The 55852-nt window shown below is 38.1% G+C and carries 64 protein-coding genes (1 of these 64 cut by a window edge); 33 read left to right on the top strand and 31 right to left on the bottom strand.

Going from position 1 to position 55852, the window contains the following annotated elements; translation table 11 throughout:
• The 3 genes in view from LIV57_RS06465 to LIV57_RS06455 are tightly spaced (at most 57 nt apart) and all read right to left on the bottom strand, a layout consistent with a single transcriptional unit that may run on beyond the window.
• Positions 1-348, bottom strand: partial view of a TQO small subunit DoxD gene (locus tag LIV57_RS06465; RefSeq protein ID WP_227941939.1) — the start only. The gene continues 666 nt to the left of window position 1, outside the view; the window shows 348 of its 1014 coding nt (coding positions 1-348); it begins with the start codon at positions 346-348; its stop codon lies beyond the left edge, outside the window.
• A 57-nt stretch (positions 349-405) separates the two neighbouring features.
• Positions 406-783 (bottom strand): hypothetical protein, encoded by a 378-nt coding sequence (locus tag LIV57_RS06460; protein ID WP_227941938.1) that lies wholly within the window; start codon positions 781-783, stop codon positions 406-408.
• A gap of 17 nt (positions 784-800) precedes the next feature.
• Positions 801-1715, bottom strand: a complete 915-nt coding sequence (locus LIV57_RS06455) for an alpha/beta hydrolase (RefSeq protein WP_227941937.1) — start codon at positions 1713-1715, stop codon at positions 801-803.
• 167 nt (positions 1716-1882) lie between these two features.
• Between LIV57_RS06455 and LIV57_RS06450 the strand changes: the two genes are divergently transcribed.
• Positions 1883-2443, top strand: coding sequence for a DNA-3-methyladenine glycosylase I (locus tag LIV57_RS06450; protein WP_227941936.1), 561 nt, complete (start codon positions 1883-1885; stop codon positions 2441-2443).
• Between the two features lie 200 nt (positions 2444-2643).
• Here the strand turns inward: LIV57_RS06450 and LIV57_RS06445 are convergent, their stop codons facing one another.
• The gene (locus LIV57_RS06445) at positions 2644-3009 is read right to left on the bottom strand and encodes a winged helix-turn-helix transcriptional regulator (protein ID WP_227941935.1); all 366 of its coding nucleotides are present in this window, start codon (positions 3007-3009) and stop codon (positions 2644-2646) included.
• A gap of 91 nt (positions 3010-3100) precedes the next feature.
• On the opposite strand from LIV57_RS06445, the gene LIV57_RS06440 reads away from it, so the two are divergent.
• A complete protein-coding gene (locus LIV57_RS06440; protein WP_227941934.1) occupies positions 3101-3631 on the top strand; it encodes an NAD(P)H-dependent oxidoreductase in 531 nt (176 codons plus the stop codon).
• A gap of 98 nt (positions 3632-3729) precedes the next feature.
• On the opposite strand, the gene LIV57_RS06435 is transcribed toward LIV57_RS06440, so the two are convergent.
• Both LIV57_RS06435 and LIV57_RS06430 read right to left on the bottom strand, forming a co-directional pair.
• A complete protein-coding gene (locus LIV57_RS06435; RefSeq protein ID WP_227941933.1) occupies positions 3730-5316 on the bottom strand; it encodes a patatin-like phospholipase family protein in 1587 nt (528 codons plus the stop codon).
• 92 nt (positions 5317-5408) lie between these two features.
• Positions 5409-6308: a CorA family divalent cation transporter gene (locus LIV57_RS06430; RefSeq protein ID WP_227941932.1), complete on the bottom strand. Its 900-nt coding sequence runs from the start codon at positions 6306-6308 to the stop codon at positions 5409-5411.
• A gap of 73 nt (positions 6309-6381) precedes the next feature.
• On the opposite strand from LIV57_RS06430, the gene LIV57_RS06425 reads away from it, so the two are divergent.
• The 3 genes from LIV57_RS06425 (at position 6382) to LIV57_RS06415 (ending at position 9405) form a co-directional block, all read left to right on the top strand.
• Positions 6382-7404, top strand: coding sequence for a 3-oxoacyl-ACP synthase III family protein (locus LIV57_RS06425; RefSeq protein WP_202839002.1), 1023 nt, complete (start codon positions 6382-6384; stop codon positions 7402-7404).
• Positions 7405-7626: 222 nt separating this feature from the next.
• Positions 7627-8424 carry a hypothetical protein gene (locus LIV57_RS06420; RefSeq protein ID WP_227941931.1) on the top strand — a complete coding sequence of 266 codons (798 nt, stop codon included), beginning with the start codon at positions 7627-7629 and terminating at the stop codon, positions 8422-8424.
• Between the two features lie 288 nt (positions 8425-8712).
• On the top strand, positions 8713-9405 hold the full coding sequence (locus LIV57_RS06415; protein WP_227941930.1) for a hypothetical protein: 693 nt from the start codon (positions 8713-8715) through the stop codon (positions 9403-9405).
• A 71-nt stretch (positions 9406-9476) separates the two neighbouring features.
• Here the strand turns inward: LIV57_RS06415 and LIV57_RS06410 are convergent, their stop codons facing one another.
• Complete coding sequence (locus LIV57_RS06410) at positions 9477-10637, bottom strand: thioredoxin family protein (RefSeq protein WP_227941929.1); 1161 nt, start codon at positions 10635-10637, stop codon at positions 9477-9479.
• Positions 10638-10914: 277 nt separating this feature from the next.
• Between LIV57_RS06410 and LIV57_RS06405 the strand changes: the two genes are divergently transcribed.
• The gene (locus LIV57_RS06405; protein ID WP_227941928.1) at positions 10915-12546 is read left to right on the top strand and encodes a tetratricopeptide repeat protein; all 1632 of its coding nucleotides are present in this window, start codon (positions 10915-10917) and stop codon (positions 12544-12546) included.
• A 338-nt stretch (positions 12547-12884) separates the two neighbouring features.
• Here the strand turns inward: LIV57_RS06405 and LIV57_RS06400 are convergent, their stop codons facing one another.
• The 3 genes from LIV57_RS06400 to pruA form a co-directional block, all read right to left on the bottom strand.
• Positions 12885-13085, bottom strand: coding sequence for a hypothetical protein (locus LIV57_RS06400; RefSeq protein ID WP_110011430.1), 201 nt, complete (start codon positions 13083-13085; stop codon positions 12885-12887).
• 345 nt (positions 13086-13430) lie between these two features.
• A complete protein-coding gene (locus LIV57_RS06395) occupies positions 13431-13580 on the bottom strand; it encodes a hypothetical protein (protein WP_227941927.1) in 150 nt (49 codons plus the stop codon).
• Between the two features lie 480 nt (positions 13581-14060).
• Positions 14061-15686 (bottom strand): L-glutamate gamma-semialdehyde dehydrogenase, encoded by a 1626-nt coding sequence (pruA, locus tag LIV57_RS06390; RefSeq protein ID WP_110011428.1) that lies wholly within the window; start codon positions 15684-15686, stop codon positions 14061-14063.
• Between the two features lie 405 nt (positions 15687-16091).
• Between pruA and LIV57_RS06385 the strand changes: the two genes are divergently transcribed.
• The 13 genes from LIV57_RS06385 (at position 16092) to LIV57_RS06325 (ending at position 27929) form a co-directional block, all read left to right on the top strand.
• The gene (locus LIV57_RS06385; protein WP_227941926.1) at positions 16092-16457 is read left to right on the top strand and encodes a hypothetical protein; all 366 of its coding nucleotides are present in this window, start codon (positions 16092-16094) and stop codon (positions 16455-16457) included.
• A 153-nt stretch (positions 16458-16610) separates the two neighbouring features.
• Positions 16611-16913 (top strand): urease subunit gamma, encoded by a 303-nt coding sequence (gene ureA / locus LIV57_RS06380; RefSeq protein WP_002977652.1) that lies wholly within the window; start codon positions 16611-16613, stop codon positions 16911-16913.
• Between the two features lie 11 nt (positions 16914-16924).
• Positions 16925-17293 carry an urease subunit beta gene (gene ureB, locus LIV57_RS06375; RefSeq protein ID WP_227941925.1) on the top strand — a complete coding sequence of 123 codons (369 nt, stop codon included), beginning with the start codon at positions 16925-16927 and terminating at the stop codon, positions 17291-17293.
• A 1-nt stretch (position 17294) separates the two neighbouring features.
• Positions 17295-19016: an urease subunit alpha gene (ureC, locus tag LIV57_RS06370; RefSeq protein WP_227941924.1), complete on the top strand. Its 1722-nt coding sequence runs from the start codon at positions 17295-17297 to the stop codon at positions 19014-19016.
• A 99-nt stretch (positions 19017-19115) separates the two neighbouring features.
• Positions 19116-19763 carry a hypothetical protein gene (locus LIV57_RS06365; protein ID WP_227941923.1) on the top strand — a complete coding sequence of 216 codons (648 nt, stop codon included), beginning with the start codon at positions 19116-19118 and terminating at the stop codon, positions 19761-19763.
• Complete coding sequence (ureE, locus tag LIV57_RS06360) at positions 19753-20262, top strand: urease accessory protein UreE (protein WP_227941922.1); 510 nt, start codon at positions 19753-19755, stop codon at positions 20260-20262. The genes LIV57_RS06365 and ureE overlap by 11 nt, the downstream gene beginning before the upstream one ends.
• Positions 20255-20947: an urease accessory protein UreF gene (locus tag LIV57_RS06355; RefSeq protein ID WP_227941921.1), complete on the top strand. Its 693-nt coding sequence runs from the start codon at positions 20255-20257 to the stop codon at positions 20945-20947. The genes ureE and LIV57_RS06355 overlap by 8 nt, the downstream gene beginning before the upstream one ends.
• 131 nt (positions 20948-21078) lie before the next feature.
• Complete coding sequence (gene ureG / locus LIV57_RS06350; RefSeq protein WP_047094673.1) at positions 21079-21717, top strand: urease accessory protein UreG; 639 nt, start codon at positions 21079-21081, stop codon at positions 21715-21717.
• Complete coding sequence (locus LIV57_RS06345) at positions 21718-22506, top strand: urease accessory protein UreD (RefSeq protein WP_227941920.1); 789 nt, start codon at positions 21718-21720, stop codon at positions 22504-22506.
• A 142-nt stretch (positions 22507-22648) separates the two neighbouring features.
• On the top strand, positions 22649-23350 hold the full coding sequence (locus tag LIV57_RS06340) for a hypothetical protein (RefSeq protein ID WP_227941919.1): 702 nt from the start codon (positions 22649-22651) through the stop codon (positions 23348-23350).
• A 170-nt stretch (positions 23351-23520) separates the two neighbouring features.
• Complete coding sequence (locus tag LIV57_RS06335) at positions 23521-24408, top strand: urea transporter (RefSeq protein WP_227941918.1); 888 nt, start codon at positions 23521-23523, stop codon at positions 24406-24408.
• Between the two features lie 188 nt (positions 24409-24596).
• Entirely contained in the window at positions 24597-26843 is a 2247-nt protein-coding gene (locus tag LIV57_RS06330) for a TonB-dependent receptor (protein ID WP_227941917.1), read from the top strand.
• Positions 26844-27035: 192 nt separating this feature from the next.
• Positions 27036-27929, top strand: a complete 894-nt coding sequence (locus LIV57_RS06325; protein WP_227941916.1) for a helix-turn-helix domain-containing protein — start codon at positions 27036-27038, stop codon at positions 27927-27929.
• 123 nt (positions 27930-28052) lie between these two features.
• On the opposite strand, the gene LIV57_RS06320 is transcribed toward LIV57_RS06325, so the two are convergent.
• Positions 28053-29159: a DNA topoisomerase IB gene (locus tag LIV57_RS06320; RefSeq protein ID WP_227941915.1), complete on the bottom strand. Its 1107-nt coding sequence runs from the start codon at positions 29157-29159 to the stop codon at positions 28053-28055.
• A gap of 199 nt (positions 29160-29358) precedes the next feature.
• Positions 29359-29796 (bottom strand): DUF6526 family protein, encoded by a 438-nt coding sequence (locus LIV57_RS06315; RefSeq protein ID WP_227941914.1) that lies wholly within the window; start codon positions 29794-29796, stop codon positions 29359-29361.
• A gap of 215 nt (positions 29797-30011) precedes the next feature.
• Between LIV57_RS06315 and LIV57_RS06310 the strand changes: the two genes are divergently transcribed.
• The 4 genes from LIV57_RS06310 (at position 30012) to LIV57_RS06295 (ending at position 34575) form a co-directional block, all read left to right on the top strand.
• Positions 30012-31781: an aminopeptidase P family protein gene (locus LIV57_RS06310; protein ID WP_227941913.1), complete on the top strand. Its 1770-nt coding sequence runs from the start codon at positions 30012-30014 to the stop codon at positions 31779-31781.
• Between the two features lie 576 nt (positions 31782-32357).
• Positions 32358-32924, top strand: coding sequence for a Crp/Fnr family transcriptional regulator (locus tag LIV57_RS06305; protein ID WP_227941912.1), 567 nt, complete (start codon positions 32358-32360; stop codon positions 32922-32924).
• 53 nt (positions 32925-32977) lie between these two features.
• On the top strand, positions 32978-34000 hold the full coding sequence (locus tag LIV57_RS06300; protein WP_227941911.1) for a saccharopine dehydrogenase: 1023 nt from the start codon (positions 32978-32980) through the stop codon (positions 33998-34000).
• Positions 33997-34575 carry an NAD(P)H-dependent oxidoreductase gene (locus LIV57_RS06295; protein ID WP_227941910.1) on the top strand — a complete coding sequence of 193 codons (579 nt, stop codon included), beginning with the start codon at positions 33997-33999 and terminating at the stop codon, positions 34573-34575. The genes LIV57_RS06300 and LIV57_RS06295 overlap by 4 nt, the downstream gene beginning before the upstream one ends.
• Positions 34576-34688: 113 nt before the next feature.
• Here the strand turns inward: LIV57_RS06295 and LIV57_RS06290 are convergent, their stop codons facing one another.
• The 3 genes from LIV57_RS06290 to LIV57_RS06280 form a co-directional block, all read right to left on the bottom strand.
• Positions 34689-35411, bottom strand: coding sequence for a siderophore-interacting protein (locus LIV57_RS06290; protein ID WP_227941909.1), 723 nt, complete (start codon positions 35409-35411; stop codon positions 34689-34691).
• Positions 35412-35501: 90 nt separating this feature from the next.
• Positions 35502-36365, bottom strand: coding sequence for a helix-turn-helix domain-containing protein (locus tag LIV57_RS06285; RefSeq protein ID WP_227941908.1), 864 nt, complete (start codon positions 36363-36365; stop codon positions 35502-35504).
• Positions 36366-36540: 175 nt separating this feature from the next.
• Entirely contained in the window at positions 36541-37176 is a 636-nt protein-coding gene (locus LIV57_RS06280) for a LysE family translocator (protein WP_227941907.1), read from the bottom strand.
• Between the two features lie 204 nt (positions 37177-37380).
• On the opposite strand from LIV57_RS06280, the gene LIV57_RS06275 reads away from it, so the two are divergent.
• From LIV57_RS06275 to LIV57_RS06260, 4 genes are all read left to right on the top strand, one after another.
• Positions 37381-38094, top strand: coding sequence for a hypothetical protein (locus LIV57_RS06275; RefSeq protein ID WP_227941906.1), 714 nt, complete (start codon positions 37381-37383; stop codon positions 38092-38094).
• A gap of 94 nt (positions 38095-38188) precedes the next feature.
• A complete protein-coding gene (locus LIV57_RS06270; protein WP_227941905.1) occupies positions 38189-38725 on the top strand; it encodes a hypothetical protein in 537 nt (178 codons plus the stop codon).
• A gap of 74 nt (positions 38726-38799) precedes the next feature.
• On the top strand, positions 38800-39444 hold the full coding sequence (locus LIV57_RS06265) for a sensor histidine kinase (protein WP_227941904.1): 645 nt from the start codon (positions 38800-38802) through the stop codon (positions 39442-39444).
• Between the two features lie 9 nt (positions 39445-39453).
• Entirely contained in the window at positions 39454-40134 is a 681-nt protein-coding gene (locus tag LIV57_RS06260) for a response regulator transcription factor (RefSeq protein ID WP_227941903.1), read from the top strand.
• 66 nt (positions 40135-40200) lie between these two features.
• On the opposite strand, the gene LIV57_RS06255 is transcribed toward LIV57_RS06260, so the two are convergent.
• From LIV57_RS06255 to LIV57_RS06205, 11 genes are all read right to left on the bottom strand, one after another.
• Positions 40201-40464 carry a RebB family R body protein gene (locus LIV57_RS06255; RefSeq protein ID WP_034697228.1) on the bottom strand — a complete coding sequence of 88 codons (264 nt, stop codon included), beginning with the start codon at positions 40462-40464 and terminating at the stop codon, positions 40201-40203.
• An 84-nt stretch (positions 40465-40548) separates the two neighbouring features.
• Positions 40549-40806 carry a RebB family R body protein gene (locus LIV57_RS06250; protein WP_227941902.1) on the bottom strand — a complete coding sequence of 86 codons (258 nt, stop codon included), beginning with the start codon at positions 40804-40806 and terminating at the stop codon, positions 40549-40551.
• Between the two features lie 86 nt (positions 40807-40892).
• The gene (locus LIV57_RS06245) at positions 40893-41150 is read right to left on the bottom strand and encodes a RebB family R body protein (protein ID WP_034697225.1); all 258 of its coding nucleotides are present in this window, start codon (positions 41148-41150) and stop codon (positions 40893-40895) included.
• 77 nt (positions 41151-41227) lie between these two features.
• On the bottom strand, positions 41228-41485 hold the full coding sequence (locus LIV57_RS06240) for a RebB family R body protein (RefSeq protein ID WP_034697223.1): 258 nt from the start codon (positions 41483-41485) through the stop codon (positions 41228-41230).
• 77 nt (positions 41486-41562) lie between these two features.
• Positions 41563-41820, bottom strand: coding sequence for a RebB family R body protein (locus tag LIV57_RS06235; protein WP_110011409.1), 258 nt, complete (start codon positions 41818-41820; stop codon positions 41563-41565).
• Positions 41821-42281: 461 nt separating this feature from the next.
• Positions 42282-42509: a RebB family R body protein gene (locus tag LIV57_RS06230; RefSeq protein ID WP_137905248.1), complete on the bottom strand. Its 228-nt coding sequence runs from the start codon at positions 42507-42509 to the stop codon at positions 42282-42284.
• A gap of 20 nt (positions 42510-42529) precedes the next feature.
• Positions 42530-42913: a hypothetical protein gene (locus LIV57_RS06225; RefSeq protein WP_227941901.1), complete on the bottom strand. Its 384-nt coding sequence runs from the start codon at positions 42911-42913 to the stop codon at positions 42530-42532.
• Between the two features lie 41 nt (positions 42914-42954).
• Entirely contained in the window at positions 42955-43782 is an 828-nt protein-coding gene (locus LIV57_RS06220; protein WP_227941900.1) for a hypothetical protein, read from the bottom strand.
• On the bottom strand, positions 43779-43967 hold the full coding sequence (locus LIV57_RS06215; protein ID WP_227941899.1) for a hypothetical protein: 189 nt from the start codon (positions 43965-43967) through the stop codon (positions 43779-43781). The genes LIV57_RS06220 and LIV57_RS06215 overlap by 4 nt, the downstream gene beginning before the upstream one ends.
• Before the next feature lie 38 nt (positions 43968-44005).
• Complete coding sequence (locus tag LIV57_RS06210; RefSeq protein ID WP_227941898.1) at positions 44006-44521, bottom strand: hypothetical protein; 516 nt, start codon at positions 44519-44521, stop codon at positions 44006-44008.
• A gap of 17 nt (positions 44522-44538) precedes the next feature.
• On the bottom strand, positions 44539-44754 hold the full coding sequence (locus LIV57_RS06205; protein WP_034697211.1) for a RebB family R body protein: 216 nt from the start codon (positions 44752-44754) through the stop codon (positions 44539-44541).
• 357 nt (positions 44755-45111) lie between these two features.
• Between LIV57_RS06205 and LIV57_RS06200 the strand changes: the two genes are divergently transcribed.
• A complete protein-coding gene (locus LIV57_RS06200; RefSeq protein WP_227941897.1) occupies positions 45112-46191 on the top strand; it encodes a hypothetical protein in 1080 nt (359 codons plus the stop codon).
• A gap of 66 nt (positions 46192-46257) precedes the next feature.
• Here LIV57_RS06200 and LIV57_RS06195 read toward each other — a convergent pair whose 3' ends face one another.
• Positions 46258-47136: a CPBP family intramembrane glutamic endopeptidase gene (locus LIV57_RS06195; protein WP_227941896.1), complete on the bottom strand. Its 879-nt coding sequence runs from the start codon at positions 47134-47136 to the stop codon at positions 46258-46260.
• 171 nt (positions 47137-47307) lie between these two features.
• On the opposite strand from LIV57_RS06195, the gene LIV57_RS06190 reads away from it, so the two are divergent.
• The 3 genes from LIV57_RS06190 to LIV57_RS06180 all read left to right on the top strand — a co-directional run bounded on the left by LIV57_RS06190 (position 47308) and on the right by LIV57_RS06180 (position 49996).
• Complete coding sequence (locus tag LIV57_RS06190; protein WP_227941895.1) at positions 47308-47880, top strand: helix-turn-helix domain-containing protein; 573 nt, start codon at positions 47308-47310, stop codon at positions 47878-47880.
• 87 nt (positions 47881-47967) lie between these two features.
• Positions 47968-49455: a class A beta-lactamase-related serine hydrolase gene (locus LIV57_RS06185; protein WP_227941894.1), complete on the top strand. Its 1488-nt coding sequence runs from the start codon at positions 47968-47970 to the stop codon at positions 49453-49455.
• A 112-nt stretch (positions 49456-49567) separates the two neighbouring features.
• The gene (locus tag LIV57_RS06180; RefSeq protein WP_227941893.1) at positions 49568-49996 is read left to right on the top strand and encodes a DUF3592 domain-containing protein; all 429 of its coding nucleotides are present in this window, start codon (positions 49568-49570) and stop codon (positions 49994-49996) included.
• A 17-nt stretch (positions 49997-50013) separates the two neighbouring features.
• Here the strand turns inward: LIV57_RS06180 and LIV57_RS06175 are convergent, their stop codons facing one another.
• The 3 genes from LIV57_RS06175 to LIV57_RS06165 form a co-directional block, all read right to left on the bottom strand.
• A complete protein-coding gene (locus LIV57_RS06175; RefSeq protein WP_227941892.1) occupies positions 50014-50559 on the bottom strand; it encodes a hypothetical protein in 546 nt (181 codons plus the stop codon).
• Positions 50560-50691: 132 nt separating this feature from the next.
• Entirely contained in the window at positions 50692-51876 is a 1185-nt protein-coding gene (locus tag LIV57_RS06170) for an FAD-dependent oxidoreductase (protein WP_227941891.1), read from the bottom strand.
• Between the two features lie 83 nt (positions 51877-51959).
• Positions 51960-52808: a helix-turn-helix domain-containing protein gene (locus tag LIV57_RS06165; RefSeq protein ID WP_227941890.1), complete on the bottom strand. Its 849-nt coding sequence runs from the start codon at positions 52806-52808 to the stop codon at positions 51960-51962.
• Between the two features lie 212 nt (positions 52809-53020).
• Here LIV57_RS06165 and LIV57_RS06160 point away from each other — a divergent pair, with 212 nt between their 5' ends.
• The gene (locus tag LIV57_RS06160) at positions 53021-54064 is read left to right on the top strand and encodes an alpha/beta fold hydrolase (RefSeq protein WP_227941889.1); all 1044 of its coding nucleotides are present in this window, start codon (positions 53021-53023) and stop codon (positions 54062-54064) included.
• 68 nt (positions 54065-54132) lie between these two features.
• Here LIV57_RS06160 and LIV57_RS06155 read toward each other — a convergent pair whose 3' ends face one another.
• Complete coding sequence (locus LIV57_RS06155; protein WP_227941888.1) at positions 54133-55275, bottom strand: 1-acyl-sn-glycerol-3-phosphate acyltransferase; 1143 nt, start codon at positions 55273-55275, stop codon at positions 54133-54135.
• Between the two features lie 346 nt (positions 55276-55621).
• Between LIV57_RS06155 and LIV57_RS22875 the strand changes: the two genes are divergently transcribed.
• Positions 55622-55747 (top strand): hypothetical protein, encoded by a 126-nt coding sequence (locus tag LIV57_RS22875; protein WP_262908308.1) that lies wholly within the window; start codon positions 55622-55624, stop codon positions 55745-55747.
• Positions 55748-55852 lie beyond the last annotated feature (105 nt).

Here is a 55852-nt window from a genome sequence, read left to right as displayed (position 1 = left end):
AATCCCGAGAGCAAGGCTGAAAATGCCAATACTCATCAGCCGGGTAAATAAACCGAGGATGATGAATAATCCGACAATTGCCTCAATAATGGTAAAAATCATCATGGAGCGTTGTAAAACATCAGGATGAGTCACCAGATATTCAATAACTGGTTTTATTCCGAGTGCATTGGGTAAAAAATGATTGAATTTTTCCCCGATATATCCTTTTTCGTCGGGAATAAGTTTGTTTTCAAGGATAAGACGGCGCCAGAACGCTGAAAAGTAGGTCCATCCGATAACCATACGGAGGGATAAAGTATATAATCCGGCCATGTCTGAAGACTGGCTGTTTAAGGTATGTTTCATTGAAATTAATATTGTGTTGTAAAAAACTGATTTTTTATAATCTGACTTAAAAAAAGTTTAAACCAGATGAAGTCTCAGTCTTTTAAACAGAATATATTTCGGAGGGCTGTTCCCGGTAGAATGCCCGGAATAGTTATTGAGAAAAGCTTTTTCTTCAAAAAGATTGGACGCAGCTGAATTAAAACCAGATAAAAACTTATGGTACTGGTTTTGAATTTTGGTTTTTGAAACTGCAACTTCTGAAGAAGCAAAAGTGGTATCACAGCTGAAAGAGAGCGATGAGGTTGTTTTTACCTTATTAAGTCCGCTGATGTATTGAATGTCAAAAATATCAAGAACATTTCTTTTGACTGAGCACGGAGACAACGAAAACACCAATATAAGTATCGTAATGACACCTTTATAAGTTTTCATATGAAGTCCTGAAGTGAGCATGATTACAAAACTACACTTTATTTTAATGTAAGCTTAATAAATTCCAGAAAATGATCCTGCTGATCTACAAATAAGTAATGAGAACAATTATCAATCAGTTTAAAGTTTCTTTTTCCGGCAATATTTTTAAGATCATCAAGCTGTTTCTCTGAAAATATACTGTCATTCTTACCATATATGGCAAAAACAGGAATTCCTTTCTTTCGGATATCTTTTAAAACTGTAGTATTGTCAAGGTTATTTAAAGGTTCATTCTGATAAAATGTAAGAGGAGAGTTGGGGTTTCTTATATTGTTTTTATAAAATTCTCCTGTCTGGTATTCCTTTCTCAGCTTTTCACTTTCTGGAGTAGGGTTGGGCATGTCAAAGAAGCCAAGTTTTCCCGCCGTTTCATAGCATCTTTTTCTGTAAGCCGCGGAATTTTTATCCAGATTTTCTATTGCTGAAATCTCTTTTAGCTGCACAGAATCTTTTTTGAAATGCTCTTTTGCCTTTTTAAGAATATGATCATAGGTCTCCTGCTGTGTAAATAAAGCGCCTGCAAGGGTGAGTGACTTTACCTTGTCAGGAAATTGTTCCGTAAAAAGAGTTCCGATAATTCCGCCGAAACTGTGGGCAATAATATTGGCTCTTTTGATGTTATAAGCGGAATAAATGCCTTTTAAATCCTCAAAACTTTCTTTAAATGTCATGGTTGCCCTTTCATCTTTTGAACGTCCTTCACCGCGTCTGTCATAAACAATGACATAAAATCCTTTGTCGGCAAGTTTTTGCGCGGTAGTCCCCTCAAATAAAGTTGCATTTCCTCCCGGCCCGCCATGGATAAAAATGACAGAAGGGTTTGTAGTTTCTCCATAAGCTTTAGAATACAAATTCTGTGCTTTACAGAACATTGAACCTATCATCAAAAGAAGGGAAAACAGTAATCTCATGGTAATTGTTTTGAGTCTTCTAAACTACTAAATTTCTGGACAGAAAGTAATAAAGCTTTTTTAACGGCTGTTAAATTTAAAAATTAAAACACTACTGACTGACAGTTGTCACAATCCTGCTTTATCTTTACAGTCTGAAAGTTTTACAAAATAGAAAATATACTGAAATGAGTTACTGTTTAGCAATAGAAGGAATGCAGCCCGAGAGCAGAAAAGAACTGCACAAAAATTACCATGATTACCACTACGGATTTCCTATCCATGATGATAATGAATTGTTTGGAAGACTGATTCTGGAAATTAATCAGGCGGGACTAAGCTGGGAAACGGTTCTGAAAAAAGAAGACAGTTTCAGAAAAGCTTATGACCAATTTGATATTCAAAAAATAGCGGCTTATACAGAAGAAGACCGTGAAAGGCTGTTGAGTGACCCTGGAATTATCAGAAATAAATTAAAGGTCAATGCTGCCATTGAAAATGCTAAAACAATCATTGAATTACAAAAGGAATTTGGATCCTTTGAAAAATGGCTGGAACACCATCATCCTATGACATTGCAGGAATGGATGAAGCTTTTCAAAAAAACATTCAAATTTACAGGTGGAGAAATTGTCAACGAATTTCTTATGAGTACCGGATATCTGAAAGGAGCCCATCATGAAAGCTGTCCTGTACACTCGAAAGTATTGGATCAAAAGCCTTTGTGGAAAGAGGTTGAGGGGAAGTAGAATACGACTTTCTTTCAATTAATAAGCCTGGATTCCTAAAATTAAGAATAGAAAAAGAAAGTCCATTTTTTATATGTCAGCTGGTAGCTAGGATTTTAAGCTCTGGCTCAAGCCCATTTCTATTGAATTGATCAGATCATTTTTATGTGCCTGTCTCCGTTGAGTGTAAGATCTTTGCAAAAATCCTTTAACCAAACCTTTTATTTGTTTTCCATAATCTGTTTATGTTCGTTACCCCATTTCTCAAACTCAAGAATGATGGGCTTCAGCTTATAACCGATTTCTGTAAGCTCATATTCTACCCGTGGAGGAACTTCGGCATATACGGTTCTGGTAATGATTTTATCGTCTTCCAGCCTGCGAAGCTGAAGGGTAAGCATACGTTCGGTAATGTTCTGAAGCTTTTTCCTAAGTTCTCCAAATCTCATTTTTCCATTGATCAGATAACAGCATATTGCCAATGCCCACTGTCCTCCGATAATATTGGAAGCATAGATTTCCGGACATTCGTCAGCAAGTGCTTTTTTATTGGCAAAATTGGTTGAGGTTTCCTTTATTTTAGTCATTACTTACATTTTTTATAGTACCATACAATAGGTTGCTAATGTACGAAATGTAAGTAACGTGTTGTAATTTTGTTATAGAAATTTAGACATAATGAAAACATTAGTGATTGTGACGCATCCTGATATTGAAAAATCAGTGATCAATAAAAAATGGATCGACGAGTTAAAAAAATATCCTGAGAAATACACGGTTCATCAACTGTACGAAGCTTATCCTGATGGAAAAATCAATGTGGCAGAAGAGCAGAAGCTGATGGAATCGTATGACAAGATTGTATTTCAGTTTCCTTTTTACTGGTTCAGCAGTCCGCCGCTTTTAAAACAATGGCTGGATGAAGTGGTTTTGTATGGCTGGGCCTATGGTAGCAACAGCGGTTTCAAACTGGCCGGAAAGAAAATGACACTGGCTGTTACCGCAGGAATAGATGAAGATGGATATTCTGAAACAGGAGAATATAAATACACGATGAATGAACTTTTCCGACCTTATGAACTGACTTTCGATTATATAAAAGCCGATTATAAAGAACCTTTTGTGTATTATGGAATTGAAAGAGATTCTTCCGATGAATGGATCAACAGAAGTGTTCCGATGTATCTGGAGTTTCTGGACAATTTATAACTGAATAAAAGTAAAGTTGAACTTGAATTAAAACGGGTTCAACTTACTTTTGTATGTATTCAAAAAGATTTACACCTACAAAAAATACTTCAAAACCCTTATCCCACCGTAGGCGTATCCTCTTCTTTGAGTATTTTTTTCTCCTTCATGGTAAGCATCATTCTTTCATATTTGTACTTTTCCCAATCAAATGTGTTGAGAAAATCAAGGGCAGCCTGAAAACCTCTGTTGAAGAGTTCTTCCTTTTCTTCTCTTTTCATAAAGAAATTCAGCCAGCTGCTGGTGCCGCAGTTAACGGTCTGTATGCTATATAGCTTATAAAAAGTATGTTTGGTAAGGAATGTCTTATCATTAAAACCTTTCAGGGTACTGATGATATTTCCTGCGTAGCTGAACGGTGTTTTAAGGATTTCTTCACTGGTTTTTCCCTTTTCAGAAAGAATGGCAGAATCACTGGTTAGCTGTACCCCAAAAAGAGGCATTCTCGGATAAAAAACTTCATCCGCATGAAAAAGGTCAATAGGGAAGTTGGAAATACTGCCGCCATCAATGAAAACTCCTGCAGGATTTATATTTTCAGGTTGGGTATTCATCCAATACCTCCAGGCATATTTTACAGAATCATCGTTTCTGTTAATTTGTTTCTGGAAAGGTTCAAAGAAAAAAGGTACCGCCATAGAGGCTCTTACAAATTCAGCCGGACTGATGTGCTTCAGTTCCTCTTCGGACCAGTAGAGATTGGCCATCGTAGGAAGTTCTACCTTAATTTTAGCATTGATATCAGTGGTAATAACCACATATTCTGAGGTAAGAAGATAAAACGGATTGTTTTTATAATAATCATTACTGACGGCACTTTCATAGAAAATTCTGTATCGGGTCTGGTCAATGTGTTCCTGATTTTTGATTCTAATCTTTTCGATGCTTTGCAGAGCCATCTGATAATATTCCTGCCTGTTCCCATAGCGGTAGTTGAGATTGAGCTCTCTTTCTTTCTGAATGAATTTTTTATTGAGATCGGCAACTGTTTGTATTCCAAATTGGGCCAGCGCATTTTGCATGGTATTCTGAAAAACATTTCCGGGATTCAGTCCGCTGTTTTCTTTTCTGAAATTATTGTAAAGCTTTTTAATACAGAAAAAGAGAATGACAGCCGGAATCAATGGAATCAGGAACATCAGTTTTGCATTCAGTATGGTTGTGGGAGGAGCCAGAAAAGGAATGCTCAGCAGAATAATGAAGAGGATTACCGCAATAATTGCATTGATCTTAAAAAAATCTTTGTTGTTCAGCATCGCATGAAGAGTTGTCTTTACATACGTTTTCCCATCCATAAAATCTGCAAAATTCCAGCTGAAAAGTATATCCTTGATCAGCTCACTTTTAGGCTCTTCTTTGGTTTTGCAGGCTGCAATAAGCATGGTGTTAATAGCTCCGGCACTCGTTCCTGCTACTTTCAGAAAACGGATCCCGAATATTTCCAGACCATAAAGATAGCCTACCAGTGCGCTTCCCCACACACCGCCACCTTCCTGTACAAACTCTATATACTGATTACCGGACTGATCCAGAAGATCAGAGAATTCTTTGGCAGCTATATTCCCGTGTAAGGCAAGCAATTTATCTTTGGATGCCTGTGAAAGAGAAGGATCTTCCAGAATTTTGTTAAGGTTTTCGGTAGTCATAGTATTTTGTTTTGAGGGTGTGCCGGTAAAAGACAAAGATCATCAATTGGATTATTAAAATCCTTGTGTCGTTATATTGATATAAAAATGAATCACCATTGTTTTCGCCTTACATAAATAAATGTACTGATTACTACTGTAGCCATCGCACCCAATGTTATAAAATATCCATACTTATGATGAAGCTCAGGCATATTATCGAAATTCATCCCGTAAACTCCGGCAATGAAAGTGATCGGTAAAAAGTAAACAGAATAAATGGCCAACACCTTCATCACCTGGTTGGCTTTTTGGTCTGAAAGTGCCAGAAACATGGAGATAAGGTTGGTAATCTGGATATTCAGGTGATCAAAATCCGCCACAACATCTTTATGCTTGTCCTTTAAATCAACAAATTCGGAGTCCTGTAAATTCAAGAGTTTAAATTTATCAATAGCATCCGTAGAGATGACCAGTACGCGGGAATTCAAGCCCGATTTTCGTTTCAGTTTGTAAAGACGGCGGATCTGGCTGGTATGATTCGTGTTTTTAAGAAAAATTTCATTCTCTATATTGTCCATCGTTTCGAACAGACTTAAAGATTCATCATCAAAACTTTTCATAATCAGGATAGCAATCATAAGGGTGATTTGCTGAGGAGTAACATCTTCCTGAATCAGGGAGACTTTTTTCTTGGTCTCTGTGATACTTCTGGTTTTCATCCTGTGGATGGTAATAATGGTATTTTCAACCAGAAAAATTCCAATCTTGGTGCTGATATCGCTGATGGTATTCAAATTCTTTCTTTCCAGTTCGGTACTTTCACGGAGTAAAAAGAATTTTACGTTCCCATCTTCTTCATATTTCGGAAGGTGATTAGGATCCATCGTATCTTCCAGAAGAAGGTTGTTGATTTCATATCTTTCATGAAGAAATTTCAGGTCTTCTAAAGTAGGAGCCTCTACATCTACCCATTCGCACTGGGAGGTTCTGTATATCGTATCAATTGGCATAAAGTAAAAATACTAATATTTTGAAAAACTATGTGTTAAATAAGTTTTATCTTTGCCAAAATTAAAAAACTATATGATTAAAAGTACAATAAAAGGGGTGGGATTTTATGTTCCAGATAACGTTGTTACAAATGATGATTTAGCAAAACTAATGACTACCAATGATGAATGGATTACGGAAAGAACAGGTATCAAGGAAAGAAGACACAGAAAAAACAGATATGACTCTCAGGAAACCAGCGCTTATCTAGGTTTTAAAGCTGCAGAAAAAGCCATCCGCAATGCTGGTCTTACCTCAAAAGATATTGATTATATTGTTTTTGCAACACTTTCACCGGATTATTACTTTCCGGGATGTGGTGTCCTGCTTCAGGACATGCTGGGATGTGACACGATCGGAGCACTGGATGTAAGAAATCAATGTTCAGGATTTGTGTATTCTATGAGTGTGGCCAATGCATTCATCAAATCCGGTACTTATAAAAATATTCTTGTGGTAGGAGCAGAAGTTCATTCTTTCGGATTGGACTTTTCTGATGAGGGAAGAGGTGTGTCTGTTATTTTTGGAGACGGAGCAGGGGCTATTGTTCTTTCTGCATCCGAAGATGAAAATGCAGGTGACATTTTAGCGATGAATATGCATTCTGAAGGAAAATATGCTGACGATCTTTGTACCCAGTTCCCGGGTTCAAAATTCGGATGGAGCGACAGAATGAGAAAAGATCCTGAAAATGTAACGAACAAAGAAGTATATCCGATCATGAACGGAAACTTCGTATTCAAGCATGCGGTAACAAGATTCCCTGAAACCATGATGGAAGCTTTGAACAAAGCCGGAAAGACGGTTGAAGATCTTGATATGTTTATTCCGCACCAGGCGAACCTGAGAATTGCTCAGTTTGTACAGGAAAAATTCGGATTGCCGGATGAGAAAGTCTTCAACAACATTCAGAAATACGGAAATACAACCGCTGCTTCTATTCCTATTGCTTTAAGTGAAGCGATAGAACAGGGAAAAATAAAAAGAGGTGATCTTGTACTTCTTTCAGCATTTGGAAGTGGATTCACCTGGGGGAGTGTTTTGTTTAATTTTTAATTTTTTTCATCATTTAATAAATTAAGTAGTTTTTTTTAAATTGATTTTATATAATTAGTTGATATTCAATAAATTGCTTTGGATAATATGTTTTATTGGATATCTTTGTGTCGTTGATTTCGATTTGCTTACAATTTACATCAACATAATGACTTCAGGTAGTATGACAAGGAAGTCAATATAAAGCACAATTTTAAAGAACAACCTTTAATTTATAATAAAATGATGAAAAAAATTATTTTATCAATGATGGTATTATCATTATCATTCCATGTTTTTGCTCAAACAGGAAGTATAGGTATTAATACTCCCAATCCTAACTCCAATGCAGCATTGGATATTGTTTCTACAAATAAGGGGCTTTTACCTCCAAGGGTTGCTCTGACAAGTACCAACTCTCCTGCACCACTTAGCGCGAATGTGGCAGGTATGCTAGTTTATAATACGGCAACAGCGGGCACTTCTCCTAACGATGTGGTCCCTGGTTTCTATTATAATGATGGCAGCCAATGGAGCGCTATTGCGAATGTTTCTACTCTGAATACTTTGGGGATCCCGAGACCGGCTATTTATCAATTAAATTCCACTATGAATAATTTTTTAAGTACACAAGTTAATGGGCAGAAACAGATTCTTGCTCCTGTATTGGAGATAGCCAACAGTTCGGGAAGCGGGGTGACTTATGCAGGAGCATCCCAGATTACATTTACTCCGGGGTTGTACACGATCACTTTTACGTATGAAGCACTCCATAACAATGGATCCTGCGATCTTTCCTCTTATTTTGTAGATTTTCCGGTTGGGAGTTCTGGTGGTACTCAAAGGGTACATAGTACAGCATCTCATGTGTCCGGTATTAATGCAAACCATGGAGGAAGCATTACATTTACTGCAAGAATCACTTCCAATTATGTATGGAATATTGAGTTGGGAAGGGGACAGTCAGGAAATTGTCTGGGAACTGGAATGAGCCTTTTTCAAAAATCTACACAGGTTTCCATATTAAGAATAGGCAATTAATACTTTTTAGGATATCATAACCAGAATGAAATTAAGTGAAAAAACCATAAACTCAAGTTTATGGTTTTTTTGTTTTATAAAAGGTTTATTTTGTGATCATAATAGTTGATTGTATTCTTTGATTGTCAGTGTTTTGTATGTTTTTTTGTTGATTCTTAAACTTGTGTAAAAGAATATAGAGTTTATAAAATGTTTTATCTTTTTTAATTGAAAACATTCATTATTATGCTAATTATTTGATTGTTTTTTGTTGTAATTTTATTTCTGTTAAAAATTCTAAAAACAAACATGAAAAACTATTTATTACCTGGGGCTTTTTTAGTTCCTTTATTTTCGCTAGCCCAAGTTGGAATAGAAACCTCGAATCCTCAGAAAACTTTGCACGTTAACGGCTCATTACAAGTGGTCAATGAAATCAATGTAGGAGGAAATGCCACAACGGCAGGTTCTGCAGGAACCACCGGTCAGATTTTAACTTCTAATGGACCTGCAGCCTCTCCTTCATGGCAAACCCTAAATACAATAAGCGGAACTATTAACGGCGCTTATTATGTACAGGGAACTACCGAAGCAACCGCAGCTCAGGGAACAACAATTGACGTACCTGGAGCAACAATTACCTTAACGGTGCCAACAGGACGTACCCAAACTTTTTTGTTTACCATTCTTGGATATGCCACTAATTTCCCTAGTGGTGGTGTTTCCAGCCAGGGGGTTTTTATTCTGGCACAGAATAATGTTAAAATATCATCAGCCTATACCACTAAAATAGGAGCTGGAGGAGGTTTGAATGATCTTCCTACACCGGTAACTTTTCTAAAATCCGTAACGCTTCCTGCGGGTACATATACTTTTAAAGTACAGTATGCTGCCTGGTCAGGTCTTGCAAAAGTAAATGTAAATCCTACTACTTACTCTGGATATAATGGTGACGTAGAATCAATGCTTACCAAGATGCAGATTTTAGTCTATAATAATTAAGTATTAATAAAATAAACAAAAACCGCAGGACCTCAGTTCTGCGGTTTTTTTGTATTATAAGCAGAGCCTTATTAAAGGCTTTTTAATAATTTTTCTGTGTCGGAAGAATCCTGTCCTGTGCTTTTGGCCAGTTCAATAGACTTTTCAGCCCATATTTTTGCATTTTTCTTATCACCTACCTTATTGTAAAGATTGGCTAAAGTATCTGTATTGGCAAAGTTCTGGTTTTTCTTTACAGATTCCTGTGCCCATGCAATGGCTTTTTCCAGAGAAGCTTTATTGCTCACATTTTCAAAGAAGTTCCATGCAAGAGAGTTCAGTTCTTCAGAACCTGCTGCAGAATAATCTTTGTAGATATCAAGGATCAGCTTTTCATACTCAGGAATATCTTTATTCTTTAAAGCTCTGTTAGCTTTCATTCTTTTTAAGATCTTGTCGGCCTCTTCTTTGCTTAGAAATTTCTGTGCTTCGGCCATAAAATAGCTGTCATCCCATTTTTTAGTATCCGGATTATAAGCTTTTTTAGAAATAGTATTCAGCTTGATATTTTTCTCAAACTTTTCGTATTTATCTTCCGGGAAGAATTTAACGATATCAGCTTTTTTATCCTGGAAAATTTTGTATAAAGGACTGTCTGTAGTCTGAACACCTGAAAGAAGCATTTGGATATCTTCCTGATCTAAGCTTGCTTTCTGTTGAAAATAGCGGTTAAGGACCTTTCCGGCAAACTCAGTATCGTTATACATGGTAAGTCCGGCAAGATTCTTTAAAAACTCAGGATCTTTTTCTCCCTTTTCAAACTGCTGTTTCAGAGAGGTTAGCCTTTTATTGGGATCTTCCGCGTCTTTTGCAAACTGGATAAAGTCTTTTTCTTCCACATATCCTAAGGTTCTGTGTACAGCTTCACCGTTTCCGTCAATAAACAGGTAGGTAGGAAATGCTTTTACATTATATTTTTTGGCCAGCTCAATTCCTTCTCCTTTTTCCATATCAATTTTAGCATTGATAAAATGGGAATTATAGTAATCACCCACAGACTGAAGTGGGAAAATATTTTTAACCATCAGTTTACAAGGCCCACACCATGAGGCATATGCATCAATAAAGACCAGTTTTTTTTCTTTTTTTGCTTTGGCAAGAATGGAGGCAAAATTGCCTTCTTCAAATTTAATTCCCTGTGCCCATGCAAGGACTCCTATAAAGATTGAGGAAAGTATGGCTATTTTTTTCATAAAAACTTTTTATTCCATGCAAATGTAATAAATATGACGACACCTGAGCCGTCCATATTGAAAATAATTATACAGGAATTTTGGTTTTAAAACAGATATCAGTTTATATTAAAGAAAACCATATATTATTTCTGTCTTATTATTAAAATTAATGTAAATTGATGTTTTTGGTTAAATGATTAAATTTCAATATAATATTTTAATAAAAAATAAAATATCACTAGTTTTGTAAAAAACAAAAAGACACTCCGTGAAATCAATGATGAATTATTATAAAATGAAAATAATAATTTGTTTTTCTATGCCTAAAAGTCTTTTGAAATTCTTGTTTTTGCTGATAACAGCAGTTCCCATATTCGCCCAGAAAAAAAATAGCTTTGATCTTATCTGTGAAAGGACTTCTTCTGTTACAGCCTATAAAGATTTACCCAAAGCCATTAAAACTGCAGATTCTCTCTATATGAAGGCACAAAAGCCTTCAGAGAAAATAAGATGTCTTATCCTTTCTTCAGAGCTGTACCATCATGCAGGTGAACTTAAAAAAGCAATCTGTTACAGTGAAAACGCCCATTCGGTAATCAATATGACTAATGATCCTGAATGGATGGCTGTAGTAACCCGATTACTTGCGAGACAATATAGACAGGTAGGGTTATACGAAAGATCCAAAAAATATATTATAAAAGGGCTGCAGGCTTCAGCCCGGATCACCGATTTTCAGAAAAGTAATGAAGCCGCAGGACTGCTGAATCAGGAAATGGCCTTCTACGAAATGGAGATGGGGAATTATCCTAATGCCATACAGCATATCGAATCCTCCCTGAAATATTTTGAAAAGATCAACAGCTATAATGAAAACAGAACCGCAGCGGCATCTTATCAACTATTGGGAGATGTCTATTTCAAGCTTAATAATTATTCTGTCTCTGAAGATTACTATAGAAAAGCTGAAGGATTGCTAAAAAAAGGAAGCTGTACGCTGGGATTGGTTTATAATGGCTTAGGAGGAATCCGTCTGAAGCAGAAAAACTGGAAAGATGCTGAACTGTATCTTAAAAAAGCAGAAAAAATTGCCGATACTTCCCGGAGCCTTAAGCTTAAAAAAGCAGTTTATTCCAATATTAATGATTACTATGAAGGGATTGGGGACAATTTCAAGGCTTCTTTATATGCAGTAAAATATGTGCGTGCCTATGACAGTATTGCAGCCCGCAATCAGAGTTTTGCCATAAAAAATTCTGAAAATCCCAAAGGAAAAGCTACCAAAAAAAATGGGCAGATGAATGGAGTGAAGAATGCGGCTATTGTCATTCTGTCCATTTCATTGGTTGGTCTGTTTCTTTTTATTAGAAGAAAACAGAAAAAACAGCGGTCAAAGCTTAGAAATATCATTAGAACTCAGTTGAACATGATCGGTAACAGGACACACTATCCTTTACAACAATCTGGTGATTTTGAGTTTTCCAATATTTTTGTGGAAGAAATTGATGAAAAAGACTCCGAGACAGACCGAAGAAGAAATGATTCTCTGATGACCCCGGAAACAGAATCAAAACTGCTGGAACTGCTTGAGGATTTTGAAAAAGGTAATCTTTATAACAATAAAGGCATGTCCCTTTCTTTTCTCGCCGGAGAATTGAACACCAATACAAAATATCTGTCTTATGTTATCAATCAGCATAAAAATGCAGATTTTAAAACGTATATCAATCGTTTAAGAATCAACTATATTGTAGACAAACTGATCAATGATGAGAGGTACAGACAGTATAAAATAAGTATCCTTGCTGATGAATGCGGATTCTCTTCCCACAGCAAATTTGCTGCGGTATTCAAGGCGGTCACAGACTATTCTCCATCAGCTTACATCAAATATCTGGATAGTGAAACCTGGTCAGATAAAAAATAGTCATTTTCCCGAAAATGATTAAAAAGAGATATTTTATTCAATTCTATATTGCCATTTTCACGAAAATGAACAACCTATTATTTTAAAGGAACCCTCTGCTATCATATCTTTGTGGCAGTTTCAAAGTATATAACAATTCTGTTACAGCTTATCACTTTTATTTCATTTCTGAACTAAGATCATTATAAGAGAAACTGCAATTCCCATTTTTTTAACTTTTTAAGGAAATATTCTGACCAGAATATCTGCCATATCCTATAATCGGGGTTGATTGCCCGGTTTTTTTTCAGTCAAGTTTTTTTAAGTGCAAATCCACAGATGTCTGTGGATTTGTGATTTTATTTAACTTTTGTACTGTCGGTTTTTACTTTTGAAGAATCCGGAGAAGGAATGGAGTTCGCTACAGCAGAATCTCCCATTCTGTTTCTTAAGGAATCTTTATTGTGAGCATCTTTATATTCCTCTCTTTTTTCTTTGTTTTGAGCACAGCTTCCAAGGAAAAGAAGTCCAAGAACTGCTCCTATCCATAATTTTCTCATAATAGTTAATTTTTGATTGTTGATGTTAATCAAATATAAGGATTAAAAGATAAAAGATAAAAGATAAAAGATAAAAGATAAAAGATAAAAGATAAAAGATAAAAGATAAAAGATAAAAGATAAAAGATAAAAGATAAAAGATGTTCCTTTAAATATCTGGATTCAATAGGGGTGGGCTTTAGTCGCCATTAGAAAATAATATATAATCCCCTGTAGTCAAAAACATGGAATAAACGTCTTTTCAAGCCAAAAATTTGAATATCCAATATTTCTGGTTATCCAATAAAAAAATCTGCAGCGCTTTCATCTGCAGATTTTCCATTTTAAATTAAACGTATATACATATTATTTGACAGGAGACGTTGCCATAGAATCCCTTTTGATCTTGATTGTATCAGGATTCGTCCTTTTTGTAGTCATCGTATCAGTAGTTGTAGGCGGTATGCTTTTTTGGGTACTGTCTACTGTTGCTGAATCTCTGCTACTTGTTGACATTGTCGATTCTTTGGTTCCACAGCTCACTGCAAATATTCCTATTCCGACGGCTGTTAGCAATAACTTTTTCATATTATTTTATTTTGGGGTGTATAATAACAGAAAATCAATAATTATTCCTAACAGGACTTTGAAAATCGTAAAATATCGGTAAAGTTTGTTAAAAGATGTTAGGTAACAGGTAGCAGGTAGCAGGTAGCGGATCGTAGGTATTAGGAGTTAGAGTGTTGGAGAGTAGGAGGGTTAGAGAGTTGTGGGGAATTGAGTATTGAGTATTGAGTATTGAGTATTGAGTATCGGAGGAGTAAAAGTGTATTCTGGATACCCGTAACTTTAAACCTTGAACTCTAATCCCCGCAACTCGCATCCTGAACCTCGCATCCGCCTATCACCACAAAAAAGCCCCGAAACCGAAATTCCGAGGCTGTATTCAAAGAACAGACAACAATTACTCATTGCCTATTACTCATTATTTATTAATTATCCCAGGTATGGATATTTGTAGTTTTTAGGAGAAACAAAAGTTTCTTTTACGCTTCTTACAGAAACCCATCTTAGAAGATTCATTTTAGAACCTGCTTTATCATTTGTTCCTGAAGCTCTACCACCACCGAAAGGCTGCTGTCCTACTACAGCTCCCGTTGGTTTATCATTGATGTAGAAGTTACCTGATGCATTTTCTAAAGCTTTGTAAGCTTCAGCAATTGCGTAACGGTCTTGTGAGAACACAGAACCAGTCAATGAATAAGGAGATGTTGAATCTACAAGCTTCAACGTTTCTTTCCAGTCCTGATCTTCATATACGTAGATCGATAAGATTGGGCCGAAGATCTCTTCTACCATACTTTCATAGTGAGGATTTGTAGTTTCAATTACTGTTGGGTGTACGAACCATCCTTTAGAATCATCATATTTCCCACCGATTGCAACAGTAGCTTCACCTGAAGCGTTTGCTCTGTCGATATATCCTTTACATTTTTCGAAAGAATTCTTGTCGATTACAGCGTTGACGAAGTTAGAAGTATCTTCCGGCGAACCGATTTTGATAGTGCTCATCTGAGCTTCCATTACTTTTTTCACATCAGCCCAAAGAGACTTAGGAATATAAGCTCTTGAAGCAGCAGAACATTTTTGTCCCTGGTATTCGAAAGCACCTCTTACCAATGCAGTAGCTACAGCTTCCACGTTAGCAGACGGGTGAGCAATAACGAAGTCTTTACCACCAGTTTCTCCAACAATTCTTGGATATGTTCTGTAGTTGTGGATATTATCACCGATCATTTTCCACATTCCCTGGAATACTTTTGTAGAACCAGTGAAGTGAAGACCTGCAAAATCCGGGTGAGCCAATACTTTCTCAGCAGTTTCTTTTCCGTCTGTAAAGATCATGTTGATAACCCCTGCAGGAAGACCCGCTTCTGTTAATACATCCATAATTACTTTTGCAGAATATACCTGCTTGTCAGAAGGTTTCCAAACCACTACGTTTCCTAGCATCGCCATACAAGTTGGAAGGTTTCCGGAAATTGCGGTAAAGTTAAATGGAGTTACTGCAAAACAGAATCCTTCTAATGGTCTGTATTCAACGCGGTTCCAGATTCCATTGTCAGAAACCGGCTGCTCAGCATACATTTCTGTCATGAACTCTACATTGAATCTTAAGAAGTCGATGAACTCACAGGCAGAATCAATTTCAGCCTGGTGTACGTTTTTAGACTGCCCGATCATTGTTGCTGCATTAATCACATCTCTGTAAGGTCCTGCCAAAAGATCGGCTGCCTTTAAGAAAATTGCTGCACGCTGTTCCCAGCCTAGTTCATTCCATTCTTTTTTAGCTGCCAATGCCGCGTTGATAGCGTCATCCACATGCTGCATACCACCCTGGTAGTAGAATCCGAAATCATGAGCATGATCCTGTGGAGACTGAAGCTGTACTTTTGTTTCAGTTTTTACTTCTTTTCCATTGATAATCATTGGGATTTCCACCTTTTCAGCCCACATTTTTTTATAAGTGTCGATAAGGCTTTTAACTTCCGGAGATCCCGGTTCGTATGAGTTTACAGGCTCGTTTACCGCTAATGGTACTTGCGAAATTGCTTTTGACATATTACGTTTTATTATTTTATTAAATTAATAAGATGTGTATACAAATTTACGATAATTATAAGGAAAGAAAAAATGCCGTCTTTTTTTGTCAGATAAACCAGAAAACAGATCTGATACTATTATTTATGCTTTTTCTGAGATAAATTTTTATTAAATCTTGATTTATTTTCAGAATTCTTTAGGTTTTAGAAAAAAATACACCATTTTCTTATAATTACAGGAATTAAGACAATAAAACATTTGTCATAGTTTAAGAATTGCTGTTAATGACTGTAAATAAAGGGTTTATGGTACAATGTTAAAATTATATAAATTCACTTTTGTTGCGATTTTGAACATTTTAAATAATTTTTTTGATAGCCGGAGGGATCAGATTGTTCTAATTTTACATCATTATTATCAGGTATGAAAAGAAGAGTCTTATTTTTCTCTTTTGTGATATTTTTCTCAGCGTTGTGTGCAGGTCTTTTTGCACATAAAGGGAAAACTCAGCCATATTCTGATATCCTTTCAAAAATTCATCTTTTACAGCAGAAATCTGATCAGCAGACTCAGCCTGAACTCTATAGTTTTTCAGATGTGCAGGATGTGCAGGATTCCAACGACTGGGAGAAAGTAAAATTTGATTATTCAATACTTGCACAGCAGTGGTTACATTACTTTTTTGCTGGCTATACTTACAATACACAGGTTGCGGCTGTTCAAAACCGCGTTTACATTACAGCACCAAGGTACATTCTGTATCACTGTCTGCAGGTAGCGGGCTGCTAATCCCTTTTTAAATTTTTAATGATCCGTTGTGGTTTGTATTCATGTCAATACAGATCGTAAGTATCATTCCCATTTTACATTTTTGAACATGTCTGTTTGCCTTTACGGAGAGGTGAACCGGATATTGTTTGTCCAATTTTAAATAAAAATATTATGCACTTAACACCGAGAGAAACGGAAAAGCTTATGCTGTTTCTGGCAGGCGAACTCGCTCTGAAAAGAAAGGCAAGAGGCCTGAAATTAAACTACCCGGAATCCATCGCTCTGATCAGCCACTTTTTGCTTGAAGGCGCAAGAGACGGGAAAAAAGTAGCCGAACTGATGCAGGAAGGCGCTAATCTCTTAACTAAAGAGGATGTAATGCCGGGCGTTGCGGAAATGATCCATGATGTTCAGATTGAAGCAACTTTCCCGGATGGGACAAAGCTGGTAACCGTACACAATCCAATCCGCTAATACTACTGATTATGATACCAGGAGAAATTTTTGTAAAAGAAGGTACAATTATCTGCAATGAGGACAGAGAAACTGTAAAAATAAAAGTAACCAATACAGGAGACAGGCCTATTCAGGTAGGCTCACACTTCCATTTTTTCGAAGTTAATAAAGCCATGAGCTTTGACCGGGAAAAAGCTTTCGGAAAGAGACTGAATATTGTAGCAAGTACTGCAGTGCGTTTCGAACCGGGTGAAGAAAAAGAAGTGGAATTGGTAGAAATAGGAGGAACTAAGAAAGCAATGGGCTTCAATAATCTTGTCGATGGGCAGGTAGATTCTGAAGAACAGAAAAAAGTGAGCCTTGCAAAAGTTGAAGAGTTAAACTTTAAAAATCATTAAGATGAGCTTACACGTAGACAGAAAACAATACGCCAATATATTAGGTCCTACAGCGGGAGATAAAATCAGGCTGGGCGATACTGAAATTATTATTGAAATCGAAAAAGATTTCACCCATTATGGTGACGAAGCCGTTTTCGGCGGAGGAAAAACCGTTCGTGATGGTATGGGGCAAAATGTTACCGCTAAAAGAGACGACGGTGTTTTGGATCTTTGTATCACAGGAGCCGTAATCATTGATCACTGGGGAATTGTAAAAGGTGATATCGGAATCAAAGACGGAAAGATCGTAGGAATTGGAAAAGCAGGTAATCCTGATACAATGGATGGTGTAAGTCCTAATATGATTATCGGGGCCTCAACGGAAGTTCATGGAGGAAAAGGATATATTGTAACTGCCGGAGGAATTGACACTCACATTCACTACATCTGCCCTCAGCAGATCGAAACATCTCTTTACAGCGGAATTACCACAATGATTGGTGGCGGTACAGGCCCCAATGACGGAACCAATGCAACTACCGTTACCCCGGGAAGATTCAACATGCAGAAAATGTTGGAAGCAGCAGAAGAATATCCTATGAATCTTGGTTTCTTCGGAAAAGGAAACTGCTCGGCAGAAGAACCTATCGAAGAACAGGTAGAAGCAGGAGCTTTGGGAGTAAAAATTCACGAAGACTGGGGAGCAACTCCTGCAACCATTGATGCTGCATTGAAAGTAGCCGATAAATATGACGTTCAGGTTGCCATCCACACGGATACGTTGAATGAAGGAGGGTTTCTGGAAGATACCATGAGGGCGATCAACGGAAGAGTAATCCATACTTTCCACACAGAGGGAGCTGGTGGAGGCCACGCACCCGACATTATTAAAGCGGCTATGTATCCGAATGTATTGCCAGCTTCTACCAATCCTACACGTCCTTATACCATCAATACCATTGATGAACATTTAGACATGTTGATGGTTTGCCACCATTTGAGTAAAAACATTCCTGAGGATGTAGCGTTCGCAGATTCACGTATCCGCCCCGAAACCATTGCGGCAGAAGATATTCTTCACGACATGGGAGTTTTCAGCATCATGAGCTCAGATTCTCAGGCGATGGGAAGACCGGGGGAAGTGATCACCAGAACATGGCAGACAGCAAGCAAAATGAAAGAGCAGAGAGGAGACCTAGCTGAAGATCAGGATAGTGGAAATGATAATTACCGTGCTAAAAGATATGTGGCTAAATATACGATCAATCCGGCTATTGCTCATGGTATTTCAGAATATGTGGGATCAGTTGAAGAGGGAAAACTGGCAGATCTTGTGATCTGGAAGCCTGCATTATTCGGAGTAAAACCGGAAATGATTGTAAAAGGAGGATTTGTCATTGCGGCTAAAATGGGAGACCCTAATGCTTCTATTCCAACGCCTCAGCCTATTATTTACAGAAATATGTTTGGAGCCCATGGAAAAGCTAAGTTTGGTACTTGTGCGAACTTCGTTTCTCAGATCTCAATTGACAACGGAACCATTGCTTCTTATAAACTGGAGAAAATGATTCTTCCTGTGAAAAACTGTAGAAATATTGGAAAAAAAGACCTTATCCACAACGATAAGACGCCTTTAATTGAAGTGAATCCTGAAAACTATAAAGTAACAGTAGACGGCGAATACATCACATGTGAACCGGCAGAGAAACTTCCTTTAACACAGCTGTATTACTTGTTCTAAGATAATTTTACAAATACAACCTGACAGGTTTCAAAAACCTGTTAGGTTTAATCAAGTTTATCCAATACAATTTAAAACAATTATAGAACTAAGTTTAGAATGAAATATTTAAATAAAACAGTTATTTCTTTTGCTGTAGCCGGTATGTCATTACTTTCCGGTAATGTAAGTGCCCAGTTTCTGGGCGGACACAGATTGAAAAGTGATGAAGACGGACCCAAAGGACAGTTTATGGTGTACGGTTCATTAGACTATTCTAAAATTACAACCTCATCAAGCAGCAGCAGTACCGTTTCCAGTGCACCGCTTGGAGTAGGGTACTTCATCAATAATAATGACCTTGTCGGAGTTAATTATGCTTACTCGCAGAATACAGTAGATCACAATGTAGTTTACAAACAAAATGAAGCGGGAATCTGGTATAGTCCTTCAGTAATGCTTGGAAAATACTTTGTATTGATTGGTCAGGTGGATGTCCACTATGTTTGGGGACAACAGCTGTCAACGGCTGCAGATGCGATGCAAAACTTTAATGGGTTCCGTCTTCGTGCTTATCCCTTGATCGGAATATTGTTAGGTGGCGGTTGGGCACTGAAATTCAAATTTGCAGAACTTTCAATGCTTCAGACCAAAACAAAAGAAGAAGGCTGGACGAAAAGTTATGTAGCAGGAATCAGCGGTTCAACATTTGGGGGGGGAATCTCCAAAAACTTAGACTTCAGAAAAAAAAACAACAATGATAATTAATCAAATCATAGGCAATCTTGCTGAAAATCCTTCGGAGAAAACCATAGACTATCTTGATCTGGAATGGTTTGAAACCACCAAAAGAATCCAGCGTAAAAAAACCAGACAGGGAACTGATGTCGCTGTTAAGTTTCTCAGAGAAGGGCAACGCTTGCGTGATGGTGATATTCTCTTTGAGGATGCAGAAAAAATAATTGTGGTCAATGTCCTGGAAACAGAAGCCATTGTGATGTCACCCACCTCACTGCTTGAAATGGGTACCGTATGTTATGAGATCGGAAACAAACATATTCCGCTTTTCATTCAGAATGATAAAGTTTTGCTTCCTTTTGAAATGCCCATGTTCAGATGGCTGGAAGCCAGTGGATTTAAGCCGGAAAAACAATCGGTGAAACTGCTGAATCTTCTTAAATCTAATGTAGAGCCTCACGGACATGGAAGTCTGGGATCTACAATCTTTACAAAAATCTTAAAAATGGCGGCTCCGAAAGATGAATAATATAAATTTTCTGTCAGGACTGCTTCATCTCGCAGATCCTACACTTCCCATCGGAGGATATACCCATTCCAACGGACTTGAAACCTACGTTCAGGAAAGAATTGTACACAACGTAGATACTGCAAAAGAATTTGTGCAGAATATGCTTCAGTACAATCTTAAATTCAATGACGGCGCTTTTGTAAAACTGGCTTATGAAGCAGCGGAAAAGGGAGATTTGCAGCAGCTTTTAGAACTGGATAATGAATGTAATGCGATAAAATGTCCAAAGGAAATCCGCCAGGCAAGCCAGAAACTTGGGCTCAGACTGATTAAAATCTTCAAAAGAAGAGAAAATTTTCCTTTAATGGAAGCTTTTGAGAAAGCCATTCAGCATAAAGAAGCCAATTCTCATTACTGTATTGTGTTCGGAGTGTATGCATATTTAATGAAAATTCCTTTGTATGAAGCACTTTTAGGATTCTATTACACTTCGGTTGCCGGGATGATTACCAACGCTGTAAAACTTGTTCCTCTTGGACAGCTGGACGGACAAGACATTCTATTCTCACTCTATCCCGTCATGGAAAAAACAGCTTTAGAAACTATAGATCTGGACAGAGACATGGTGGGACTTTGTAATACGGCCTTTGATATCAGATGTATGCAGCATGAAAGATTGTATTCAAGACTTTATATGTCCTAAAAAGATAAAAGGTAAAAGGTAAAAGGGCAAATTGGCGAATTGCTCTCTGCTGAGTGAAACCTTGCGATCGAAAAATATTCACAATCAAAAAACTTAGCGCCCATGGCGTTAAAAAATAAAATTTAAAGAAAATGGAAAATAGAAAATATATAAAAGTAGGAGTAGCAGGACCTGTAGGTTCGGGAAAAACTGCATTATTAGAACGTTTAAGCAGAAAATTATTCGGGACTTATGATCTTGGAGTCATCACGAATGATATTTATACCAAAGAAGATGCTGAATTTATGGCTAAAAACAGTCTTCTTCCTCATGACAGAATTATCGGAGTAGAAACAGGAGGCTGCCCCCACACTGCGATCCGTGAAGATGCAAGTATGAACCTTGAAGCGGTAGACGAACTGGCAGCGCGTTTCCCGGAAATTGAACTGGTTTTGATTGAAAGTGGAGGAGACAACCTTTCTGCAACATTCAGTCCCGATCTTGCAGATGTTACCATCTTTATCATCGATGTAGCAGAAGGAGAAAAAATCCCCAGAAAAGGAGGTCCTGGTATTACAAGATCAGATTTACTGATCATCAATAAAATTGATCTTGCCCCTTACGTAGGTGCCAGCCTTGAAGTGATGGAAAATGATGCCCGAAGAATGAGAAAAGGGAATCCTTTCGTATTCACCAACCTGAAAACAGATGAAGGACTGGATAAAGTAATAGGCTGGATTAAAAAATATGCCCTTTTGGAAGAAATTGAAGAACCGAATCTGGTAAGATAAATGGATAGTCATTTAAAAATTATTGCAGGATTCAAGGGAGGAGAATCCTATGTGAAAGATCTTTATGTCTCACTTCCTTTCAGAGTAGTTTCTGTAGGACAGCGAAAAAGTGACAAAAAGCTCTATCAGATGGTGATGAGCTCCTCTCCGGGAATTCTGGATGGAGATCACTATCATTTGGATGTTGCGCTTGAAAAAGGAGCTGCGCTTCAGTTGCAGTCACAATCCTACCAAAGGCTTTTCAATATGCAGGACGAGGCGCTTCAGGAGCTAAACGTATCCATGGAAGATGAAACCTCTTTTGCTTACGTTCCTCATCCGATAGTTCCCCACGAAGATTCCAACTTTAAGAGTAAAGCGAATATTCATATCGGGAACAACAGCCAGATCATCATCAGTGAAATTATTACCTGCGGAAGAAAACATTACGGAGAAGTTTTTAAACTGAAACGTTTTCAGAACGTGATGGAAATCTATCACAACAATAAACTGGTTGTGAAAGATAATGTCCTGATTCAGCCTGATATGATTCCGATCAGCAGCATCGGAAATCTGGAACAGTATACCCATCAGGGAACTATGATTTTCTACAGTACAAAAGAAAATGTAGATAAAAACGGATTGATAGAAGAGATCGTTGAAGCCGCTGCACAACATCACGAAGTAATGGAAGTAGGAGTTTCTGCAATGGAAGACAACGGTTTTGTAGTAAGAGCTTTGGGACATGGAGGTGAAATAATGTACAAATTTTTCCTGCATATTCAGGAGATTCTCTGGTCATTGGAGTAAAAAGAGATCCTTGTCAAGGTTCAAAACCTTGACAAGGATTCTAATATATTTAATAGAAGCGGGCTTTAGCCCGCTTAGCAAAAAGAAATCTTCCATTGGCTTCAGCCAAAACTTAATATAGAACAATATAGATAAATAGAAAATGGACAGTACAGTTTGGGCACTTCTTGTAAGCGCCATTTCAATAAGTTTTATACACACCGCTTCAGGGCCGGATCATTACCTGCCTTTCATAGTGATCTCAAAATCCAAAAAATGGAGCGGCATGAAAACAGCCATATTAACGGTTGTCTGCGGTTTCGGACACGTATTCAGTTCCCTGATTTTAGGTTTTATCGGGGTGTTCCTCGGATGGCAGCTGAATAAGATCTCATGGTTTCAGGATATCAGAGGAAATTTCTCAGGATGGGCACTGCTGATCTTTGGCGGTGTTTACCTTGTGTACGGCCTCATTCAGGCGATCAGAAATAAACCGCATAAGCATTTTGATGTAATGGGTGATGATGTGTACGTATACGAACATAACCACAGTGAAATCGTAATGCCTCAAAAAAGAATAAAAGTAACACCGCTTGTCCTGTTCATGATTTTCGTGATGGGACCAAGTGAACCTTTGATTCCTTTATTATTTTATTCAGGAGTAAAACATTCCATGCCTGAAATTGCCGTACTGGTAACTTCTTTCACAGCAACAACAGTGTTGACCATGCTTGGAATGGTTCTTCTGGGACGATATGGATATTCAACACTATTCAATACCGAAAAACTTGAAAGATATATGGGGGTAGTAAGTGGAGCAGTAGTAACTGTGTGCGGTGTGGGAATGGTCTTTCTTGGATGGTAAACGGGTTTCGGGGTTTCGGGATTCGAGTGGGAGAGTTTGAGGGTAAGAGAGTTTTGATGTGGATTCCGAAACCCGCACCTCGCAACCCGCAACAAAAAACAACCCGCAACGAAAAACAACCCGCAACGAAAAACAAACAACAACCCCATTATTAATAAATTAAAAAAACTATGAACGAATTTTTCAAAAAGCTACCTTTTTTAGACCATATTTTAAAAGGAATCGGGCAGATTATGCTCCAGGAAAACAGATGGACCGGGCTTCTGTTTCTGATAGGAATCTTTATAGGAAGCTGGCAGTGTGGAGTGGCCGTATTGCTTTCAACAGCAGCCGGAACTTTTATCGCAATGAAGCTCAAATATAATCAGTCTGAAATCAATGCGGGACTTTATGGTTTCAGTGCAGCTCTTGTAGGGGTAGCATTGGCATTTCTATTTGAGACAACCTTGCTGATCTGGATTTTAATAGTTTTGGGCGGAGCGTTAGCGGCTGTTATTCAGCATTTCTTTATCCAAAAGAAAATACCGGTATTTACTTTTCCTTTTATTATCATTACCTGGGTATTGGTATTTGTACTCCACCATTTTACTCATATTCCACCCTCTGCGATGTTGAGCGCTGAAGTGGTGCCTACAGAATATGATGATTTCCTTGCCTGTACAAATGGTTTCGGTGAAGTAATCTTTCAGGGAGGAATCCTTTCGGGAATGATTTTCTTCCTTGCCGTTTTCATCAGTTCGCCAATATCAGCTTTATACGGATTGGCAGCATCTATTTTGGGGGCAGGATTATCACAGTTGAACGGCGAACCTATCAAAGAAATCCACATGGGATTATTTGGTTTTAATGCAGTGCTTTCCGCTATCGTTTTTTCAGGAGTTAAAAAAACAGATGGTTTATGGGTATTGATCGCTGTTCTTATCACCATTGCCATTGATGATCTTTTAATAGACAATCACTGCCTGGATATAGTGGGCGGAGTATTTACTTTCCCATTTGTAGCCGGAACATGGATTACGCTTTTGATTCAAAAAGTATTTCTTAAAACGAAAAAATAAAAAGTTAGAGAGTTTTAGAGTTGGAGGGTTTGAGAGTTTAAGAGTGAGAACGTTTAAGGTTTAAAGTTTAAAGTTTTTTCATGATGATTGACAATTCACTTGCGAAGCAAAATTCACTATTGACATTCCTCTAACTTCTAACCTCTAGTTTCTAACTTCTAAAATTTAAATATAATTAAACTAAAAAAATGAAAGTAACAAAAATAGCAGCCGTATTTCTGGTTATGGCATTCAGTGGAAAGATAATGGCGCAGGAAGCAGAAAAACAGTTGCTGATCAAAGATGCAGATGACAAATTTCCCATTGCGGATGCTCTGGTAAAATACGACCACGGAAACAGCCATACCCATACAGGACCTGACGGAACATTTGCCGTTCCTGTAAAATCCCTTCCTGATACCCTTGTGATCAGCCGTCAGGGATATGATGAGGTAAAATGGGTCGTGACCAATGATGATGATAAAAATAAAGTTATTTTTTTACAGCATAAACCTTTTCAGATTTCTGAAGTAGCCATCAATCACAGTTCATTTCTGTCTGCCATTACAAAGGTTGATCTGAACAAATTTCCGGTCAACTCAGCGCAGGATCTGTTGAGAAAAGTTCCGGGATTATTTATTGCACAACATGCAGGAGGAGGAAAAGCAGAACAGCTTTTTTTAAGAGGATTTGATGCTGATCATGGTACAGACGTAAGCGTGAATGTAGACGGAATGCCTGTGAACATTGTTTCCCATGCCCATGGCCAGGGATATTCTGATCTGCACTTTGTAATTCCTGAAACTGTTAATAATATTGATTTCGGAAAAGGTGCCTATTACATGGATCGTGGAGATTTTAATACGGCAGGGTATGTAGATTTTCAGACGTACAATGGGTTGAAAAACAGTATGATTAAACTGGAAGGAGGTTCATTCAATTCAAAAAGAGTGTTGGGGATGTTCAATATTCTGCATGATGATCTGGGGAGGAAAAATGCTTATGTAGCAGCAGAATACAACTATACAGACGGGCCTTTTGATGTGAAACAGAATTTTAACAGGGTTAATATTTTTGGGAAATACAACCAATGGCTTACGGATAACGATTATTTCAATATTCAGTTTTCAACATTTAATTCTTCCTGGAATGCTTCCGGACAGATTCCGGAACGTGCCGTGGACGAAGGAATCATCGGCAGATGGGGAAGTATAGATCCTACAGAAGGTGGGAAAACTTCCAGAACAAACCTCCAGATGAATTTTAAGCATATAATTTCTCCTTCCGAGCAGATTGATGCTATGGCTTTTTATTCAAAATATAATTTCAACCTGTATTCTGATTTTACCTTTAATTTAAAAGATAAAGATCATGGAGACGAAATTCAGCAGACCGACGGAAGAAATATTTACGGAGCCGAAGTGAAATATACAAAGACTTTTTCTTTTGCCAACAGCTCGTTAAACTGGACTTCAGGAATCGGATTAAGAAATGATGATATCAATACCTTACAGCTTAATCACGTTTATCACAGAGACCTTCTGCTGGACAGACTATCCGATGTGACAGGAACAGAAACCAATCTTCATGCCTATTCAGGATTGATCTGGAAAACAGGAAAATGGACCATCAATCCGGCTTTGAGAGTAGATCATTTTATCTTTAATATGCATAATCTGCTGGATGTGGAGCAATTACCTTCCGGACAGTCGAAAGAAGCAACAAGGTTAAGTCCAAAATTGAATTTTTCCTATGCTCAGAATGACAATGTGATGTGGTTCCTGAAAACAGGAATGGGTTTCCACTCCAATGACCTGAGAGTAGTAGTTCCCAATAAGAACGAAAATACCCTTCCGTACTCCATCGGAGCGGATTTTGGGGTAAGATTACACCCGTTCAAATCCTTGATCATTACTCCGGCATTATGGTATATGGATCTTCAGCAGGAATTTGTGTATGTAGGAGATGATGCAGTAGTAGAACCTTCCGGAAAATCAAGACGTTTCGGGGCTGATCTTGGCGTTCGTTTCCAGCCGTTGGAAAATTTTTACCTGAATGCAGATGTCAATTATTCCCACGCAAGATTTACCGAAGAAGGAAAAGGACAGGACTATGTTCCGTTGGCTCCGGTAGTTACCAGTACAGGATCTGTCAACTGGGATTTCCTGAATGGTTTTTCTCTGGGACTTCAGTACAGATATCTGGGAGCAAGACCCGCTGTAGAGGATAACAGCATCAGAACGAAAGCCTATTTTGTGAATGATTTGATGCTTTCTTATAACCGTCAGAAATGGGGAGCGAATGTTCAGCTGAATAATCTTTTCAATGTAAAATGGAACGAAGCCCAGTTTGCCACAGAAACACAGTTAAAAGGAGAAGCAGAACCTATTACAGATCTTACCTATACACCGGGAAGCCCTTTTGGAGTAAGAGTAGGAGTGTATTATAAGTTCTAAACAGGAGAGTGGGAGAGTAGTAGAGTGAGAGGGTGAGAGAGTTTGAGAGTAGAAGGGTTGAAGAGAGTAAATTATGGGTTTCGGGATACGTGTTTCGGGGTTTTACTCTTTCCACTTTAGCTTTTTCACTCTTTTACTTACCTCCTTTGCTTTAAAATATTTTGTATAACTTTAGATAATCATAACAAGGATATGGAAGTACTATCCAATTTTCAATATAAAAAGCTTTTTCTGCCGAATATTACGGAAAAGATATTAGCCAATAATGCTGATATACAGCTCTATCGGATAGAGAATTATCTTAAAGGTATTCTGATGCCGGTAATTCCGTATCGTACCACGTTCAATTTTATTATCTTCGTTACCAATGGCCATATCAGACAATATCTTGAAAATAAAGAATATCATGCTGAAAAAGGAGGAGTAATCTTTATTAAACAAGGAACAATCACAGCGACCGTAGAGCTGTCAGACGATATTGAAGGTTTCTTCCTTGCCTATGAAAATAATATTCTGTCTGAACAGGAACTGCCCAAACATAAAAGCAGTATTTTCTTCATGACTCCCTTCCTGAATCTTGACAGCTTAACCTACGGAACCATCACACAGCTTCTCCCGATTATGGAACAGGAATTATGGTTGAATAATCTCAATATCAATGATGTAGTGGTGACAATGCTTCATTTGATTCTGATCAAAATGCTGAGCACAGATTCTGATACCCATCACAAATCTGCAACACGCCCCATGGAACTGTCTCTTCAGTTTCGTGATCTTTTGTTTAAATATCATGTAGGAGAAAAAAGAGTAGCTTTTTATGCTGATAAACTGTCCGTTACAGAAAGTTATCTGAATAAATGTGTCAAAGGGGTTACTCAAAAATCACCAAAACAATGGATCAATGAGATTGATATCAATTACAGCAAAGCATTGCTTCACTCCAGTAAAGATATTGCAGAAATTGCCTATGAACTGAATTTCCATACGGCTTCCCATTTTACCCAGCTTTTCAAAAAAATTGCAGGAATCACCCCGAAGGAATACAGGATTCAGTTTTTGAATAACAGTAGGATTTCAGTGTTATAAGGCTGGAAGCGGGATGTTAGATGCTGGAAGTATTAAAGCAGGTCAACAAAATGAGTTGAAAGTTCAGAAGGGGTTTTTAAGAGTTTCAGAACTTCCCTCTCCCAGCTTCCATTCTTCCATCTTCTACATCTTTTCGTTTTCCAGAATCTTCAGCACTAGTCTTTCTTCTTTTGTAAGATCGGCTTTTCCGTCATTTTCTTCTATGACTTCCAGTTCATCAAGATATTTTTTGATCGTATTATTCTCGTAAAGATTGATGACTAAAGGATGAACATAATACTTTCTGCAGACAGCCGATGTATTTCCCAGGTTTTCTGCCACGATATCCAGGGCTTCTTTTACCTTTTTTTTATATTGAGTGTCATTTTCCGCATACCCGATCTCTTTAAAAGCGATCAGGGCACTTACGGTTCCGGACCATGTTCTGAAATCCTTTGCTGTAAAATCTTCACCACTGATCTCTTTGATATACTCATTCACCATCCCTGAATCTACAGAATGACGGTTTCCTTCATCATCAAAATACTGAAAAAGCTCTTTCCCGGGAATATCCTTGCATTTCTGAATAAGCCTAGCCAGCCTTGGACTCCTGAGGTCGATTTGATGCATGATACCTTTCTTTCCTTTAAAAGAAAAAGAAATTTTTTGTCCTTTTACCTTTACATGTTTATCCTTTAATGTGGTCAGACCAAAAGAACCGTATAATTTTTCATATACGTTATTCCCGATACGGATATTGGTTCTTTGCATAAGGCTTACAATTAAGGCAAGGATTTTTCGTTTCTCAAAATTTCTCAGGGCAAGATCCTGTTCTATATGCAGACGGATGTCCGGTAATGCATATCCGAACTGAAGCATTCTGTAAAATTTTGTATGATTTCTTAAAGCACTCCACAGAGGGTGGTAGCGGTACTGTTTTCTTTTTTTTACATCGAAACCTGTGGCCTGAAGATGGCCATTGTCAAGAGCACAGATCCATACATTTTCCCACGCAGGCGGAATCACCAGTTTATTGATCCGGGTAATTTCGTCTTTATCCTTTATTTTTTCTCCGTCTTTATAATAGGAGTATTTCTTCCCGGTTTTCTTACGGGTAATTCCGGCGGTTTCCGCATCGGTGGTATATACGAGATGTACCGCCTTTGCAGAAGCTTCCGGATCCTTCATTATTTTAACAATTTTTGAAGGCTTAAGGTGAGAAATGATCTCCAAATCTGTATTCTTCTCCATAAAACATGGTTAAGAGTTTTTACCCTTCGAAAAAATCAGTAAAATAATCCCTACTATCACACAGACTAAGATTATTCCCCACCACATTCCTGCCTTAAAAATTGTTTCTACGGCTTCACAACTTGTTAATGTCAGTATACTTAACAGTATAATACTGTAAAAGCTCCATTTTTTCATAGGTATATATTTTGTTGGTGTGTTAAATTCTGAGTCGGTCAGCTCTCCATTTTTTGATAGACCTTTTAATTTCGTCTCCTGAGATGTTTTCATGAAGTGCTCTGTATAAAAGCTCTTTGAATTCATCATCATACGTAAATCTCAATGCAGCAATCTGATCGAATTTCAGTTTCTCAGCAGTTTCATCAGACCTTTTATTGAAAATTTCGAAATAACGCTGTTTAAACTCCAGTATAACCATCCGGTTTTGAAGTCCCAGCGCATAATGCTGCCTTATCATCAGTGCCAGATAAAAAAGCAAAAAAATCACTACAGAAAACAGTATCCAGATCAGCTGATTTCCGGGGTCATCCCAGATTTTGTAAATTCCTAAAATCTCCAATATCATAAGCAATGGAAGATAAATGAAATGATGTGGCGGATAAAATTTCCTGTGGTTATTGTAGTTTTGCTGTTTCATGCAATAAAATGTAGCAATAATCTTTCCAAAAATTTATTATTTTGATAATATGGTAGTTTTTTTTACTTGAAAATGGTTTATTTTGTTAAATATGTTCAGTTGTTCGATTTTTTTCAGAACACTTTAAGAATAAAGAATTATTAAGCAAAATAGCCGGTAGATTTACCTTCAGACATCAAATTTTTTGTAACTTTCGGTGGTTAAAAATAAAAAGAATGACTTCAAAGGAAAAAGTTGCTGCGCTTCGTGAAGAAATGCAGAAAAATAATGTTGATGCATTTATAGTATATTCTGCAGACCCGCATATGAGCGAGTACCTTCCCGAAGAATGGCAGGAGAGAGCATGGCTTTCCGGCTTCTTAGGTTCTGCCGGTTTTGTGGTAATTACCAAAGATAAAGGCGGACTTTGGACAGACGGAAGATACTTTACACAAGCTGCTTTAGAGCTGGAAGGTTCCGGAATTGATCTTTTCAAAGATGGAATGGAAGGAACTCCCAATTATATCGACTGGATTATTTCAGAAATTCCTGCAGGCGGTAAAGTGGCGGTAAATGCTGTTGCAGCCTCTCATGCCAACTGGGAACTGCTTTCTCAAAAATTCAACTCCAAAAATATTACGCTGGCAGATATTCCGCTTTTAAAAGAAGTATGGAAAGACAGAGGAACTCCATCTGCTAACCCGATTTTTGTGCATCCGATAGAAAGAGCCGGTAAATCAGTATCCGATAAAATTGCTGCCATCCGTCAGAAAATGGAAGAACAGGAAGCTACCGTACACATTATCTCAAGTCTTGATGATGTGGCATGGACACTGAATCTGAGAGGAAGTGATGTAGAAAGTAATCCTGTATTCTTAGGATACATTGTGATTACTAAAAACGACGCTGTTCTGTTCACAGGATTAGAAAAGATGGAAGTGGCTGCGAGAAAACAAATGGATGATTCCTTTGTAAAAATGATGCCTTACGAAGAATTTTACAATTATCTGAAGACTTTCAAAAACGAAAAAGTTCTGGTTTCTCCCAACAGTAACCAGCAGATTTTTGAAACGTTAAAAACAGACAACCAGTTTATTAAAGCTCCGGTTCCGGGGAATCTTATGAAAGCCCAGAAAAATGAAGCTGAGCTGGAAGGTTTCAGAACAGTAATGGTAAGAGACGGAGTTGCGATGGTGAAATTTCTTTATTGGCTAACGCATAATGCCGGAAAAGAAGCTATGAATGAATATTCTATCGGTCAGAAACTGAGAGGATTCCGTGCAGAAGGTGAAAACTTTGTCGGAGAAAGCTTCGGTTCTATCGTAGGATATAAAGATAACGGTGCTATCATGCACTATTCTGCCAAAAAAGAAGGTAGTAAAGAAGTTACCAATGAGGACACGATCCTGGTAGATTCAGGAGGCCAGTACCTTGAAGGAACTACAGATATTACAAGAACTTTTGCCCTGGGAACACCTTCGGAAGAGTTTAAAAGAAATTCAACATTGGTATTACAGGGACTGATCCGTTTATCAATGGTGAAATTCCCGAAAGGAACAAAAGGAGTACACCTGGATGCTATTGCAAGACTTCCGCTATGGATGGAAGGTAAAGATTTCAACCACGGAACAGGACATGGGGTAGGAAGCTTCATGAATGTACACGAAGGACCGCAAAACATCAGAAAAGATCTGAACCCTCAGGAACTTCTTCCGGGAATGGTTTGTTCAAATGAACCGGGTTACTATCTGGAAGGTCATTATGGAATTCGTCATGAAAACCTTATTGCAGTAAAAGAAGCAGAGAAAACAATTCATGGAACATTCTATGAATTTGAAACATTGACGTTCTGCCCGTTCTTCAAAGATACAGTGGTAAAAGAAATCCTTTCAGAAAGCGAAATCGCATGGCTGAATGGTTACCATAAAACTTGTGAAGAAAAGCTTGCTCCACACCTGGATGGAGAAGTTAAAGAATGGTTCCTTCAACTGGTAAGCCCTCTTTAATAAAGATTCAAAGGTGAAAGCGTATGACAGTCATAACTTTAAACTTAAAACCTTGAACCTTAAATAGTAAACTGAATATTGTTAGATAATCCAAAAGTCCTGTAAGGTATTTCCTTCAGGGCTTTTCTTTTTATACAACCGTATTTTTACGGATATAATTACAGGGATTCCACTGATGCATAAAAAATAAGGTTCACCTATCTTTGTTACAACAAAACATCATTCATATCTTCATAAATAACTCAAGTAAATTCAAAACGGTAGATCATCTCGTCCTGAGATGATTTTTTTTGTTTTCAATGGGAATCAGCCGGATCTATTTGATTTAAAATATTCAAACTGATTGATATAAAAACGCAAAGAAACTATTAGAACATCTTATTCTTAAGAGGGCTAAGGCTTCGACAAAGTCGCTGATGAAGCTATATGGCTATGCATGAGCTTAGAAAGAATCAATGAAATGGATTCCGTCTTTGCCCTCTTTACATTAAAACTCTGCAAAAATTAAAACTTTGTGTTTATAAACAACATTGCCTCCATCTTTTTATTTATTTTCGCTGAAACTTATTTGATATCATGGAACGTGACTATTTCCGAAGCTTTAATCTGTTTTCAGAAAATGAAATTGAAGAATTTCTGAAGAATTCCGAATTCAGGCATATCAGCAAAAATGATTATTTCATACAAGAAGGAGAGCTTTGTAAGGAAGTAGGCTTGGTGAAGTCTGGTATTTTCCGTTCTTTTTATACTTCTGACGAGGGAAAAGATATGACGTATTGTTTCCGGTTTCCCAATCATATGATCGCCGCCTATTCGTCATTTGTTTCCGGATGCCCAAGCAAAGAAAGTATGCAGGCTATTACTGATGCTGAGTTGATTATTCTTAAAAAAGATGCGGTAGATGAACTGGTTCAGAACAGTCTTAACTGGACAAAGTTTTTAAAAATCATTGCAGAACAGGAATATCTTGAACTGGAATCACGTTTTTTTCAGCTGCAAAGAGACAGCGCAGCCCAGCGTTATCAAACACTGTTAAAGAATCATCCTGATTATATTCAAAACATTCCATTGCAGTATCTGGCTTCCTACCTTGGCATTACCCAACGTCACCTGAGCCGTATCAGAAAGGAAATTTCTTTTTAGACATTTGTCCTGCTTATTGAACCGCGAGCGCTCTACTTTTGTCAAAAAAAGTTATGGAGCAAAATATTCTGATAATTGGTGGAAATGGATTGGTTGGAAAAACAATTTCCCGGATCCTGAAATCAAGAAATCCTCATCTTACTGTTTTTATCGGAGGGAGAAAAGGTGGAAAAACAGATAAAGACCTGAAGATCGATGTCACAGATCCTTCCTCGTTTAAAGTGATCTCAGAGAAAAAAATACATCTCATTATCCTTTCCGTGAATGATAAAGAAGATCATATACTTCGTTTTGCGATTGATCACCACATAGACTATCTGGATATTACAAAACCTACTCCGGCTTTGGTGAAGGCTTATGAAATTGCCGGTAAATCAGACATCAACAGCAGAATTGTCTTCAGCTCAGGCTGGATGGGTGGTATTGTCCCTGGATTAGTCAATACCTTGTCAGATTCCGGTGATATTAATGAGGTGAAACTGTTTGTCTACTATTCTGTAAAAGATCTGGCAGGAGAGAGTTCTGCTCACTTTATGGCAGAAAATGTAGCCGTTCCTTTTGTACATTATAAGAATGACAAACCGGTTTCCATCAGACATTTCCTAGATACGGAAACATTCAATTTCTCTTTTGGAATTGGGCATAGAACTGCCTATAATTTTGATGTGCCCGACTTGTATATTCTCAACAAAGTGGAAAGAATTTCCGATGTGAGTGTGAAAATGACCTACAATTCAAAATTCATAACCTGGCTGCTGGGAGCATTTCAATATCTAAGAATCTACAATATTCTGTCTTTAAAAGAAAGAAAAATGATTTTTGGATCCAGCGGTAACGGAGATCAGGCGGTCTTTGAAATTGTAGTGGATGATCCGTCAGGATCAAAGAAACTGAGTTTACAGAGTGAAAAAGGACAGGCAGAACTGACCGCTTTGTCTGCTGTTCTGCACACCGAAGAACTGCTGAGAAATCCTCATGAAAACAAGGTGTATTTCAGTCATCAGCTTCATGAGCCTTTATCATTAATGGCACAGCTTAATGCCTATGATTCTATCAATATTAATGTGAAGTCATGAAAAAAATAGCCATTATCAACGGACATCCCAATAAAGATTCCTTCAATTTTGGGGTGGCAGAAGCTTACAGGTTGGGAGCCTCAGAAACAGGAGCGGAAGTGCGGGAAATCGTTATACGGGATCTCAACTTTAATCCCAATTTACTGTTTGGATACCAGAAAAGAATGGAGCTTGAGCCGGATTTACTGAAAGCCTGGGAAATTATTCAGTGGGCAGATCATCTCGTTTGGGTACACCCGGTTTGGTGGGGAGGATTTCCTGCCTTAATGAAAGGATTTATAGACCGGCTTTTTTTACCGGGAATGGCTTATAAATACCGTGAAAATTCGGTATGGTGGGATAAGCTTTTAAAAGGTAAAACAGCCCACATTATTACCACATTAGACCAACCTGGATGGTATTACCGTCTGTTTTTTGGCAGACCCAGTGTCAATCAGCTTAAAAAATCCATACTAGAATTTTGCGGAGTAAAACCAGTGAAGGTAACTTATATTGGCATCATCAGGAATTCTAAAGATGAACAGAGGGCTGAGTGGTTGAGAAAAGTGAAGGAATCAGGTAAAAAACAAAAATGATTGTCTGCCCTGTGAAGTGATTGAATAATGATAACTTTATCCGGTAATAATGGTGTTTTATTAGCAGATAAAGTTATCATTATTAAAGTAGAAACACTTTTGCTGATCCATTTTTACAGTCCTTTTTTACCTTCAATCCAGTAGGCTTGTGATTTGATGCACTTTGGGGAAACACCTCTGGCTTTAAGGAATTTTCTGATCAGAGACATTCGGCCTCCGTTTCCTGTGAGATAAAAAATAACCTCATCATCAGAGATGGATTCTTTTTCTTCCAGCAGAAAATCATTCAAAGCTTCAATCATTCTCATGGTATTGTTTTTAGGACAGTGATAGCCATATAAATTGAGCTTTTCAAGAGCAGAGCAATCATCCAGCTCATGAAGGCAAATAAATAAAGAACCGGATTCCTCCACCGCTTCCTTGATCGAAAGAGAACTTCCCAATGATGTTTCATCTCCCACAGAAAAATGAATCCGCGCACCGGGAGTAAAGAATTGTTTTCCTCTGGGCATTAAAAGTTTTATGAAATCTCCTTTTGTCAGGCCGGTTACAAAATGACTTCCCGCAGCAGACCTGTTATGCAGGTGAAACAAAACATCGAAAGTTCCTGCTTCTTTATTAAAATTAAAAGGAGAATAATTCCTGAAATCCCTGTCATTGATTCTTATTCCAATGGCATAGGCAGGTTCATAAGGAACATTCTCTAATTCTGTTTTAAAGCGTACCAGCTGAAGATCGTTGGTAATCTGTTCTATATGGTTAACGGTGCATTCTTTGAATTTTGAGGACCAGACATTTTCTACGGTGTCATTGATCCATTTTGGTAGGCTTGGCATACGTGATTTTTTATTGCAAAGGACGTTGCAAAATCAGAAAATACCGATAGCGGTTTCGGGGAATTAATTGGACTATTCGCGGTTAAATATCTATTGGTGCTGATTCCGGAATTCTGATGGAGACTGATCTTCCAGTTTGGAAAATAAACGGCTGAAATAGGTATGATCACTGTATCCCAGTTCATAAGCCACTTCCTTTACACTGAGATTGGTAAAGACCAGCAATCTTTTGGCTTCGATTAAAATTTCCTGATGAATCCAGTGTTGTGCAGGCTTTCCCGTGACCTCACGAACTGTTTCAGTTAAATATCCTCTTGTAATGTTCAAAATTTCTGCATATTCAGATGGACTTTTCATGGTTTTGAAATTTTTCCGGACCAGAATCCTGAATGCCCGGGTTAATTGTAAAGCACGGTTTTCCTCTGAAGCCGGAGAAGTATTTTTCTGAGAATACAACTGGGCAAACATTCCGAGAAAGGCATTAAGCAGTGATTGAACAATGAGAAATCCTTCTTTAGTGGAAAGCATTTCGTTCGTATAGGAGGCATGAAGTAGGCCGGCTGTCGTATTCAGGTTTTTGACAAGGTTCTTATCCACAGACAGCGGCAGTATTTCACCCAGAGATTCATCAAAAAAAGAACGTACGGTATCCGGAACAAGTTCTGCTTTTACCGCTACAAACCATCCGCAGACCTCTTTCATGAGAAGCCCCTGATGTACCTGTCCCGGCAATACACAGAAAATAGTGGATTCTTTGGCTTCAATAGTTTTAAAGTCAACCATCATTCTCACATGACCGCTCTCCATACAGGTGAAAATATAATGACTGTCCCGGTGTATACCTTTGTCCAGAAGAATATCCCCTGAATCATAAGGCTGTTTATCCATCCTTTTGATATGGAACTGATGATGGGTAATACCATTTAAATCATAGGTGGGAATAGTCTGTTTCATCTTTAAACCTGTTGTGATGAGGATAATACGGAACAGCAAAATTACGTATTTTCACGGTTTTACATCCGGAATATTAATCTCAAATTCGCAGTGCATAATCATGATGCTTTCTTCAAGTCAGATTTTATATGAATATACACCGGAATTCGGAGCAGAAGGAAACCTGTTCCGGATTCTATTTTGCTTTTGAAAATGCCATTTTTATGGCTAAATAAGTTAATACACTGGCCATAAACCATTTCTGGACCTTTATCCAGACCGGATTATTGGAAAAGAATACAGCAACTCTTGCAGCTGTTAATACAATGATAAAGTTGATGCTGAAGCTGATCAGAACCTGAATGATCCCTAGTTCCAGACTTTGGGTCAATATTGAGCCATACTCTGGTTTGATGAACTGAGGAAAGAAAGACAGGTAAAAAACAGCCACTTTCGGATTCAGTACGTTCGTTAAAAAACCAATGGTGAATAGCTTTTTGGGACTATCATGAGCACCATTTTTATCAACATCAAAAATATTTCTGCTTTTGGGTTTGATAGCCTGATAAGCAAGATATAAAAGATAGACCGTTCCCAGGGTTTTAAGAACGGTATAAGCGAGTGGAACAGCCAGTAAAACAGCGGTAAGACCAAATGAAACCATGATGATATGGAATAAAAATCCACATACGACTCCGGCTAATGAGATAAATCCGGACTTTTTCCCCTGTGTTATCGACTTTGATATCAGATAAATCATATTAGGACCGGGGCTGATGACTAAAATGAGTGCAGCCAGTATGAAAAATAGTAGCTCGTGGAATGGAATCATGACAGTTCTTATTTAAATGATAAGGTTTCCGGTGCAAAGATAAGAGGTGTTTCCTGTTTAATTTTATCAGGGACAGAAGAAAAATTCATTTTTATTCAATTAAATTTTATTTTCCACCTGAATGTGATTTAAAAAATAGATCAGTCTGTTTTTTTTGTAAATTTCAACTCATAAAATAATTATCATTCACAAATAAATATTATCATGACTACTGAAAACATCTTTGAAGCTATCAGAAAATGGAAAAATCTTATTGATTCTTACAAAAATGGAATTGATACCAATGGAGCAGAAATTTTGAATTATTTGAATCAGGGAACTCACTTCAGCGTTTCAGGTGAAGACATTGAACAATGGAAAAGAAATTTAGGAACCACCGAACCCAAAATGATTCACGCCTATGTAGGCATTCATGAAGGGCAGCTGAAATTTTTCCTGATCGATTCCAAAAGTGATAAAGATGCTGATTTCAATACCATCCTGACGAAAGACTTCTTACGCGAGTTCAGTGAATCAAAAATAGAAAGCAGTAATGATATAGTGGCAGACGTTCCCCCGATTACTTCTGAATCAGCCATTAACCGGAATTTCAGATGGAATATGTTCGGAACATCGTGGATAGAAGCTCAGAAAACGGAGGATATCTTCCAGTTGATTTCCATTCCGTTTTCAGATTATGAGAATATTGGAATTACCACAGGACAGACCTGTACCAGCTTCTTCGGACTTACTGATGATCTGGAGAAAAAAGATCCCGATTTCCCTTATCATATTGAAATCATTACCGTGAAAAGTCTTGCCATCAATCATATGAGCGAGACTGCTGAAAATTATTCCACCCCAAGACCTCCCTTTACGATTATTGATACTCTTAATGATTATCAACTTCTGAAGCAAAGTACCAGTGTTGTCGTATAACAGTTTATCTCTTTATTTACAAATTATAATTAATCTCGTCTTATGTGCCGGATTGATTGTATTGATAAGGGAAGGGATCAAAACAAAACTTCCTGTGATTATATTGCTCACAGGAGAATTGATGCTGGAGCTGACGGATTTAACAGACCGGCTGATGAAATTAAATACACTCAATACTTATAATTATATATTGAGCCAGTTTTTTGGTTTGATGATCCTTACTGTGATTTACAGCAATTATTATATCCGGCTTTCCCGTCAATTAAGGTGGATGATTTACTGTTATGCTGTACTGGTGCTGATTACCAATGTGCTGTATGTTCAGAATGATAAAAAGGTTACTTTTTATTTCAACATTATCACCAGTATTATTATTTGTAGTTATGCGGCCTCTTATTTTATGAAAATTATCAGGGAAGGTAGGGTAAACAGAGATCTGTTTATTGTGAACATCATCGTTTTTCTGTTTTTCTCTATAGAATGTATCATCTCCACTACCTTTAATTTCTTAATCAGCAATCATCTGAACTGGGTAGCTCCTGTCTGGCTTTTTAGAGGCATTCTGCTATTGTCTTTTTATCTTGCTTTTATTAATCTGGGATGGGGCGTTGGGAAAATCAGGATCAGATAGTTCTATGGATATGGATTGGTATTGGACTGTTTTTTTTAACAACATTATTCATTACATTATTGGTAATTAATTACTTGAAAAGTATAAAGAAAAATAAACAGAAAGTCTCAAAGCTGGTCCGGAACACCCAAAAAGAATATCGGGAAAATATGCTGCTGGTACAGGAACAGGACAGAGAAAGGCTGGCAGAAGAACTTCATGATAATATTATCTCACAATTGAATCTTATCCGTTTGAATATCAATGATAAAAAACCGGAAGAATTGAATCGTGATTTAAAGAAATCGATGCAGCTGATCCGGGAGTTATCTCATAATCTTACGCCGCCTGATCTCGATGAGATAGAACTGGAAGATTTAATTGCAGATTATCTTGATCAGATCAATAAAAATATAGAGGTCGTTTTCAGTCATATGACGGTCAGAACCCCGATCAGCAACCCTGTAAAACTAAATCTTTTCAGAATTGTTCAGGAACTGATCACCAATATTTTAAAGCATGCCGAAGCTACCAGAGTAGATGTCTCACTGAGAATCTCTCTGAATTATTTAATATTAACCATAGAGGATAACGGCCGTGGGTTCGCTATTGAAAACCAGTCAGGAGGGATCGGGCTGAAGAATATTCAGTCCAGAGCTCAAAAAATTAAAGCCATCTATAAACTTAAAACCCAGCCTGAAAAAGGCACAAAATTCATTGCCTGTATGGCAATACAATAAAAAATAAACATGGAACACTCAAAAATTAAAATCGGAATTGTAGATGATGACCTGCTGTTTGTACAGCTTTTGAAAAATTATATTGAAAACAATGGAGATTATCAGGTTGTACTTACCTCAACGGGAGGATATCAGTTTCTTAAAGAAAAGGATTTTGTTTCTTTAGATATCCTGATTCTGGATCTGAGAATGAGCAACGGTGACGGTCTTGAAGTAATGGCCGAACTGGCTCAAAAAGAAAGTGAAACAAAAATCATTGTTCTTACCAGCTTCTACCGCCGCTCATTCATGGGGCAGATGCTGAAGCTGGGAGCGCATGCTTTTTTGCCTAAAGAAATTGAACTGGAGGAATTATTATCTGTTATAAAGGCGGTTTATCATACAGGGCATTACTTTTCCAATGATCAGATCGATGTGATGAGAACCCAGCTTTCCAATAAACTGCCGGAGTTTCACGCGTTCTCCAAAAATGAACTGACAGACAGGGAAATTGATGTTTTAAGACTAGTCTGCCAGCAGCTGAGTACCAAAGAAATTGCAGATTCTCTGTTTATTTCACCCAAAACAGTAGAAACCCACAAGACTAATCTCATGATTAAAACCGGCGTGAAAAATATGGCCGGACTTGTTATTTATGCCGTACAGAATAAGGTAATAGATCCGGATGAAATCATATTGTTCGATAAATAGTCTGATCCAAAAAGAATCAGGGAGCACTTCAAAGTACTCCCTGATCACAAGAAATCTAAAAAAACACTATAATTTAGGATGTAATATTTTAGCGATAGAAACGGCATCTGCCACTGTATCTAGGCTGTAGATCTGGATAACACCCTGTGTAGTGGCTGCCTGACCTAAGATGTTCTGCTGGTTTTGTGCATTCACTGCATTTTCAAACATAATTCCTGTAGAATGGGCTGCAGATTGATACACGTTGGCCAAAGCCATTGCAGGAGATTCTCCTACTACTTTTACGTTCGATTGCGTTACTGCGTCTGTGATTTGTTCGTTTACTGGCATAATGATTATTGTTTATTTGGGTTAAAAACAACCGGAATTTCCGGTTGTTCGGATAATGATATTTAAGCTATTCGCAAAAACGAATTAAGGATTAAGGATTTTAGCGATTGAAACTGCATCAGCCACAGTATCCAGGCTGTAGATCTGTGCAATACCCTGTGTAGTTGCCGCCTGAGTAACAATGTTTTGCTGGTTCTGGGTATTCACTGCATTTTCAAAAAGAATTCCCGTAGAATGAGCTGCTGATTGATATACGTTGGCCATCGCTATGGCAGGAGATTCTGCTACTACTTTTACGTTGGATTGCGTTACCGCGTCTGTGATTTGTTCGTTTACTGGCATAATGATTATTGTTTATTGAGGTTAAAAAACAACCGGAGTTTCCGGTTGTTCGGATAATTGATTATAATAGGTTCGTAAAAAAGTGATTACGGAGTAAGGATTTTAGCAATAGAAACCGCATCGGCTATCGTATCCAGACTGTAGATTTGAGTTACTCCCTGTGTAGTCGCTGCCTGGGTAACAATATTTTGCTGGTTTTGAGTGTTGATTGCATTTTCAAACATAATTCCTGTAGAATGTGCTGCTGACTGATATACGTTACTTAGAGCCATTGCAGGAGATTCTGCTACTACTTTTACGTTGGATTGCGTTACTGCGTCTGTGATTTTTTCGTTTACTGGCATAATGATTATTGTTTATTTTGATTAAAATTACCGGGTTTTCCGGTGGGTTAATTTATTCTGCGGTAGGCAAAATCTGATTAAGGTTTAAGAATTTTAGCAATAGAAAGAGCATCAGCGATGGTATCTTTGCTGTAGATTTGAGTTACACCCTGTGTAGTGGCTGCCTGGGTAACAATATTATGCTGATTTTGAGCGTTGGTCGCATTTTCAAACATAATTCCTGTAGAATGTGCAGCAGATTGATACACATTACTTAACGCCATTGCAGGAGATTCTGCCACTACTTTTACGTTAGACTGCGTTACTGCGTCTGTGATTTGTTCATTAACTGGCATAATGATGATGATTTATTGGGTTAAAAACAACCGGGCTTTCCGGCTGAGGTGATTACTTTTATCAAAAAGTTTAAAAATTAAGGCTTAAGAATCTTAGCCATAGATACTGCGTCTGCTACAGTGTCCAGGCTATAGATCTGCAGGATTCCCTGAGTGGTTGCCGCCTGGCCTAAAATATTCTGCTGATTTTGCGTGTTTACCGCATTTTCAAACATGATTCCTGTAGAATGGGCTGCAGATTGATACACGTTGGCTAGTGCCATTGCAGGAGATTCTCCCACTACTTTTACGTTCGATTGTGTTACTGCGTCTGTGATTTGTTCATTAACTGGCATAATGGTAATTGTTTTTTTTGAGATCGGATCTCGGTTAATAAATTATTGAAGTAAACTAGTTTATATCTGGGTTTTAAACTCACCACAGATCCTGCAGATCAATGCGTTTCAAAAACATTGGTATAGACAGGTTATGAATAAATTGGCTCTGAAGGGTGGCTCTGAATACAATGGCTGAAACCCCTGTCTGTAAAATCTGCGCGAGTTTAAAGCATATTTTTTCTAAAAAGGATGCGGTCTTATTTTTAATATCTGTCTTAAAAATAAATTCCTGCTGCAGGTATGCTGTCAATGCCGGATTCCTTTGGGCTAACGATGGATTCTGAATGATTGCTTTTGTACATCGACAGCATCTGAAAGGCGGTGCAAAAATAAATGTTGACCTGATTGTATATATGCTGAGGGCACCGGATTTCATCTTTGCAGAGAAATAAACCGCATCCGTAGTTGTGGAGCCGGAATTAGAAACGCTGTTTTCTAAATGACTCCAATTCCTTTATTTTTATATTTTTGGGACTCATTTTTTTTAATCCCATCACATAATGGCTGATCCCGGTCATAGCATTCCGTTGCTGATTCAATGCAGAATTGATTTGCATCTGTCCGGTGGAATGTGCGCTTACCTGTGCGGAAATAGCCTGAGGTACTGCGGTAGACATTCCGGTAACGATTGTATCAATTTCGTTCATATTAATTCGTTTTGGTGGTTCTAAGGTTTGATATTACCCAATCTTGTATTCAGCTTATTCATCCGCTCCATTATTTTAAGTTCTTTCTCCTTTACCTTTGCTGTAGAGGCTTCCTGCAGCTTTTTCAGCTGTTCTTCATAATTCATGACAGGGGTTTCAGGCGGTGGAGGAGCAGCAACAGGAACAGGGGCTGCTTCGTGCTGTTTTACGGCTTCTTCCAGTTTTTCCAGGAGAGGGGCAAGCGACTTCATGGTCTCTTTGACAGCTTTGTCCCTGATATAACTGATAATTTCATCTTCATGTCTTAACACAAAAGGCATGATTTCTTTTTCCACCATCTCAGGTTCCGTTACAGGTACCGGAGGTTGGGGAGCAGGAGCTTTCTTGCGGATTCTTTTACACATACTTATTGTTTTATACTATTGTAAAGAATAAAAATGTCTTGTTACAGCAGATAGTTAATAAATGCAGAAGCAGATTTCCAATCCCGGTTGAGGTCTTTAACAACGTTATAACCTGTAATTTCTAAAGCAATACATGCAGAGATAGCGCTGGCAGTCAGCATTTCTTTTAACTGATGCGGAGGAAGGGTCAGGATATAATCATCCGGAATAATCAGAGATTTACTGCCGGATGGAACTTCATTTACTATGATACTCAGAATTTCCTGAAAATAATGGGCGATGAGCTTGGAGGCCTGAAATTCCAGTTCTCTTTTTAAGGCAACCATCTCATCCTGGGTAACCAGTTCGGAAATGGCACTTACATCCACGTCATGTACGGAATACTGAGCTTCACCCGTATTAGATGGAGTAATCGTAATATCTGATTTCAGTATCCATTTTGATCTTTCAAGATTGATCGTGAGAAGTTTTGAATCATAATCAGGAACTGCAATTTCGTTCAGGGTGGTAAGAGGCAGGATTCTTACATTGCAGTAAAATACTTTTGGATCATCCAGCTTGACCATGATTACGGCAATTCCTGTCGATTTATCTTTAGGTTCCACTACAAAAGACTGAAAATGGTTGTACCTTTTGCCTCCTCTGCCGATGCAGTTAACCAGTCGTAAAGACGGTTGAATATTAATGTCTGATGTCTGAAGATTAAATACAAATCGTTCCGAATTGTGCTCCGTCTTTTTAGGTTCTGAACTTTTGGTGTCCAGATAACTGATTTCATTGCTTTTGAGCAGATAAAGTCTTTCATTTAAATCATCTAAGCTTTCCAGATTTAAAATTTTGGCGGGTTTGGTTACTGAGGAATAATTCATCTTTTATTTATTTTAATTTTTTCAATGAGCTGGGCTATTATTGTTTTTTTCTTGGGATCACCTTCAGTTTCGACCGAAGGAATTACCGCTTCTTTGATCTCCGGTTTTACAAGTGGCTGTGTCAGTTTAACCGACTTTAATACTAATTTTCCCCCATGATCAGCCGTGATAAAGCTTTTTCTCATACTTTCTGTTTCTGAGGAGACTTCTTCCGGAACCGGATCTACCCGTTTTTTTTTTCGGGATCTTCATCTTCAGAGGAAACTTCCGTATAGGATGGGGGAGAAGGAAGTGCTTCTGAGACAGGAAGCGCGTTGACATTATAGATCGTATTGGAAATTTTTGCCTTTACTTCAGCATAATCACTTACCATTTTGAATAAGTCTTTCATCATTTCATTGCCTTTTCCTGCATCCTGACCCTGAATATTTTCAGCCATCTGAACAGAAGTTTCTTTACTCCCCGGCGCCGGCCCGAAAGTGGTTCCATAGGTCAGTAGATTATTGGCCAGTCTGCTCAATGCAATAAGACCTACCTGCTCAAATCCTTTTAAAAAAGACTGTAAATCCTGAACCATCATTCCTGTAGACTGTTCTATCATTACTTTGGTTACTCCGGTCATTGGAGAAGCTTTAGGCGGAGCCAGTACCTCACTGTTCACAAATACTACAGCTTTCTCCGCCGGAGTGGTAGCATTGGCCGCCTGGGATTGTTGGGTTTCACTGTTGTTTTCACTCATGATGGTAAGGTTTTAAATTATCCTTTTAAAATTTTAATGGCATCTGCAACAATCGCAGGGTTGAGCTGGTTCAAGTTCTGCTGGTTTGTCACAGAATTCTGAATGGAAATTCCACTGGCATGGGTGGCCATCTGGTAAAGCATACTCATAGCCTGTGCGGGAGACTCACCAAGTACCGTAACGTTAGTCTGCGTTACTGCATCTGTAGTCTGGGTGTTTACTGTTTCTGCCATATTCTGGGTTTAATGGGTTACTATTTTTAAACTAAATGTTGACTATGAGATTGTTGATCTCTTTTGTCTGATACAAATTTCAGCAATCAGAATAAATCTTCATTAAGGGAAAAAACGGAATTTTAAAAAATAAGGGAATTCTCTTATGGGTGAATTTTTAATCAAGAGTCTTTATTATAGTTAAGCGTTTACATAGTTAAATAAACAAATACATCATCTGGGAATACGGGTAAACCCTGAATTTCTGAAAATGGGTTTTTCCCCTTTAACGAGTCAGAATGTTTCCGCGGAAATTTGTGTTATTAATATTGGTGTAAACTCCAGAAATCAAATAAATAACCTTAAATAAAAACTATTATGAGCATTATAGGAAAATACAATAATTTGTTTTTCAGTGCAAAAGGAACAAATGAAAAAGCCAGGATAGGAGTCAGGCTGAAAAACGGACAGATAAAAATAATGACTGTGAGAGAAGTTTTCAATACCTATTTCATCGGAAACAGGGAAAGCGAAAGAAAGATGCTGGAAACCCTGGAACTGATGGGAGGAGATATAAAAGATATCATTCTGGTGCTTGATATTTATAATGCAGATTATCTATCTGAAGGAGACTATAAATTCAACCATGATCAATGGGAAAGTGACAAATATGAAAAAGAAAGAAAGGAAAAGTACGGGGATGTCAGTGAAAAGGAGAGATATGAAGTTAATATCATTATGAATGCCAAGGTCATTACAGCTTCCGTATATCGGGATCTGCAGCAATTGTTTTTTATCAAAAAATTTCATGAAAGAAGATGGGATAAGGGAAGTAAAAGTAAAGAATTTATGAGGCAAAGACTTGATTTATTGAGAAATGAAACACAAGGCACTCCTGATCTCCAGACGATGACATTCTACAGAACAATGGGAGAAACAGAGTTTAAAGGAATAAGTGAATGGGCAGAAAAATATAGGGCAGAGGGCGGAAATATAAAAACTGATCTTACTTTCAATCATGAAATAATGAATACAAAAGTATTTGCCAACAATAATATACCAAATGAGATACCCGTTAGGCACCATTTGGGCGGATACAGCCAGGCCAGATGGTATGCGAGACCTGACAGGCATCAGTTTAAATTTCTCGTGCAGTTTGTATTGAATAAGAATGCTAAAGGATTCTTAGGAAATCCGGAGCAGTTAGTTTTACAAAGAACATCCAAAAATAGTAATTCTGCGGTAGCAAAAATTAAATCATGGTTTGAAGACAACGAAATATTGGTTGAAGAAATAAGTAATAGTGAAGGACAAAAAGCAGGTAGAATAGGTCTTAAAAATGAAGATAAGGAAGGGGAAGGATTAAGTATTTCGTTAGGGGAGAGCAGAGATACTCAGGAAATATTTCAAAGTTTGCTCAGCAGAATACGCCTTATTGAAGTAATTAATCCGGAATAGATTTTTCAGAATTAATATATTAAAAGACAGCCCTTTCAATAAAAGGCTGTCTTTTTAATAAACAGATTATGCTGAAAATGGATGATTCTCCAGTTCTTTTCTCTTTCTCCAGAAGAAATAAGCCACAACAGCTGTAGCAATAGGCAGGGCAATACCAAACTCATCAATATAATAGTTGGTGTTTCCTGTATCTACAGTAAGAGGTGTAAAAATAGACTGGATAAAAAGGTTATGACTGGCATGTAAAATAACACCTGTCCATAAACTTCCGGATTTTAATCTTAACCATGTAAAGATGAAACAAGCGGCAAATATCATCACCGTAAAACACGTAAGAGCCAGCCATTTGGGGCCGCCTGTATTATAATTGGAGAAAAGCAGAAGAGGATAATGGTAGATCGACCAGATTACACCCATCCAAAGAGAAGTAGCGGTATAGGAATTGATCTTGGCCAATTGAGGCGTCAGAAGACCACGCCAGCCTATCTCTTCTCCCAGTGCAGAGCCTACTGAACGTACCATGCCAAAACTGCTCATCAGAATAACATACAGAATGATCGTGAGACCATCTGGAAGGTTCCAGCCCATTCCTTTGCCAATTTCCGCTACAAATTCATGATTATAAAAGCCGCCGGCACCACTGATCCAGATGATGAGGTAAGGTACCAAACTATAAAGAACGGGAATACAATAGGCCATTATCTGGTATTTTGTTGGTTCCCACTTCCATCCCAGGGAAGAAATGGGGATATTTCGGATACGGCAGGTAAGAAATGCAGCAATAGCGGGACACCACATGACAATGGTTGCATAAGAGATTATTCCGCCGCCAAGTTTTCCGGTGCTGATACACATATAATAAACAGGAAGACAGAAAAGCAGGGTAAGAATGAGATAAGTGGCAATATTCTTCCTGACTTCGGATTTGGATATTGTATTTTCCATAAACTGATCTGGTGCTAAAGTTTATAAATGACTGAAAAATAGAAAGTTATTTTTAAATAAAAATACACTTATTTTTTATATTAATAATAATTTAAACATCAGCGGATGTAAGAAAAGATTTTAATAATGAAAACAGTAAATTAGCTAAAATATTTTCCGAATACCTAAACGATGTCCAAGCTAAAAGCCATAAGAGAACAAAAGAACCTGACCCAGGAAGAGCTGTCAGAACAATCAAAAATTTCTGTAAGAACCATTCAACGTATAGAATCGGGAACAGAACCTAAAGGACATACCCTCAGAGCACTGGCTCAGGCCTTAGGAATAGAAGAGATTGAATTGCAGCAGGACCAACCACAAATAATTTCAGAAACAGATGAGGTTGAAATAGAAGTAAAAGAAGAGGAAGCTCCAATCAATTATTCATACATTAAAATCATTAACCTTTCCTCGTTAATATTTACTCTTTTACCGCCACTCAATATTTTTGTGCCACTTATTCTCATGCATAGTATGAAGCAGAGAAACAGTCTTGCAAGACAGATTATTTCCGTTCAGATGATCTGGACAGTGATGGCGCCTATTACCTTCATGCTCGGCATCTTTTTAAAGTTCGGAAAACAGTTTACCCTGATCCTGATGATCCTCATTGTTCTCTCCAATGTATTTATTATCCTTCGGAATGCAGCCGAGATAGATAAGAATAAAAAACTTTATTTCAGGCTGAAATTCAGTATGATATAAAACCTGTCAGGACTTTGTCGGGTTTTTGTCGGGTTCTTTTTTACCCAAAAAAGAAAATGAAGTAGAATCTTTGTCAAAAAAATAACAATGACAAAGTCTTCAAAATTCTTCCTTCCTTTTTTTATGCTGTTGATGAATATCACGCAGGCACAAACAGAAAAAACAGATCCTCTGTATAAAACCATTATGTCGAAAGACAGCGTGTTTTTTTCTGTGGGCTACAATACCTGCAACATTAAACTGATGGAAAACCTGTTAAGCGAAAAGTTTGAATTTTATCACGATAAAGGCGGTTTTGAGGACAGGGAAAAATTTATCATTGATTTTAAAAACGGATTATGCAAATCCCCGGAGACCTATCAGCTCAAAAGAGTGCTTGTTGATAAAAGCACAGAAGTTTATCCCATGTATAAAGATGGGAAGATTTACGCTGCTATTCAGAACGGAGATCACCTTTTTTATGAAAAGATGGGAAGCCAAGCTGAGAAACTAGTCGGGGAAGCAAAATTTACTCATTTATGGATGCTGGAAAATAATGAGTGGAAGCTTAAAAATTCATTGAGTTTTAATCATCATCCGAAGCAGACTACCGATAGTGAAAGGATGTTTGATAACGATCAGTCGATGCAAAGCTGGCTGAAAGAGAATAATATTCCTGCCCTGGGATTAGGAATTATAGAAGGAGGAAAGTTGCAGCAGGTGAAAGTTTTTGGCGAAATAAAGAAAGGAATTTCAGCTCCGCTCAATACTTTTTTTAATGTAGCATCACTTACAAAACCTGTTACGGCAATGGTTGTATTACGATTGGTAAGTCTTGGGAAATGGAAGCTTGATGAACCTCTTGATTCCTACTGGATAGATCCCGATATTTCGAATGATCCAAGGCATACAAAATTAAGGACCAGAATGATCCTGAGCCATCAGACAGGTTTTCCCAACTGGAGATGGATGAATGCCGATAAAAAACTGAACTTTCAGTTTGACCCCGGCACCAGATACCAATACTCGGGAGAAGGTTTTGAATACCTTCGGAAAGCACTGGAAAAGAAGTTTGGAAAATCGCTCGATCAGCTTGCGAAAGAACTTATTTTTCAGCCACTGAGAATGAAAAATACCCATTATATCTGGGATCAGAATACCGATGAATCAAGATTTGCTATAGGATATGATAAAGATGGAAAAGCTTATCCAACCGAAAAAAACAAAACGGCCAATGCGGCTGATGATCTCCATACTACGGTTGAAGATTACGGCAACTTTATGGGGAGTGTCATGAAAGGGAAGAACCTGAAACCGGATGTTTTTCAGGAAATGATCAAAAAACAGGTCAAAGTAAAAGATCAAAAATATTTCGGCCTGGGGTTCGAGATATATGACCTTGGAAACGGTGATTATGCCTTGTCACACAGCGGAGCTGATCAGGGAACACGATGTATTGCCATCATAATACCGGGTTCAGGTAAGGGAATTATAATTTTTACCAATATTGATGATGGTTATAAAGTGTATGAGAAGCTGGTTCTCCATTATCTGGGTAAGGAAGGAAAGAAAATTGTAGATATAGAAACCAGATAACAGATTGGTTTTTTCAGGTTTAAATAATGTTGTGATAAATCTTTGTATCTTCGGGGTATCAATCTGAAAACAAGAAAGATAATCAAAAGATTTGTTTTCAGGATGCAATACGATGAACAGAAAAAAAACGAAAGCTATGTGGCAATATTATCTCATCCTTGCAGCAGGAATCATTCTGTTTGCGGCAGCATTATTAAGCTTCAAAAATACTCTTTCATTCCTGAAAAAAGCAGAAAAGGCAACGGCAACCGTTACCTCATTAAGGGAATATGAATCAGAGGGAACCGTATTCAGTCCTGTCTTTACCTTCCGCGCGCAAAACAATATAGACTATACTTTTGAACTGGCGGAAGGAACCAATCCCTCGGCATGGGCCGTTGGGGAAACAGAAACTGTGATCTATGATCCTGAAGATCCTTCCTCAGTAAGTTTATATACCTATTTCAGAATTTTTGCCTGGCCTTTAATCCTGATCTCAATAGCACTGCCGTTACTGGTAGTGGGAAGCGGGTATTTTATTGCAGAACGGTTTCTGAAATAATCTGCTCTTCCATATTTCTATTTTACTTTTTCAAGAAGATATAATTTACCACCGGAAAATCCCAGTTTAGGCATCAGATTACCTTCCAGCACCATTGTTTTATTGGTTACATCGATAACGGAAATATAGCTATTGGAATTGTATTCGATATAATTCTCCTTTTCTTTCGTTGAAGGATTTTTTCCGAATTCCATTGAATATTTTACCCAATCTTCATCCTGTGTGCTGCAATGTACGGGCTTGAATTTGGACCTCTTAGCCTTGAAAACAATCTGATCAAAACCTTCCGTACATTCCGAAGTAAATGTTCCGTCCGGATTCTGATCTTTTGAAAAATCCTCAAAAGAACCACGGTAGACGCCCACTACTTTCCAGGTACCATCCAGACGGTCTTCATCAATTTTCCCCTTTGCTTTGCTCACTGCCCAGCTGATTCCGTTAACGGTTCCCTTTACCGCTTTGTAACTTAAATTTACCGCTCCGGAAACCACTTTAGTCGCTGTTCTTACCACACATGAATGGAGAACGAATACAGCCGAAGCCAGCAATAGGAATTTCTTCATTTTGACAATTTTTTCAGATACGAAGATAATACTTTAGAAAAAATAATAAAGATACTATTGCCGGAAAAAAGCTATGGATCAACTAAATTCTGACAAAAGAGGAAAGCTGCTATACAATGATTCTTTATCCCCTTAATCTTCATTGATGCCATGCAGAATCTCTCCACCTTCCAGAGACATTTCAATAGCCTGGTTACTATATATGATCATTTGTTTTTCGTAATCGGTAACAGCTGTCTGAATACTGTTTCTGCTGATCAAATAATTGGTTAAAAGGGCAGCATCTGCAAAGGCCGTATTAGCTCCGACTCCTCCTGCAGGGCTCATTGTATGAACGGCATCACCCAGTGCTGTAATATTTCCGGACTTCCACTGTTCTTTTGGTAAAGAAGACCGGATAGGGGTTACGGATAATGAAGAAAGATCAGCATAATGAAATAATGCCTTAAGCTGCGGGTGCCACAGACAGGTTACTTTATTAATAGCATTCAAAATTTCTTCTGCTGATAAGCTGTAAAAATCGGATTTTACCATTCCGAAAGCCTGAGGATTCCCGATGAATGCCCAATAAAAATAATCGGAAAACGGGCTGAGAAGGTCCCATGATGTTTCTTTTCTGGAAAAATCAAAGGTCATAAAATCTGTAATTAAAGAAAACCGGTCGCCAATAATCACAGACGTTCCTTCCTGCAATTCCCGGGCAATAGCTTTCTGAGCTTCCGGGGAATAAAAAGTTCTTCCATAGATGGTAATATTCCCGGTATTGATCTTTTTGTCTTTGCAATACTCCTTTCCGATTCTGGAATGAACACCATCGGCTGCTACTACAAGATCTGCGGTATAGGTGGAACCGTCTGCAAATGTAAGCTCCACTTCACCGCTTTCTGATTCTTTCCAGTCTGTGAGTTCCTTCCCAAAGCAGATATGAGCCTGTAATCCCTGCAGTAAAATTTCACGCAATGTCAGACGGTTGGGTTTCAGGTCAGGCATTTCTTTTACACCGTCACTCCAGGATTCTACCAGTGTATTTCGGGAACTTTCAAGCGTTGTTGTCAAAACCTTCATTCCGCTGTAGCTTGCAGCACAGGTGTTAAGGAATAAACTATACAAATTCTCCGGAAGACATTCCTGTAAGGCTTTTCTGCCAGGCTCATTGACTCTGATTCTATATCCTTGTGAACGTGTGTTTATGGCAGCATCTTTTTCAAATACGGTACAGGATATTCCATTCTTCTGTAAGCGCTGAGCAAGACACAGACCTCCCAGTCCGGCTCCTATAACAGCAATACGTTTGCTTTTCAGTTGTTGTATCATCATAATTGTTGATCAATCGTGTTATTTGTTTTTAATGATTGATAAGGGCAAAATTAGAATCTGCAACCGTGGAGTCCGAGAGGTATTTAATGGTGATGATGGGACAGATCATGGTTTTTAGCTCTGAACTGTAAAGCAGTCATCCCCGTTCTTTTTTTAAAGAAGCGTGAAAAATAAACAGGATCATCATAGCCCAGTTCAAAGGCAACTTGTTTTACATCCATACTGGTATAAAACAGCAGGCGCCGGGCTTCCCACAAAACTTTCTGTTGTATCCAGAAGCTGGCAGGATATCCGGTGACATCTTTTACCGCTTCATTCAGATAAAGCGGAGTTATATTGAGGAAATCTGCATACTGCTGTACCTGTTTGGTATTTCTGAAGTGATCTGTGATCAGCTTCTTAAATTGTCTTGTAATCGAATATCTTTGTGCATGATGCTTAAAGCCTTCTGTATCAACGCTTGAAATTTTTGAAATCATAATTCCGACAGCAGATTCAGCCAATGCTCTTTTGATGGAAGCAATAGGTAATGCCGGATCATTTTCAGCTTTTTCAAACAGGGGAGGCAGGTCAAAAATAATATCATTTTCCATAACAGCCGAAGACTGATGAAGCCATTGGTGCAGATCCAGTATTTCCCGGTAAGATTCAGGAATAAGTTCAGCTTCTACAAATAAAAACCATCCTTCGTTATCTTTCTGATGAATGTACTGATGGATTTGCCCGGGGCCGGCAAAACACAGGGAAGAACCTTTCAATTCTATCCTCTTAAAGTCTATTTCTATCACAAAGTCTCCTTTCTGCTGAAGAATAAACATATAATGATCATCCCTGTGAATTTCTGCCTGTTTCTCATGAAAAATGGATAACGGCATCAGTTTCACCGCTGAATTTTCCAGTTGATTGTGATGGGAAGGAATTACTTTTTTCATATCATCAGATCTAAACCTTACGAAGATACGTGATAAATCATAAGTAATGAATGATGAACAGGACTTTAGAGTGTCTTGCCAATATCCTATCTTCCTGTCCGGTTTACCGCCCGAAATTCAGGATTCACCGTTTAATGTGACCTTGTTAACGTATTTGCACTTACTTCCGGCTTGGCTTTACCATAATTTTACCATCACAAAACATCACTATTATGAATACTACATTGAACTTCAGTAAAAAAATACAATTCGTTTTGTCCCTGATTATTTTTATGGGAACAGGATTATTGTCTTTACACGCACAGACATATACCACGGGTGATAAAGATGCGGAAAACATCAGATCCGCTTTTCAGAACACAAAACAAATAAAAGCCGGGTTATTGAACGTTGGGTATGCAGAAGTGGGTCCGGCCAATGGAAAACCGGTTATCCTTCTTCATGGATGGCCCTATGATATCCATAGTTTTGAAGAGTCCTCCGCTATACTTGCTGAAAAAGGTTACCGTGTTCTGGTCCCGTATTTAAGAGGATATGGTACAACGACCTTTATTTCTCCCAATACAAAACGCAACGGCCAGCAGAGTGCTGTTGCATTGGATATCATTGCTTTTATGGATGCCCTGAAAATCGATAAGGCCATCATTGGTGGTTTCGATTGGGGAGCCAGAACTGCAGATATCATGGCAGCCCTGTGGCCTGAACGATGCATCGGACTGGTAGCGGTAAGCGGCTATTTGATTGGAAGTCCAAAGGCCAATGAAAAACCTTTGCCTCCGAATGCCGAGTTGTTATGGTGGTATCAGTATTATTTTTCAACGGAAAGAGGGTATAAGGGGTATAAAGCCAATACTTTAGCCTTTAATAAACTGATCTGGAAAACGGCTTCGCCAAAATGGGCTTTTGATGACCAGACCTACGAGCGTTCCGCGAAAGCATTCGATAATCCTGATCATGTAGATATCGTGATCCATAATTACCGCTGGCGTCTGGGATTGGCAAAAGGAGAAAAGCAATATGATGCACTTGAAGCCAGGCTGGCAAAATCTCCGTCCATTTCAGTTCCAACGGTTACTCTGGAAGGTGATGCCAACGGAGCTGCATTTCCCCCACCGGAAAGTTATGCTTCCAGATTTACAGGTCAATATTCACATCATACTTTAACGGGCGGAATTGGACACAATTTGCCACAGGAAGCTCCAAAAGCATTTGCAGATGCAATTATGGAAGTAGACTCTATGTCGCAAACCAGATAAAAATCTGATAGGATAAAACAAAAACCACTGCTCAATACAGTGGTTTTTTATCTTTATTTTATCCTCAACTAGTTTTCAGATTCTTCTTCAAGCTTCAGCTTATTTACCAAAGGATTGGCATACATGGCCAGGAAATACTCTCTGGAAACAGGATCAGACGGGTCAATACGCATTTCAAGTCTGCGGACAAATAACTGTTTTTCCTGCTCCGTATATTCGGAAGCGTAAGTATTGGTGTTGTGCAGAAGATCATACGCAATATACTTGGTCGGCCAAAGCTTATAATTACTGATGATGGATTGGTCAATTACCTGTGCAATGGCCTGCAGCTGTTTATTTTTATTATCAATGCTGGCTGCTATTTCATCCAGTTCTTTATCCAGAACATCACCGGCATGAAGGTGAATACGTTTCTTTTGACCCAGAATTCCGCTGATAATGTTGGTGAAATCTTCATTTTTCCCTTTAATGTATTCCTCATCTCTGTGTTGTGCCAGCAGTTGAGGCATTTTTAAGGAATCTGTAGGATCATATTCATAGGAGATTGAGATAGGAACAATCTTTAATGTTTTAAAATAATCTGTAATACATTGATCTCCGGCTGCCATGGCAAGCATTTTCAAAACACCTTGCTGAGTAGAATCGTTACCGTTTTTGGTACGGCCTTCACGCTGGGCAATCCATACAGAACGGTTTTCGTAAAGCAGAAGCTCTTTAATATATTCAGACATCGTCTGTGAACTGGTAAGTTGTTCACGAAGGGGCAGACCTCTTTGTACCAAAAAATTCCGGTTCAGTTTTGCCAGCACGTTTAAGAACTTTTTACGGACAAGATTATCGCCAATGGCAGAAGCAGTCATTACATAACCTCCTTCCAGCAATACCAGATTAAGCAGTGAAGTATCCAGAACAATATCCCTGTGGTTCGAGATGAATAGGTAAGAATTGCTTTTGTCCAGCTTATCAAAACCAGAAGTCGTTAAACCGTCAGAACTTTTTGCAAGGATCTGGCGAACGGCAAAGGCTACAAACTGATGCTGGAAATCACTGATGGAATGAACATGCTTAAACTGTTCCAGCCAAACCTGCTCATCCGTATCAGGAAAAGTAAAATTCATAAAGGCTTTCATCATGGGATCACGGGCGATGCTCTGTAATCTCTCATTCACTTCCTGATCATTGAAATACCGGATTTCATCAAACTTAGACATGCGGTTAGGTAAAAATTAAAACTTTTTGCAAAAGAACGAAAATTTATCGGGGGAGAGGCTATAAAGGGTGTTAAAGTATTATGAAGGGCGTAGGAGTTGGTTGAAACAGCTGTACAATAAGTATCTGACGCCCCCCTTCATCCGTTCACTATGCACACACAAAACACATAAAACACATAAACAAACACACACCAATAAGCGCCCACTTTGTCATTCCGCAGGAATATAAACAGTAGTTTATCCTCATTTATCATCAGAAAGCTTTCTATGCCCTGGATTCTTACGGAATGACAAACGCTGTGGATAGGCTAAGCGAATAGGTTGTAGTATGTTGAAACAAGTAATTATGCATACGTACACAATAAACATCCACCTTGTCATTCCGCAGGAATCTACACTGTTGGTTTATCCTCATTATCATCAGAATGCTTCTATGCCTGGATTCCTCCGGAATGACAAACGTTGCGGATAGACTAAGTGAATAGTCTGTAGTATGTTGAAGCAAGTAACTATTCACGTACACACAAATAAACGCCCACCTTGTCATTCCGCAGGAATCTACACTGTTAGTTTATCC

This window comes from Chryseobacterium sp. X308 (assembly GCF_020733145.1).
Classification (GTDB): Bacteria; Bacteroidota; Bacteroidia; order Flavobacteriales; family Weeksellaceae; genus Chryseobacterium; species Chryseobacterium cupriresistens.
Note: the sequence above shows the minus strand (reverse complement) of the source record. Positions and strands in the feature narration are given on the sequence as shown.

Excerpts from the sequence above, each read along its gene's own strand:
- LIV57_RS06460 (WP_227941938.1), bottom strand. The coding sequence starts at position 783 with ATGCTCACTTCAGGACTTCATATGAAAACTTATAAAGGTGTCATTACG.
- LIV57_RS06455 (WP_227941937.1), bottom strand. The coding sequence starts at position 1,715 with ATGAGATTACTGTTTTCCCTTCTTTTGATGATAGGTTCAATGTTCTGT.
- LIV57_RS06450 (WP_227941936.1), top strand. The coding sequence starts at position 1,883 with ATGAGTTACTGTTTAGCAATAGAAGGAATGCAGCCCGAGAGCAGAAAA.
- LIV57_RS06445 (WP_227941935.1), bottom strand. The coding sequence starts at position 3,009 with ATGACTAAAATAAAGGAAACCTCAACCAATTTTGCCAATAAAAAAGCA.
- LIV57_RS06440 (WP_227941934.1), top strand. The coding sequence starts at position 3,101 with ATGAAAACATTAGTGATTGTGACGCATCCTGATATTGAAAAATCAGTG.
- LIV57_RS06435 (WP_227941933.1), bottom strand. The coding sequence starts at position 5,316 with ATGACTACCGAAAACCTTAACAAAATTCTGGAAGATCCTTCTCTTTCA.
- LIV57_RS06430 (WP_227941932.1), bottom strand. The coding sequence starts at position 6,308 with ATGCCAATTGATACGATATACAGAACCTCCCAGTGCGAATGGGTAGAT.
- LIV57_RS06425 (WP_202839002.1), top strand. The coding sequence starts at position 6,382 with ATGATTAAAAGTACAATAAAAGGGGTGGGATTTTATGTTCCAGATAAC.
- LIV57_RS06420 (WP_227941931.1), top strand. The coding sequence starts at position 7,627 with ATGATGAAAAAAATTATTTTATCAATGATGGTATTATCATTATCATTC.
- LIV57_RS06415 (WP_227941930.1), top strand. The coding sequence starts at position 8,713 with ATGAAAAACTATTTATTACCTGGGGCTTTTTTAGTTCCTTTATTTTCG.
- LIV57_RS06410 (WP_227941929.1), bottom strand. The coding sequence starts at position 10,637 with ATGAAAAAAATAGCCATACTTTCCTCAATCTTTATAGGAGTCCTTGCA.
- LIV57_RS06405 (WP_227941928.1), top strand. The coding sequence starts at position 10,915 with ATGAAAATAATAATTTGTTTTTCTATGCCTAAAAGTCTTTTGAAATTC.
- LIV57_RS06400 (WP_110011430.1), bottom strand. The coding sequence starts at position 13,085 with ATGAGAAAATTATGGATAGGAGCAGTTCTTGGACTTCTTTTCCTTGGA.
- LIV57_RS06395 (WP_227941927.1), bottom strand. The coding sequence starts at position 13,580 with ATGTCAACAAGTAGCAGAGATTCAGCAACAGTAGACAGTACCCAAAAA.
- pruA (WP_110011428.1), bottom strand. The coding sequence starts at position 15,686 with ATGTCAAAAGCAATTTCGCAAGTACCATTAGCGGTAAACGAGCCTGTA.
- LIV57_RS06385 (WP_227941926.1), top strand. The coding sequence starts at position 16,092 with ATGAAAAGAAGAGTCTTATTTTTCTCTTTTGTGATATTTTTCTCAGCG.
- ureA (WP_002977652.1), top strand. The coding sequence starts at position 16,611 with ATGCACTTAACACCGAGAGAAACGGAAAAGCTTATGCTGTTTCTGGCA.
- ureB (WP_227941925.1), top strand. The coding sequence starts at position 16,925 with ATGATACCAGGAGAAATTTTTGTAAAAGAAGGTACAATTATCTGCAAT.
- ureC (WP_227941924.1), top strand. The coding sequence starts at position 17,295 with ATGAGCTTACACGTAGACAGAAAACAATACGCCAATATATTAGGTCCT.
- LIV57_RS06365 (WP_227941923.1), top strand. The coding sequence starts at position 19,116 with ATGAAATATTTAAATAAAACAGTTATTTCTTTTGCTGTAGCCGGTATG.
- ureE (WP_227941922.1), top strand. The coding sequence starts at position 19,753 with ATGATAATTAATCAAATCATAGGCAATCTTGCTGAAAATCCTTCGGAG.
- LIV57_RS06355 (WP_227941921.1), top strand. The coding sequence starts at position 20,255 with ATGAATAATATAAATTTTCTGTCAGGACTGCTTCATCTCGCAGATCCT.
- ureG (WP_047094673.1), top strand. The coding sequence starts at position 21,079 with ATGGAAAATAGAAAATATATAAAAGTAGGAGTAGCAGGACCTGTAGGT.
- LIV57_RS06345 (WP_227941920.1), top strand. The coding sequence starts at position 21,718 with ATGGATAGTCATTTAAAAATTATTGCAGGATTCAAGGGAGGAGAATCC.
- LIV57_RS06340 (WP_227941919.1), top strand. The coding sequence starts at position 22,649 with ATGGACAGTACAGTTTGGGCACTTCTTGTAAGCGCCATTTCAATAAGT.
- LIV57_RS06335 (WP_227941918.1), top strand. The coding sequence starts at position 23,521 with ATGAACGAATTTTTCAAAAAGCTACCTTTTTTAGACCATATTTTAAAA.
- LIV57_RS06330 (WP_227941917.1), top strand. The coding sequence starts at position 24,597 with ATGAAAGTAACAAAAATAGCAGCCGTATTTCTGGTTATGGCATTCAGT.
- LIV57_RS06325 (WP_227941916.1), top strand. The coding sequence starts at position 27,036 with ATGGAAGTACTATCCAATTTTCAATATAAAAAGCTTTTTCTGCCGAAT.
- LIV57_RS06320 (WP_227941915.1), bottom strand. The coding sequence starts at position 29,159 with ATGGAGAAGAATACAGATTTGGAGATCATTTCTCACCTTAAGCCTTCA.
- LIV57_RS06315 (WP_227941914.1), bottom strand. The coding sequence starts at position 29,796 with ATGAAACAGCAAAACTACAATAACCACAGGAAATTTTATCCGCCACAT.
- LIV57_RS06310 (WP_227941913.1), top strand. The coding sequence starts at position 30,012 with ATGACTTCAAAGGAAAAAGTTGCTGCGCTTCGTGAAGAAATGCAGAAA.
- LIV57_RS06305 (WP_227941912.1), top strand. The coding sequence starts at position 32,358 with ATGGAACGTGACTATTTCCGAAGCTTTAATCTGTTTTCAGAAAATGAA.
- LIV57_RS06300 (WP_227941911.1), top strand. The coding sequence starts at position 32,978 with ATGGAGCAAAATATTCTGATAATTGGTGGAAATGGATTGGTTGGAAAA.
- LIV57_RS06295 (WP_227941910.1), top strand. The coding sequence starts at position 33,997 with ATGAAAAAAATAGCCATTATCAACGGACATCCCAATAAAGATTCCTTC.
- LIV57_RS06290 (WP_227941909.1), bottom strand. The coding sequence starts at position 35,411 with ATGCCAAGCCTACCAAAATGGATCAATGACACCGTAGAAAATGTCTGG.
- LIV57_RS06285 (WP_227941908.1), bottom strand. The coding sequence starts at position 36,365 with ATGAAACAGACTATTCCCACCTATGATTTAAATGGTATTACCCATCAT.
- LIV57_RS06280 (WP_227941907.1), bottom strand. The coding sequence starts at position 37,176 with ATGATTCCATTCCACGAGCTACTATTTTTCATACTGGCTGCACTCATT.
- LIV57_RS06275 (WP_227941906.1), top strand. The coding sequence starts at position 37,381 with ATGACTACTGAAAACATCTTTGAAGCTATCAGAAAATGGAAAAATCTT.
- LIV57_RS06260 (WP_227941903.1), top strand. The coding sequence starts at position 39,454 with ATGGAACACTCAAAAATTAAAATCGGAATTGTAGATGATGACCTGCTG.
- LIV57_RS06255 (WP_034697228.1), bottom strand. The coding sequence starts at position 40,464 with ATGCCAGTAAACGAACAAATCACAGACGCAGTAACGCAATCGAACGTA.
- LIV57_RS06250 (WP_227941902.1), bottom strand. The coding sequence starts at position 40,806 with ATGCCAGTAAACGAACAAATCACAGACGCGGTAACGCAATCCAACGTA.
- LIV57_RS06245 (WP_034697225.1), bottom strand. The coding sequence starts at position 41,150 with ATGCCAGTAAACGAAAAAATCACAGACGCAGTAACGCAATCCAACGTA.
- LIV57_RS06240 (WP_034697223.1), bottom strand. The coding sequence starts at position 41,485 with ATGCCAGTTAATGAACAAATCACAGACGCAGTAACGCAGTCTAACGTA.
- LIV57_RS06235 (WP_110011409.1), bottom strand. The coding sequence starts at position 41,820 with ATGCCAGTTAATGAACAAATCACAGACGCAGTAACACAATCGAACGTA.
- LIV57_RS06230 (WP_137905248.1), bottom strand. The coding sequence starts at position 42,509 with ATGAACGAAATTGATACAATCGTTACCGGAATGTCTACCGCAGTACCT.
- LIV57_RS06225 (WP_227941901.1), bottom strand. The coding sequence starts at position 42,913 with ATGTGTAAAAGAATCCGCAAGAAAGCTCCTGCTCCCCAACCTCCGGTA.
- LIV57_RS06220 (WP_227941900.1), bottom strand. The coding sequence starts at position 43,782 with ATGAATTATTCCTCAGTAACCAAACCCGCCAAAATTTTAAATCTGGAA.
- LIV57_RS06215 (WP_227941899.1), bottom strand. The coding sequence starts at position 43,967 with ATGAGAAAAAGCTTTATCACGGCTGATCATGGGGGAAAATTAGTATTA.
- LIV57_RS06210 (WP_227941898.1), bottom strand. The coding sequence starts at position 44,521 with ATGAGTGAAAACAACAGTGAAACCCAACAATCCCAGGCGGCCAATGCT.
- LIV57_RS06205 (WP_034697211.1), bottom strand. The coding sequence starts at position 44,754 with ATGGCAGAAACAGTAAACACCCAGACTACAGATGCAGTAACGCAGACT.
- LIV57_RS06200 (WP_227941897.1), top strand. The coding sequence starts at position 45,112 with ATGAGCATTATAGGAAAATACAATAATTTGTTTTTCAGTGCAAAAGGA.
- LIV57_RS06195 (WP_227941896.1), bottom strand. The coding sequence starts at position 47,136 with ATGGAAAATACAATATCCAAATCCGAAGTCAGGAAGAATATTGCCACT.
- LIV57_RS06190 (WP_227941895.1), top strand. The coding sequence starts at position 47,308 with ATGTCCAAGCTAAAAGCCATAAGAGAACAAAAGAACCTGACCCAGGAA.
- LIV57_RS06185 (WP_227941894.1), top strand. The coding sequence starts at position 47,968 with ATGACAAAGTCTTCAAAATTCTTCCTTCCTTTTTTTATGCTGTTGATG.
- LIV57_RS06180 (WP_227941893.1), top strand. The coding sequence starts at position 49,568 with ATGAACAGAAAAAAAACGAAAGCTATGTGGCAATATTATCTCATCCTT.
- LIV57_RS06175 (WP_227941892.1), bottom strand. The coding sequence starts at position 50,559 with ATGAAGAAATTCCTATTGCTGGCTTCGGCTGTATTCGTTCTCCATTCA.
- LIV57_RS06170 (WP_227941891.1), bottom strand. The coding sequence starts at position 51,876 with ATGATGATACAACAACTGAAAAGCAAACGTATTGCTGTTATAGGAGCC.
- LIV57_RS06165 (WP_227941890.1), bottom strand. The coding sequence starts at position 52,808 with ATGAAAAAAGTAATTCCTTCCCATCACAATCAACTGGAAAATTCAGCG.
- LIV57_RS06160 (WP_227941889.1), top strand. The coding sequence starts at position 53,021 with ATGAATACTACATTGAACTTCAGTAAAAAAATACAATTCGTTTTGTCC.
- LIV57_RS06155 (WP_227941888.1), bottom strand. The coding sequence starts at position 55,275 with ATGTCTAAGTTTGATGAAATCCGGTATTTCAATGATCAGGAAGTGAAT.
- LIV57_RS22875 (WP_262908308.1), top strand. The coding sequence starts at position 55,622 with ATGCATACGTACACAATAAACATCCACCTTGTCATTCCGCAGGAATCT.